Genomic DNA, 55,998 nt, shown 5'->3' with positions numbered 1-55,998 from the left:
GGCGCAGGCTTTCCCGAAACCGGGCATATTCAAGACCATACTGACCAGCCGCAGTTTGGCCCTCGGCTCGCTCATCACGATCGTCCTGGTCGCGATGGCCGTCATTTCCTATGTCTGGACGCCTTATTCGCCGACGGCGATGAACTTCCGCGACAAGTTGCAGGAGCCGAGCCTCAATCATCTGTTCGGCACAGATAATTTTGGGCGCGATGTGTTTTCCATGATCATGGTCGGTGCGCGCAATTCCATCGCCGTATCGATCATCGCGGTGCTGGTTGGGGCCGGTATTGGTATTCCACTCGGGTCGCTTGCAGCGGCACGCGGCGGGCTGATCGATGGTTTCGTCATGCGCATGACCGATCTCGCCTTCGCGTTTCCTGCGCTTCTTACCGCCGTCATCATCACTGCGATTTTCGGGCCCGGCGCGGTCAATGCGATGATCGCCATCGGTATCTTCAACATTCCTGTGTTCGCGCGCGTCACACGCGGCGCATCGCTGGGGCTTTGGAAGCGTGAATATGTGCAGGCGGCGCGTTGTGCGGGGCGTGGCGATATATCGATCACGCTTTTGCATGTGCTGCCCAACATCAACCATGTGCTGATCGTGCAGGCGACGATCCAGTTTGCGCTGGCCATCGTCGCGGAAGCGGGCCTGTCCTATGTCGGGCTTGGCACCCAGCCACCGATGCCCAGCTGGGGCAAGATGCTCAACGATGCGCAGACCTTCATCTATGATGCGCCATGGCTCGCCATCTTCCCCGGTCTCGCCATCACGCTCGCTGTGCTTGGCCTCAACATGCTGGGCGATGGATTGCGTGATGTGCTCGATCCGCGCGTCAGGAGGCAGAGATGACAACACCTTTGCTTGCAATGGACAATATGTCCGTCGAACTGCCCATCGGGCTCAAACTCGCGGATATTGTGTCCGACATTACCCTGACGCTCAATCGCGGTGAACGCCTTGGCGTGGTGGGTGAATCCGGCAGCGGCAAGTCGATCACCGCCCTTGCCGCCATGGGCCTGCTGCCCGACCGGATGCGCGTGCGCGGCACGTTGCGTTTTGACGGCGAGGACCTTGCCGCCATGCCGGAAGCGGAACTCTGCAAGATGCGCGGACGGCGCATGGCGATGATCTTTCAGGAACCGATGACAGCGCTCAATCCGGTCAAGACCATCGGCGCGCAGATTGCCGAAGGACGCCGCCTGCATATGGGTGAGAGCCGCGCCGATGCGGAGCGTGAAGCGCGTCGGTTGCTTGATCGCGTCGGGCTGCCTGCGCCCCGCTTCAATCTCGATCTCTATCCGCATCAGCTTTCCGGCGGGCAGCGCCAGCGCGTGATGATCGCCATGGCGATTGCCTGCGAGCCGGACCTGCTGATTGCCGACGAACCGACAACGGCACTCGACGTCACCGTTCAGGCGCAGATACTCGACCTGATGGACGAACTGATCGACGAGACCGGCACAGCCCTGATGCTTATCACCCATGACCTCGGCGTCGTTTCGGAAATGACCGACCGCATCGCCGTCATGTATGCGGGCCGCATCGTCGAGACGGGACGCACGGAAGCGGTGTTCAATCGCATGGCGCATCCTTATGCCCGCGGGCTGTTCCAGGCTTCGCCACATGGTGCGGCGCTGGTGCGCAGCCACGGCACGGGACGCCAGCGCCTGGCCGCTATCCCCGGCGTCGTGCCGGACCCGCTGGCGCGTCCGCCCTATTGCACCTTTGCTGACCGCTGCGCCTTCGTGCAGGAGGATTGCCGCAAGGCGATACCGCCGCTCGATTTCATCGGTGAGAACGACGGGATCGCGCATCGCGCCGCCTGTATTCATCCGCGAGACGGCGAGGTGCTCGCATGAGCAAGATGATCTTGCAGGTGCGCGATGTGGTGCGCGAATACCAGCTGCCCCGTCCGTCATTTTTTTCAAAACCGGGCGCGTTGCGTGTCCTGCATGGGGTTAATGTCGAGATCGAAGCCGGGCAAAGCCTTGGCATCGTGGGGGAAAGCGGCTCCGGCAAGTCCACGCTGGCCCGCGCCGTCATGGGGCTGGAGCGTCCGCAAGCGGGACAGGTTCTCATCAACGGGCAGGATATCTATGCGCTTGATCGCGCTGGCTTGCGTGAAGCGCGCAAGGGCTTTCAGGCGATCTTTCAGGACCCCTATGGCTCGCTTGACCCGCGCCATACGGTCAAGCACATCATTTCCGAACCGATCGTATCGCTGGAAAGCGGTACCAGTTCCAAAGAACGCGACGACCGCGTGGCGGAAGTGCTGGAAGCGGTTGGGTTGCCGAAGGCATCGGCGGAAAAATATCCGCACGAGTTTTCGGGCGGGCAACGCCAGCGTATCGCCATCGCGCGCGCCCTGATTACCAAACCGGCGCTGATCGTCGCGGACGAGCCGGTGTCGGCGCTCGACGTTTCCATTCAGGCGCAGGTGTTGAACCTGATGATGGATCTGCAGGAAAAGTTCGGCCTTTCCTATCTGTTCATCAGCCACGATCTGGGTGTCGTGCGCGCCATCACCGACCGCGTCGCCGTGATCTATCGCGGCAATATTGTCGAGCAGGGACCGACGAACGAGGTCTTCGACAATCCCCGGCATGACTATACGCGGGCGCTGGTCGACGCCGTGCCGAAGCCGTTTTCCGGTCGCCGCAAGCGAGTGCGACGCCCAAGCTCCACACTGAAATTGCCTGACTGATTTGAGGAAATCCCAATGTCGAATCCAGCCGATTTGTCAGCCGTCGAACTCGTGTCCGCCTATAAGGCGAAGTCGCTTTCGCCGGTCGAGGTCACGGAAGCCGTCATCGCCCGCATCGAAGCCTATGAGCCGAAGCTGAATGCGCTTTGGGCTTACGATCCGGATGCTGCGCTTGCGGCGGCCAGAGCCTCGGAAGCGCGCTGGGTAAAGGGTGAGCCTGCCGGACCCATCGATGGCGTTCCGCTGACGATCAAGGAAAATATCGCGACCGAAGGCACGGCTGTTCCGCTCGGCTGCGCGGCGCTGCCGCTGAAGCCTGCCAGCGCCGACGCGCCGCCAGCAGCACGCACGCGCGAGGCTGGCGGCGTGCTGCTGGCCAAGACGACCATGCCTGATCTTGGCATGTTGTCTTCCGGACTGTCGAGCTTCCACAAGCTTGCGCGCAATCCATGGGACCTCGGCACCAATCCGGGCGGATCTAGTGCCGGTGCGGGCAGCGCCGGTGCGGCCGGTTACGGCCCGTTGCATATCGGCACGGATATTGGCGGCTCGATCCGCCTGCCTGCAGGCTGGTGCGGTCTCGTTGGACTGAAGCCTTCCTTTGGGCGCATTCCCATCGATCCGCCATTTCTCGGTCGCGTGGCCGGGCCGATGACGCGCATTGTCGCCGACAGCGCGCTTTACATGTCGGTGCTTTCAAGACCTGATCGGCGCGATGGCATGAGCCTGCCCTATCAGGATATCGACTGGATGAGCCTCGACATCGATGTGAAGGGCCTGAAGATCGGCCTGTGGCTCGATGCCGGTTTCGGCGAGCCGGTGGGGGATGAAACCCGCGCCGCCGTTGAAGCCGCAGCGAAATTGCTTGCCGATGCGGGCGCGATCATTGAGCCTGTTGCGCCATTTCTGAACCGCACCATGATCGATGGTCTGGATCGTTTCTGGCGCGCACGTTCCTGGTCGGACATCAGGAAGATGACGCCGGAAAACCGTGCGAAGATTCTGCCTTATATCTATCAATGGACAGAAACCGCCGAGGGCTTAACGGGCGAAGAAGTCTATCTCGGCTTTGCCCAGATGGATGCGATGCGCAACGCGGCGCTTGCCGCTTCCAAGGGCTTCGACTTTATCATTTCGCCAACCGCGCCCATGCCGACCTATCCGGCGGAATGGGCGTCTCCGGTCAACGACCCGCAGCGTCCATTCGAACATATCGCCTTCACCGTGGCGATGAATATGTCGGAGCAGCCTGCGATTTCGATCAATTGCGGTTACACGGCCAAGGGGCTACCCATCGGCTTGCAGATTTTCGGCCAGCGTTTTGATGATCTGGGCGTTTTGCAGTTGGCGCAGGCCTATGAAAAGATGCGGCCAGAGCAGAGGCCGTGGCCAGTTATTGCGTGACTGCCAAATCCTGCCCCTCAGCCTGAGGAGGCGCGAAGCGCCATCTCGAAGGGCGAGGGCCATCTCCTATCGTTCGAGACGGTGACCTTCGACAAGCTGAGGTCACCTCCTGAGGATCAAGGAGATGGGCAGGCGCTCGGGATGTTGGGCGGTTACTTCTTCGGGCGAAGCGGCGCGCGTTCCTTGTAACGGTCCATGGCGGTGAGCTTCTGGACCAGCGGGTCGGCGTCGCGCCAGCCGTAAATCTCGGTGCGCAGATATTCGAGTTCGGCGTCGAGTTCTTCTTCACCGATTTCCGTCCACCATGATTTCGGACGCCCGTCAGTGCCGTCCGACCAGCGATAGCCACGCGCTTTCAGATGATCCTTCATCTCGAACGGGCTGTTCTCGGCGTAGATGCGCATCCGCGCGCGCTGGCTGGCCTTCAAGAGTTCGGCAAAGGGCGTGGTATCGCCGGCCTGTTCCTTCAGCACTGCAAGCAGGGCCTGGCAATCATCTTCGGCTCGGTGTCCGTTATGGAAATAGCCGCTCTGCCCGATCAGGTAGCCAAGCTTGGTGCCTTCAAAGCCGCGTGCAGTCCAGTCGATTTCCTTGACCGAGCAGGCCCACGGCTTGTTGGCGAAGGCGATGGAAAAACGTTCAAGAAACGGGCGATCAAAACCGGCATTATGCGCGATGATGATATCGGCCTCGGCGATGAGCGCGTCCAGCTTTTCGCGGGGGATCGTCTGCCCCCTCACCATCTCGTCGGTGATGCCGGTGATGCGGGTAATGTCGGCCGGGATCGGCCGGGAGGGTTGCTGCAATGCGCCGAACGTGGCGCAGATATCGCCTATCGACCCGTCATCGGCATAACGGAAGGCAACGGCGCCGATCTCGATGATTTCTTCCTGCGCCGGATTGAGGCCGGTCGTTTCCGTGTCCACGACAACGCCCAGACGGGGGAAGGCGATCCTGTCGGCGTCGGGAACGGTCGGCGGCGGGTCTAGCCTTTGGAGGATGCGGTAACGTCCGCTCTCCTTCAGCCGCTTCACCATTTCCGCTTCGTCTATACCGGTGGTCTTGCTCGGCCTGACGCGGGCGGGACGCAGTTCTGCCCGTTCCTGTCCTTCCGCCGGGGAAGGAGCAAAAAGGTCGAACTGATGGCGCATGGAACTTCTCCGCATGGGGGAACGGGTTTGGCAAAGAATGCCATTTTGCGGTGCTGCAACCAAGGCCGCAATCGTATAAGTAACAGGTAATCATCCTGTCGAACCGTGGCAAGGCGGGGCACAGGGGCGTGGGAGAGGGCTTGAGGAGGGGATTTCGTGGCGGATTATGATTATTGCGTCATCGGCGGCGGCATTGTCGGGCTTGCGACAGCAAAAGCCATGCAGGAGGCGGAGCCGGGCGCAAGGATCATTCTGCTGGAGAAGGAAAGCGATTTCGCGCGCCACCAGACGGGGCATAATAGCGGCGTCATCCATGCCGGCATCTATTACCAGCCCGGTTCATTGAAGGCGCAATTGTGCCGGGCCGGTGCCGAAGCCACGAAGGCCTTTTGCAGGCAATATTCCATTCCATTCGAAACATGCGGCAAGCTTCTGGTGGCAACCTCTCAAAAGGAGGTCGAGCGCATGGAGGCTCTGGCAAGGCGTGCGGTCCAGAACGAGATCGCGTTCCAGCACGTGGATCAGCAGGCGCTACGCAATTCAGAGCCTGCGGTCGCGGGGCTGGGGGCGCTTCTGGTTCCTGCGACCGGCATCGTCGACTATGCGAAAGTATCGCGGGCGATGGCGGCGGAAATCGTCGAGCGCGGCGGTATTGTGCGGCTCAATTCGCCGGTGACTGCCATCCGGGAGGATGAGGCGGGCGTTGCGGTAACGGTGAATGGCGAGACCGTGCGCGCTTCCAGACTGGTCGCTTGTGCCGGATTGCAGTCGGACCGCATCGCGCGTCTTGCCGGGCTGGATATCAGCCACCGCATCGTGCCGTTTCGTGGCGAATACTACACTCTGCCGCAATCGAAGGCGAATATCGTCAAGCATCTGATCTATCCGATCCCCGATCCCGACCTGCCTTTCCTCGGCATCCACCTGACGCGAACGATCGATGGCGGCGTCACGGTCGGCCCGAACGCGGTCCTCGGGTTCGCCCGCGAAGGATATGACAAGGGCAGTTTCCGTGCGGGCGACGTCGCGGACATGGCTGCATTTCCCGGCTTCTGGAAGATGGCGATGAAGAACTGGCGTTCTGCACTGTCCGAGTTCAGCAATTCCGCGTCCCGCGCGCGCTATCTCAAGGAATGCCGGAAATATTGCCCCACACTGGAGCTTTCCGATCTCGGTGCGCCGGGGGCGGGAATACGCGCGCAAGCCGTGCTCGATGACGGTACGCTGGTGCATGATTTTCTCTTCAGGGAAACGGAGAGAATGCTTCACGTCTGCAACGCGCCGTCACCTGCGGCAACATCTTCCATACCTATCGGGCGGATGATCGCCGAAAAGCTTCTGGGGATAAATCTCAAGGTAAAAACTATGTGAAAGCAGAACTTTCCTGAATGGTGTTGTTTTCAGATGATTTTTAGCATTCACTTATACTCGATATTGCTCCTTTAGGCTTTGGTGTTTGTCAATATTGACAGCTATTAACTTGACTTTGCCCCCGGTTTGTAATTGCACATTACGTTCAACCTGAAATAGCGTTTTCTGCAATTTTGTTTTGACCGATCAGGGCCAGTTCGTGAAGTTTGTGCCGCCGCTTATAGTCTTGCTGTTTGCTGCGACGATGTCGGGCGTCTGGACGCTCGACACTAAGCGCAGGCATCTCTTGTTTTTCGGCCTCAGCTTTGGCTGTTTCGCCATGGGGCTTCTGGTTCCGATATCGGGGATCTCGGACAGTCTTGCCCTGACTTCGCCGATAGCAACGGCTCTCCATTTTATGGGCGGGTGGCTGCTTTGCGAAGGTGTGATGATGCGGATGGGCATGCGTTATTCGCGGGTGGCGCCCCGCCTGATCGGGCTCGGTCTCCTGGCGGCCATGGTCTTTTTCATCGCAAATGATACGGGTTACGCGCGCATTGCGCCTGCGGTGCACCTGTCGCTGGGCAGCCTGATGGCGGTGCTTTGCATTCAGGCGCGCGATCTCGCCTGTCGAAGCTCGATCGATCGCGTGCTGTTCGGTGCGTTGCTGCTGTTGACGGTGCATTTCTATGTGCAGGCTGGAATGGCGCTGGGCCTCCCCGATGAGATTGTGCAACCGTCTGAACTGATCCATACGCGCTACTGGCAGGGCGTCATGATATTCGGTTCCTTTGCGGGTGTGTTCGCCGGCCTTGTCCTCCTGGCGGTAACGACTTCCGATGTGGTGGAGGAATTGCAGGCGGAACGCGACACCGATCCGCTGACCGGCGTTCTCAACCGTCGCGGACTGGAACGCCGGGCGCGCATGCGTCTGGCCGAGGTCCAGCGCGGCGACCATGGGGTCATCATTGCCGATATCGACCACTTCAAATCGATCAATGATGCACTGGGCCATGCAACCGGCGATCAGGTTCTGGTCGAGTTCGCCCGCATCCTGCAAACCATAGCAGCCGAAACGACGATCGTCGGACGCATTGGCGGCGAAGAATTTGTTCTTCTGGTCCGCGGCGATGCCGAAACATGCGAGAGACTGGGCAATCTGCTTTGCGGGCGCGTGGCCCGGCATCAGTTCCTTATGCTGTCAGGCCGCCAGCTGACATGCAGCTTTGGTATCGCCATGGTGCGGGGCGGCGAAACCTTGTGGGAAACGGCGGCACGGGCCGATCTTGCGCTGATGCGGGGCAAGCATCGTGGACGCAATCGCGTTGCCGTGGAGGGGCTGGAGTTCCCCAGCGCCAAGCAAGGAGCATTGCTTCTGACAGGCTGAACCGGCGCATGGCGATCCGGTTTTCTTCATCCCGTAAAGGATTTGGTTACCATAATTGGCGATGCTGGAGATGACCTTCCAGTCACCGCCTTGCCATGTTGCGTTCGTCTTTTTGCCGGACTGACATGCAAGGCGGTGCAGTGAAAGTTGTTCTCCACTCGGATTTGTATCATGGCGTGTGTAACAGAAGTGTATGGCTCCGCGGTTCCGCGCGGCAAGGGCATCCGGCTTCCATTCGGTCTCAAGGGGTTTACGCGTGTTGCGGTGTTCGCCGCCACGGGCCTCGTAGCCGGAAGCTGGATGATGACCGCGCTCGGTACGCTGGAAAGGGTGGTGCCAGCCTTTGCACCTGTTGCCCCGGTCATGCGCCGTGTCTCCCTGAACGCACCGCAGGCGCTTGCCGTCGTCGACCACACGCTCGCACCGTCGGGGCGCATCAGGCAAGGCTTCATCGATGCCTACACCGCTGACACCGCTTATTCCAATCTTGACTGGCGCCGGAGCAAAAACGCGGACGGTGCGCCGATCATCGCCGACATCGGCCCGGATTCCGTCATCGAGGACAAGCCCGTCGATACGGCGTCCCTCATTGAACTGCGCGCTGATCGCGTTCGGCGCGAAGAGCCCGTTGTGGCGCGCGTTCAGCCACAGCAACCTGCTGCGGTGGCCGGTGCGACTGTGCTTGCCTATGCGCCGGTGCCTGCCGCATCGGACGCGGCAGCGGCTTTCAGCAAGATAGAACCGCTCTCGAAAGCCGAAGAAGTGGATGCGGCGGAGAAGCAGGCACATCTGCCCACCGGCCATGCCGTTCCTGTTCCGCAGCTCGCACCGGACCAGAACTCGGCTGTCGCCGCAGAAGACGGTGGCACTCAGGAAGCATTCCTGCCCGATGACGTGCCTCTGCCTGGTGCCAAGCCTTCGCTGCGCCGTTCCCGCATGCATGAAAAGACCGAACTCGCCTATGCGCCGGAAAGCGGCGCAACCGAGGAGCCGCGCCCCGGCCTGTTCAGCCCGCTTCTCAATCAGGCTTCGCGCAGCAAAGTTGCCATCTATGATATTTCCGCAGCCACCGTTTACCTGCCGAGCGGCGAGCGTCTGGAAGCCCATTCCGGCCTCGGTCCGATGCGTGACAATCCGCGCTACGTGAACCAGAAGAACCGCGGGCCCACACCGCCGCATACCTATGATCTGCGCATGCGCGAGGCGTTGTTCCACGGCGTCGAGGCGATCCGCCTCACGCCTGTCGATGGCAATAACCGCTACAATCGCGATGGGCTTCTGGCGCATACTTTCATGCTCGGACGCCGTGGGGATTCCAATGGCTGTGTGGTGTTCAAGGACTATCCGCGCTTCCTGCACGCCTTCAAGCGCGGCGAGTTCAACAAGCTGGTCGTCGTGACCCGGATGCAATCCTCCAAACCCGCCCGGATAGCATCGCTTTTCTGATAGATGGCCTGTTTCAGGACGATCTTTCGAATATCGGGGGGACACAAAGAAATGTGATCCCCGGTTTGTTGCGAGCGGGGCGAATTTGATAGATATCTTTCATCGAAACCGATGGGAGATTTTCATGAAACTTTATTACAAGGCTGGTGCCTGTTCGCTCGCACCCCACATTATCCTGAGCGAAGCAGGCCTGCCTTATGAGCTGGAAGCCGTGGACATCAAGGCCAAGAAGACGGCTGACGGCGAAGACTATTTCGCGATCAATCCGCGCGGCGCGGTTCCGGCGCTGGAAGTAAAGCCCGGCACTGTCATCACGCAGAACGCGGCAATTCTCCAATATATCGGCGACCATTCCGATGTTGCGGCATTCAAACCTGCCTATGGCACGATCGAACGCGCACGCCTGCAGGAAGCGCTGGGCTTCTGCTCGGATCTGCATGCGGCTTTCAGCGGCCTGTTCGCTCCCACCCTCACGGAAGAAGCGAAGGCGGGCGTCATTGCCAATATCAATCGTCGTCTGGGGCAGTTCGAAGCCATGCTGTCGGACAAGAATGCCTACTGGCTTGGCGATGATTTCACGCAGCCGGATGCCTATGCGTCTGTCATCATTGGCTGGGGCGTCGGACTGAAACTCGATTTAAGTGCCTATCCCAAGGCGCTGAAGCTGCGCGAACGCGTGTTGGCGCGCCCGAACGTGCAAAAGGCGTTCAAGGAAGAAGGCCTGAACTAAAATCAAAGCCGGAGGCCAAACCTCCGGCTTTTTAATTGCGGGTTTCGGATGCAGCAGTGTTTCGCTGCCTCGATCAGGACAGAAGGATTGATTTTGCAGCGCGTGCTCCCTCCGCGCGCGAGAAAAATGCACCATCCAGGCCTGAGATAAATCTCGAATATAATGTAGTTCTATAATATAAAACAAAGAACACCTGATTGACAATTGTAATAACTGCTCATAGCTTGGCATTGGTTGGAGCAGATTTACTTTATTGATGGCTGGCTCCTTCTTTGTTTAAGGTTCTATTAAAGGTTGTTCGAGGGGTCGTGATGAAGATAAAGTCTGCTGTCGGCGTATTGTCCGTTGCCTTTACTTTAAGTTTTCCTTTATTAGCGATCGCTTAAACATCTGCTGATGGCTCTGCCAAATCTGCGACTGCCTCAACGGATGATGGATTGGTCACCGTGTTCACGGCGCGGAAAATTGTGACGATGGATCCGGGCTGGCCCGAGGCAACGGCCGTCGCGGTGAAGGACGGAAAGATTCTCTCGGTAGGGACCCTGGACGACTTGAAGCCCTGGCTCGACAAGTATCCGCACAAGATCGACAAGCAGTTCCAGAATCGCGTCATCTATCCGGGGTTTGTCGAGGCCCATTCCCATCCTATCGTTGGCGCAACCTCATTGACCCGCCCGCCGTTGAGCTACTATCCGATGCTCAACCCTTATGGGCCAGCGTTTCCCGGTGTGAAGACGCGGCAGGAAGCGCTTGCCAAACTGGCGGAATATGTAGAGGCGTCGAAGGAGCCGAACGCCGATGTGCTGGCTTTTGGCTTCGACGTCGTGGCGATGGGTGGCCATCTCGACAAAAGCGAGCTCGACAAGATTTCAACCGTGAAGCCGATTTTTGTCTGGGATGCTTCCGAGCATTTCGTCTTCACCAACAGTGCCGCGATCAAGAAGCGGGGCCTCACGACCGAGGACGCCAAGAAGGTGTTGGGCATTGGGGTTGGCTCCGACGGCGAACTCAATGGAAAGTTCCTGGGTGAGCGCGCTGCTCAATATGTGCTCGCTCCAACCATCAACGCATTGCTAGCGCCGGATATCGCGCTGAAGAACGTCAAATATCTGTCTGACCTCTCCCAGCAGGCGGGTGTGACCACGATGTCCGACCTGGCGTTCGGGCTGATCAATATTCCACTTGAGCACCAGGTGCTGAAGTCTTCCTTCGATAGTTCGAAGGCCAATCAGCGCCTTGTCGTTGTGGTCGACGGGCATACTTTCGCGAGCACCTATGGCGACAATGCGATCGCCGAAGCAAACAAGCTGCGCGACTCGAGCAATGACAGGCTGATGTTCGAAGGGGTGAAATTCTTCTCCGATGATGGCCTTCTGAGCTTCAGCATGCAGATACAGAATCCGGGCTACATCCACTCCGACCGCTACAGCGGCCTCTTCATGTTTGACAAATTGTCCGACTTCGTCGCCGACATGAAGCCGTGGTGGGAGCAGAACTTCCACATCCACGTGCATACCAATGGCAACGCCGGAAACGAGGCGACCATCAATGCGCTGGATGCGCTGCAAAAGGATAAGCCGCGCTTCGATCACCGCTTCACCTTTGAACATTATGGTATTTCCACCCCCGAGCAGGCGCGGCGGGTGAGTGCCCTTGGCGGTGTGGTGAGCATCAACCCTTACTATGTCTACGAACGCGCGGACCTGAACGGACCTGAGTTCGGCACCGATCGGGCCAATACCGCTGCCCGGCTGAAGACGCTGACGGACGCAGGGGTCGTCGTGTCGCTTCACACCGACACGCCCGTTGCGCCGCCGCGTCCGCTGGAAGAAGTGTGGATCGCTGTGAATCGTATTGGTGCGATCTCAAAGAAGGTTCTGGCTCCGGCTGAGCGCATATCGGTGGACAAGGCGTTGCGCATGGTAACGATCGATGCCGCCTATACTCTTGGGATCGATGAGAAAGTCGGCAGCATCGAAGCTGGCAAGTTCGCAGACTTCGTGGTGCTGGGCGATGACCCTGCGACGGTTGCCCCGAAAGCCATCCGTGATGTGCCGGTTTTGGCAACGATACTTGGAGGTCGGGTGATCAGCACCAGCGATACCCGTAAGCCCGCCGAATAAGTTACATAAAACGAGGCCCAATCGGCGCGACGAGCGCGATTGGGCCCCCGATTTTGTGCAAGAGGGCTTTTTTGAAGTGGCGCCGTTCCGGTCAGAGGTGAGTTACTTCAAATAGCTCATGATTCTGCATCATCCTCTCCCCACGAAAATCAGGTAGAGATTCCGAACGAGCTCTCGCGGTATGTGAACTGCTGCGACATGCACGAACCACGGTCCGCCATAAGCGCAATTGCTTGTCACCTCTGGTCCCGGCCCCAGCGTGGGCTGTATTATCGATTTCCGCTTGGCTTGCGTGTTGTCGAACGAATGATGCTCGACCCAGCACGTCATTCCATATGAAACAATTTGTCGTTCAGTAAAGAAATTCGGCCCGGACTGCATGCACCGCCTTCGCATTGCGCACTTGTCGTAGAACAGGCCTCACCTCTTTGGGGCTCCAGAGCATACCTCAAAACCATTGGTTTCGAACGGCGTTTTACCATCATGCCACGCACAACCGCGCTGGCAGCCGGGAGAGGCTTGCACGGTCCCGTAACTCGGTTAGATAGTCCGGAGAACCAAGAACAAATTGCTCTTGCAGGCAATTTGTCCTTCTGATAAACGGGCCTCCGGTCCGCAGTTCACCTAGGCATCGCCGCCCTCTGGGCAAGCTAAACCTGCTTCTTTAGTTCCTTGACGCATCGACCACCTTGTTCGTGCCGCGTCGGAATGGCGATCACCGATCTCAATTTGACAGGCACGCCTCAAGGATCAGGGACCATGCCCAGGGAATTAATACCATTGCATGTCAATGACATTTCGGCTTTAGCGCGCAATATTCGTAGTGCCTATGCCGATCGCGAAAAACAGCCTTCTCACCTCGAAGTTTTGAATATTCTTGCAAAAAGTGCAGGATACAAAAACTTCCAGCACCTGCGAAGCGGTGCGAAAGAGCCTGTAAAGGAAGAAAAACACCCTGTTATCGACCGAGCGAGCGTGGAGCGTGTGGCCCGCTGCTTTGATAAGGATGGTGTTCTTACGCGCTTTCCAAGCAAACGTCCGGATCAGATATCGGTTCTATGGGTGCTTTGGTCTCGCTTGCCGGCCCGGACGAAACTGACGGAAGCCGAGGTGAACGCGCTTATGAAAGCGTGGCACAGTTTCGGAGATCACGCTTTGCTGCGTCGCGAGATCTGCGACGCCGGTTTGGTATCGAGGACACGGGATGGCCGTGTTTACATCCGCATGGAGCTGCCGATGCCGCCTCTGGCGCAAGCTATTGCCCGCCAGATCGCTGATAAATAACCCAACAGCCAATGTACTGACGAAAGCAGCTCTTGCTGCTGAGGATTGTCATGACCAAATTTGAGACCGGCTTTTTGCTCGGAAGAATTCCCTATATTCGCATGGGTGATCAAACTGATCCCCTGATCGTGATCAATGGCGGGCAAGGTTTTGTCCGCAAACACAGCTTTGACAGGATGATGCATGACGCAAAACGTGTCGCACGTATGCTGCCGCCAACACAGGGCTTTATCCTGATCGGCTACGATCAGCAGCTCGACACGAAAGCAACAACTGAGACAATCGTGTCAGACTATGAGCGCGCGATCAGAGAAATGAAGGTCCCGGCGTTTTCGCTCATGGGGATATCCTATGGCGGACTGCTGGCGACAAGGCTTGCGGCAGCGCGCGAAGGGTCGGTTAAGAAGCTGATTTTGGTGGCGAGCGCTCACAAGTTCAGCGAGAATGGCGAAATCAGGATAAACCGACAAATCCAGTTCGCCCAACAGGAGCAGTACTACGCGCTGATCAATGACTTTGCGGCAATATTCCGCAATCCCCTGCTGAATTTGTTACTGAAGATAAAGCTATGGGTGGACCGTAACAAACTTCCAGAAAAAATGAACTCCGGTGACGCTATTGTGCGGTATCTTCAATTGATAATGCAAGCTGAGCCAGTCGATCTGACTTCGATCAAAGCAAGGACATTGATTATCGGAGGGGAACTGGATCAGTTTTTTGGCGACGGCATGATGGAAGCCGCCCGAAATGGTATCATCGACGCTAAGCTGGAAGTTCTCGAGGGCCAAACTCACATGGCCCCGGTCGAATGCAGCCGATCGTTTCGACGTTTCCTGACGGAATTTCTCGATCAGTCTTGATCAGGGAACGCTATGAAGCCTGCATCTGCGGGCTTCATATCCAAGTCAGATTTTTTTACCTTTAGGGAAAACGTCACCGCAGAGACGATATCATCATCAAAATCGTCCGCTGTATCAAGATTGGCGCGGCACGTAGCCTGGTTGATGAGAATGGCGGAGAGAGAGGGATTCGAACCCTCGATACGGTTTCCCGTATACACGCGTTCCAGGCGTGCGCCTTCAACCACTCGGCCACCTCTCCGTCTGCCTTGCTGTCGGGAAACCGTGTCTCACGGCGAAAACTGACTGCAAACGTGACACCGCTTTTCGAAACAGGCGCTGGTTAATCGCCAACTAGCGGGTGCGGCGCGAATATAGCCAGAAAATGCATATGTTCAACAGCTATTTGCAAGTTTTTGCGTCTAAATCGCCGAACCTGTGCAAAGAGCGATACTGGCGCGATAAATGTCTGAAATCATTGAATCTTGTTGTGGTCGAGGAATTGTGTTCGAGCTTGGCTTTGAGTGTGGCAGGTTCTGTGTGCTATGCTTTAGCAACGTCAAAAAGACAAATCTTCGGCAGGCCGGGCTCAAAACCGGTGCCGTGAGCAGGGTAGGAATCCGGGGCTAAGAATCGTGATCCGATTTGTATTGCGTAGTTTTGCGGTTGTCTTTCTCGCTTTCGCGGTGATCTTCGCGGTCCTTGATGGTGCGCGCTCCGTTGGCGCGTCGCAGTTTATCGCCAAGCCGCTTTTATCCATGTGGTCACGCAACGCGCCCGAAACATTGGCCGATGCAGAAACCTTCGTGGCGCACTATATAGGGGCAGGAGCCTGGAATGCCGTCTGCGTTCCTTTGCTTGAGCAGCCGGGCTGGCTTCTTTTCGGCATTCTCGCCCTTTTATTCTATGCAATCGGTCATCGTCGAGAGCGCCCTTTGGGACGTTTCACCGCCCGATAATCAGGAGATGGAGACCATGAGTTTCTTGGACAGCTATCGCAAGAAGATGCAGATGCCCTCGACGGATGAGGCTTTGCCCGGGCGCGCGGCGGCGATCCCGACTGCCGCCACCCATTTCGTGAACGGGCGCCCGCTGAAAGGACCGTGGCCGGAAGACTACAAGCAGGTTCTTTTCGGGATGGGCTGCTTCTGGGGTGCCGAACGCCTGTTTTGGCAGGTGCCGGGCGTATATGTGACGGCGGTCGGTTATGCGGGCGGCATTACGCCCAACCCGACCTATGAGGAAACCTGCACAGGCCTCACCGGCCATGCGGAGGTCGTGCTGGTCGTCTACGATCCGAAGGTTGTGAGCCTTGACGAGTTGCTGACCCTCTTCTGGGAAGAGCACGATCCCACGCAGGGCATGCGACAAGGCAACGATATCGGCACGACCTACCGTTCGGTCATCTACACTTTCGACAAGGCGGATCGTGACGTGGCGGAAAAGAGCCGGGAAAACTATACGCAGGCGCTCGCCGCTCGCGGACTCGGCCCGATCACTACCGAAATCGAGGACGCGCCGGAGTTTTATTATGCCGAGGACTATCACCAGCAATATCTGGCGAAGAACCCGAACGGTTATTGCGGCTTGCGCGGCACTGGCGTGAGTTGCCCGATCCCGCTGGCACAATAAGCGGGCCGGTAATAAAAGATCGCGCGGTTCTTACCGCGCGATTTTCTTTTGCATGATCAGCATTCCTGCATAGTCGCCATCAAGCAGCTCGTAATCGCTCCAGCCGATCTGCCGGTAGAGATCCGGCTTGTTGGTGTAGAGATAGGCCTCTCCATAGCCATGTTGCCGGGCGGCGTCCTCAATTGCGCCGACAAGACCCTTGGCGATGCCTTTGCCGCGATGGCCGGGCGCAACGAACACGCTTGCCACCCAAGGCTTCAGATGCGGATGCGTTTCCAGATCGCTATGGATCAGGAGGGCAAGCCCGGCAGGTTCCCCGTTCCACAGCGCGACCCGCGCCGCCTGCCCATCGTCTTCACGGGAGATGTCTTAAAAGGCTTGTGCGGTCTCATCGAGGGTGGACCCGGTAAATTCACCCCATTCCGCATGGTTCCATGCGGCGCAGACGGTTACGAGATCGGGACGGTCGGCAAGCGGGACAATCTGAAGCATAATGTTCTACCAGTGCGGTGGTTTGGTGACCGGCACGTCCGGCGCGGTCTGCTCTTCCAGTTCCAGAAAGCGATCGGTCAGTGCGCCGAGCTTCTTGGAAAGCTGGTCGATGGTTTTCCATTGTTCGGCCAGAACGGATGACAATTCATCGATTGTCTTTTCCTGTTCGGCTACGCGAATTTCGAGCTCGGTCAGGCGTTGGTCCGGTGTCATGGCTGGCTTCCATCGGTCTTGAGGCTTTCTGGTCAGTGGATGTAACCGCTTTTGACCTGTATCGGAAGTACGCTATCACATCATTGCGTCAGCAGGAGTGCGCCATTCGATACTTCATAGTGACGCAGACGCTTCAGAAAACTCATGCCAAGCAGCGTATCCGAGAGCGCGTCGTCCCGCAGGACCATCGCGTCCACATTCTCCACGCGGATACGTCCGATTTCGATACTCGGCAGGATGGCATGTGCTGCAAGGGTTTCGCCATTGGCGGTCGAGACGCGATATCTGAAATCATCGGGTTTGAGCGACAGGCCGATGCGCCGCGCGGCATTTGCGTTGATTGCAACGACGCTTGCGCCGGTATCCACCATGGCGCGAAGGGTTTGACCGGCGATCCTGACGTCCGCGATGAAATGGCCGCGGCTGTCCGGCGTGATCTGTGCGCGGCGGCCGCTATAGGCAGTGGAGAGCGACGAAGAAGCGGATGAGGCTGTTGCGGCTGTGCTTGAACCGGCTTTCAGCTGCGGGCTGAATTTTTCAAACAGGAGCGGGAAGGCGATTGCCAGTCCCGCGAATACCAGAAGGATCGTAAAAGCCCGCGCCATGCTGCCCCCGTTTGGAGGCACGATAGCAGGCGCGGGTTAATGCTTACTTGGTGCCGTACATGCGGTCGCCGGCGTCGCCGAGCCCGGGAACGATATAGCCCTTTTCATCGAGGCGCTCATCGATGGACGCGGTAAACACGTCGACATCCGGATGGGCTTCGGTGAAACGCTTGATGCCTTCCGGCGCCGCCAGCAGGCAGAGGAAGCGGATATTGGTCGCGCCGCGTTCCTTCAGCTTGTCGATGGCTGCGATTGCCGAATGTCCGGTGGCCAGCATCGGGTCCACCACGATGATGAGGCGGTTTACGATGTCTTCGGGCGCCTTGAAGTAATATTCGACCGGCTGCAGCGTGTCGTGATCGCGATAAAGTCCGATATGGGCGACGCGGGCGGCAGGGACCAGATCGAGCATGCCTTCCAGAAGGCCGTTGCCGGCGCGCAGGATCGACGCGAAGACGAGCTTCTTGCCTTCGAGCACCGGTGCGTCCATCGGCATCAACGGCGTTTCGATGGGCATGGTGGTCAGTTCGAGATCGCGCGTCACTTCATAGCAGAGCAACAACGAGATTTCCTTCAGCAGCCGCCGGAAGCTGGCCGTGGACGTTTCCTTCTTGCGCATGATGGTAAGCTTGTGCTGGACAAGCGGATGGCTGACGACTGTAACGCCCATGATCTTTCCACTTTTCTTGTTATCTTTTTGACTTTAGCGGCAGTTTGCGCCGGAGAAAACGCGTGGCGAGCGCGCACGCACAGTTTTATGTCTCTTTGGCCATTTTTAAACGCTAACGCAAGACGGTTCGCAAGGTCCCTTCACAAAAGGGGTAGTGGAGGGCGGTCTCTGCTTGTATCGTCCAGCACAAGCTTTATATGCATTACGGAAATCGTTTTCGTCTTAATAATCAGAAGCAGGATGAGCTATGAGCCAGCAGAACGGCAATGCGGACCGCGTGGGCGCACAAGGCGGCATGGAGCATTCATTCGGTTTCAAGGCGGTTGACGAAAGCGAGAAGCAGGGTCTGGTCAACGACGTTTTCCATAAGGTCGCCAGCAAGTACGACGTGATGAACGATCTCATGTCGGCGGGCATGCACCGTGTCTGGAAAGATGCGATGATCGCATGGCTGGCGCCGTCGAAGCGCCCGGGCTGGACCTCGCTCGACGTTGCTGGCGGCACCGGCGATATCGCTTTCCGCATCGTCGAGGCTTCCGGCCGTCAGGCCCATGTCACCATTCTCGATATCAACGGCTCGATGCTGGGCGTCGGGCGTGAACGGGCGATCAAGAAGGGCCTTGCCGACAATCTCGAATTCGTCGAGGCCAATGCCGAAGAACTGCCTTTCCAGGACAACAGCTTCGATGCCTATACGATTGCTTTCGGCATTCGCAATGTGCCGCATATCGACAAGGCGCTGTCCGAAGCCTATCGTGTGTTGAAGCCGGGCGGTCGGTTCCTGTGCCTCGAATTCTCCGAGGTCGAACTGCCGGTTCTCGACAAGATTTATGACCAATGGTCGTTCCACGCTATTCCACGCATCGGCAAGATGATTACGGGCGACGCGGATTCCTACAGCTATCTGGTCGAGTCGATCCGCAAATTCCCCAAGCAGCAGGATTTTGCGACGATGATCGAGAAGGCTGGTTTCGAGCGGGTCAGCTATCGCAATTTCACCGGCGGCATTGCCGCGCTCCATTCCGGCTGGAAGCTTTGATCGTGCCTGTGATGAAACGGGGTCAGGAACGGGGCATCGGGGCATGAGCAGTTTTTCCGCCGCTTTCCGGCTGATGCGGGCCGGATGGATATTGACGCGTGAAGGCGTCATCAGTGCATTGCCTGTTGAGGGTCTTTCCGGTCTTCCGGCGTTCGGGCACAAGATTGCGGGCATTCTGGCGCGTCCGCGCGCGCGCCACATGCAGCGTTCCGAGCGCATGTCGCGCGCCATGAACAAGCTCGGCCCGTCCTACGTAAAGCTCGGCCAGTTTCTGGCAACGCGGCCAGATATTGTGGGGCGCGATGTTGCTGCCGACCTCGAACTTTTGCAGGACAGGCTCGACTTCTTCCCGCAGGTCGATGCGGTTGCGGCAATCGAAGGTTCGCTGGGCCGCAAGATCGATGATCTTTACTTGCAATTCGATGCGCCGATAGCCGCCGCTTCCATGGCGCAGGTGCATCCGGCCGAAATCATGAAGGACGGAGCGTGCCAGAAGGTTGCCGTCAAGGTCATTCGTCCGGGTGTGCGCCAGCGTTTTGCCCGCGATCTCGAAGGTTTCTACATGGTCGCGCGCATGCAGGAGCGCCATGTTCCTTTCACGCGCCGCCTGCGTCCGGTTCAGGTTGTGGAGACGCTGCAGCAGACCACCCGCATCGAGATGGATTTGCGTCTCGAAGCGGCAGCGCTTTCCGAGATTGCCGAGAACATCAAGGACGATGCGGGTTTCCGCGTTCCCAAGGTCGATTGGGAGCGCACGGGCCGCGATGTGCTCACGCTCGAATGGATCGACGGCATCAAGATGTCGGACATTTCAGCGCTTGAAGCCGCCGGTTTCGATCTCCGGAAGCTTGCCGAAACGCTGATCCAGTCTTTCCTGCGCCATACGCTGCGTGATGGTTTTTTCCATGCCGACATGCATCCGGGCAACCTGTTCGTGGACCATCAAGGCCTGATCGTTGCGGTCGATTTCGGCATCACCGGGCGGCTCAACAAGCAGCAGCGGCGGTTCCTTGCCGAGATCCTCTACGGCTTCATCACACGCGATTACATGCGCGTGGCGGAAGTGCATTTCGAAGCCGGTTATGTCCCGCATACGCATGATGTGGCAAGCTTTGCACAGGCCATCCGCGCCATTGGCGAGCCGATCCACGGCCAGCCCGCCGAAACCATTTCCATGGCCAAGCTTCTGACCTTGCTGTTTGAAGTGACCGAGCTTTTCGATATGGAAACCCGCCCCGAGCTTCTGATGCTTCAGAAGACCATGGTGGTTGTAGAAGGCGTTTCACGCACGCTCGATCCGCATTTCAACATGTGGAAGGCGGCGGAGCCGGTGGTCGGCGACTGGATCGCCAGGAATCTCGGGCCGCAGGGTATGCTTCTCGACGCGAAGGACAGCGCTTATTCGCTGCTCCATTTCACGCGCAAGACGCCGGAACTTGTGGCGCGCGTGGAACGTGTTTCCGTTGCGCTGGACGACATGGCTGTAAATGGATTGCGCTTTGACGAGGCGACGGCGGAAGCTATCGGTCGGGCAGAGGCGCGCCATTCGCGCTGGGGCCGCATTGCGCAGGTCGTGATTGCGATTTCGCTCGCTGCAATCGCTATCAAGCTCTATATTTGGCTATGAAATCACTTTTGAGGTGACAGCCAGCTTCTAAACTGATTTCAATGATTGCACTTGTAACAGGCAGGTGCAATCACATGGCCAGCATTACCATCCGTAATCTTGATGACGCCGCCAAGGAACGTCTCCGTATTCGTGCGGCACAAAATGGGCGCTCCATGGAAGAAGAGGCGCGCATCCTGCTGGCCGGACTGAATGAAGCCGCGCCGGTCGTGGCGGGGTCGCCCGGGGCAGGGGCTTCACTGGCCGGAAGGCGCATTCTTCTTATTATCGGCGGTGGCATTGCAGCCTACAAGACGCCTGACCTCATCCGCCGTCTGCGTGAGCGTGGCGCGCATGTGCGCCCGTTGATGACGGCTGCGGCGCAGCAATTCGTGACGCCGCTGACCATCGGCGCGGTGTCCGCCGATCATGTCTTTACCGATCTGTTCTCGCGGGAGGACGAGCAGGATGTCGGGCATATCCGGCTTGCCCGCGATGCGGACCTGATCGTCGTCGCGCCGGCGACCGCCGACCTGATGGCGAAGATGGCCAACGGGCTTGCCGACGATCTGGCAAGTGCCGTGCTGCTGGCCCGCAAGGTGCCGGTTCTGATCGCGCCTGCCATGAACCCGGCCATGTGGGACAATCCCGCGACAAGACGCAACCGCCTGACGCTTGAAAAGGATGGCGTTCGCTTCATCGGACCGGAGAGGGGCGAAATGGCGGAAAGCGGCGAGGCTGGAACGGGTCGCATGAGCGAACCGCTGGCAATCGTCGCGACCATTGAAAACCTGCTCTCACCGCAGGCGAAACCGCTTGCGGGCAAAACCATCGTCATGACGTCAGGGCCGACGCACGAGCCTATCGATCCGGTCCGCTATATCGCCAATCGCTCGTCGGGCAAGCAGGGCCATGCGATCGCGGCAGCACTCGCGCGGCTTGGCGCGACGGTGCATCTGGTGTCCGGCCCTGTAACCATTCCCGATCCCGAAGGCGTTGATGTCATTCATGTCGAGACGGCGCGCGAAATGCAGACGGCTGTAGAGCGGCATCTTCCTGCCGATGCGGCGGTGATGGTGGCGGCGGTTGCCGACTGGCGCACGGCCAATGAAGCGGGGCAGAAGATCAAGAAGAAGCCCGGGGAAAGCGCGCCGACGCTCGCCATGGTCGAAAACCCCGACATTCTGGCCGGTGTCGGCCATAGCGACAGGCGTCCCGGCCTTGTCGTCGGCTTTGCCGCCGAAACGCAGGATGTGGCCGGAAATGCGAGAGCCAAGCTTGAGAAAAAGGGCGCGGACTGGATCGTTGCCAATGATGTTTCGCACGCACCGGATGGCAGCAGCGTGATGGGTAGCGACCGCAATCATGTCCGTATCCTCAGCCGGTCCGGCATCGAGGAATGGCCGGAAATGAGCAAGGAACAGGTTGCTGAAAGACTGGCCGGGAAGATTGCCGAAAGGCTGCTGGAAGCAGACAGGTAAATTTCTCTGCAAGCCATGTCACATCTGCGGTGCCTGTTTCGTCTTGATGGTGAACGACTTCAAATCGTAAGCCCCAAGGAGACATATCATGGAAGCAAGACTCGTTCCCTACAAGCTGGCACCGAAGATCATGCAGGCTATGATCGAGGCGGAAAAGGCCGTGTCGGAGGCCGGGCTGGAATATAGTCTTTATGAACTCGTGCGTATTCGCGCATCGCAGATCAATGGCTGTGCTTACTGTATTCACATGCACACGCGCGATGCCCGCAAGGCGGGAGAGACTGAAGAACGCCTCTACCTCGTGGCCGCGTGGCGCGAATCGCCGTTGTTCACGCCGCGTGAACGCGCTGCATTGGCCTGGACCGAAGCATTGACGCTGATCGCGCAGACCCGCGCGCCGGACGAGGATTACGAAGCGTTGAAAGCGCATTTCACGGATGAGGAGATCGTCAAGCTCAGCATGGCCATCAATATGATCAATCTGTGGAACCGTGTTGCGGTCGGGTTCCGCACCGTGCATCCGGTCACGACCGATGCGCCAGCAGGCTGAAATGGGCAACAGCTTCGATGCGGACGCGTTCGAGGCCCTGCGGCCCCGGCTCGTTCGCATCGCTTACCGCATGATAGGTTCTCATGCGGAAGCCGAGGACATTGCGCAGGAAGCATGGTTGCGCTGGAATACGACAGCCCAGGAAACCGTCCGGGAACCGGAAGGCTGGCTGGTGCGGGTTGTAAGCCGGCTCGCGCTCGATTATCTGAAATCCGCGCGCGTGCGCCGTGAGACCTATCCCGGTTTATGGCTTCCCGAACCTCTGGTCGAGGAAGAGGAAGACCGGAGCGACGATATCACGCTGACGCTCATGCTGGCGCTTGACCGGCTGTCGCCGCTGGAGCGGGCGGCCTTTCTGCTGCACGATGTTTTCGGCATGGACTTTGGGGAAGTCGCGCGAGTGCTCGACCGTGACGCGGCGGCCTGCCGACAGCTTGCAAGCCGGGCACGGATGCATGTGCGCCAGGAAAAGCCGCGGTTCACCCTGCCGGAAGATCGCGGACGCACCATCGCGGAAGCCTTCTTTCAAGCCTCGCGCAGTGGCGATCTCAGCGCATTGCAGGGCCTTCTGGCGGAAGATGCCATCATGTATTCCGATGGCGGCGGTGTCCGCAACGCGGCGCTCAATCCCATCTACGGTCGGGCGAAGATCATGCGCTTCTACGAGGGAATCTCCCGCAAGGCTGATGGTGTGCCTCCCGCCATCCGGCAGTTCGCCGTGTTCGACGGTCTGCCGGGGCATATCAGCATGGAAGCGGATGGATTGCCGCAGGTCGCCGCACTGGAGATTGCCGAAGGGCAGGTCCACGCGATCTATCTCGTTCGCAATCCCGAAAAACTGCGCCATCTGCAAATCGGTGACGATATGCGGAGTTTCAATCGAGCTGAACCGGATTTCAAAAGAACTCGTCCAGCAGGCGATAATAGCTGATCTTTGCTTCTTCGATTGCCGGCCCGCCATAGGTGGCCAGAAACGGCGCTACCCATTCTTCACCCAGATTGTAACGGATGCTCCAGCAGGCGAGCGCCAAATCCTGATGGCGATCGGCGAGGCCGAGCCTGCCGCAATCGATGAAACCGGTGAAGGCATCCTTGTCGGCAATGAAATTCGGCAAGCAGGCGTCGCCATGGGTGACGACAATATCTTCGCTTTGGGGCTTCAGGCGAAGCAGTTCTTCGAAAACTCCCTGCGGTGTCCGCCCTTCACGTTCCTCGTCGAAATCCTCTTCATCGACCGCACCCGCTTCGACACGCTTGCGGGCGTCTTCGATGCGGAACTCCAGCCGGTGATCGAACGGACAGGAAGCCGGGTCGATGGCATGCATCGATTTCAGGGCGCTCGCCAGAATATCGACAATACGCTCCGGCGTGAGTGTGCCGACTGCCGAAGCCAGATCCTGACCCGTCAGGCGCGTCATCAGCAAAAAGCTGTGTTCCGGCGCGATTTCGAAAGCGAGGACTTCGGGGCAGGCAAGGTTTTGCTGCCTGAGCCAGCGAAGCCGTGCAGCTTCGTCTGCAAGTTCGCCGACCGGGCTTTGCGGCTCCACTTTCAGAACCAGCGGTTCTTGTTCGGGATGGTCGAGCAGATGCACATTGGCCGTTGAGCGGCCAAGCTCGTCCTGCCGACTGCGATAATCCCGCAATTGCTGCCGCAGCGCCTGAGGCAGATCAAGCGCAGCCAGAACCGGATCGTTCATTTTCTCTCCAAAGGATCAGGCTTTGCCGCGGACCTGATAATCCTTGACGGTGGCAAAGCGGATGTCTTTCCAGCGCTCGGCCTCGTAGTTGAGCGAGAAGCCGTTCTGGGCCAGAAATACCGGGTCACGGTCAAGATCATGTGCGATATCGGCGCGATGGGCGGCAATGAAGCGGTCGACTTCAGCCGGATCGTCGGCGGAAATCCACCGGCAGACCGAAAAGCGCGACATTTCAAAGCCGACCGGCAGCGAATATTCGACCTTGAGGCGTTCGGTCAGGACGTCGATCTGCAACGCACCGACAACGCCGACGATAGCCGGCGAACCGTCATCGGGCAGGAAGAGCTGCACGACGCCTTCTTCCGCCATCTGCTGCAGCGCTTCGCGCAGCTTCTTGGCCTTCATCGCATCGTCGAGGCGAACGCGGCGCAGGATTTCCGGCGCGAAGTTCGGCACTCCGCGGAACAGGATATCCTCGCCCTCGGTCAGCGTATCGCCGATGCGCAGCGTGCCGTGGTTGGGGATGCCGACCACGTCGCCCGCAAAGGCTTCGTCGGCAATCTGGCGAGAACGGGCAAAGAAGAACTGCGGTGCGGAAAGGCTCATCGGTTTGCCAGTGCGCACCAGCTTTGCCTTCATGCCGCGCGACAGCTTGCCCGAGCATACGCGCAGGAAGGCGATGCGGTCGCGATGGTTCGGGTCCATATTGGCCTGAATCTTGAACACGAAGCCGGTCATCCTGTCTTCGGTCGCCGCCACCATGCGGGCATCGGCCTGCTGGTCGCGCGGGGAAGGGCCGAAATCGCAGAAGGCTTCGATCAGGTCGCGCACGCCGTAGTTCTTCAGCGCCGAGCCGAAATAGACCGGGGTCATGTGGCCTTCGCGGAAGGCGGCGAGGTCGAACGGGCGACAGACGCCCCGCGCCAGTTCCACACCTTCCAGCCACGCTTCGCGCTCGTTTTCCGGCAGAAGCCTTGCGGCTTCTTCCGGTCCGCTGACCTTGGTCGGCTGTTCTTCGTTGTCCTGACGGCGCAGCGTGTCGCTGTGCAGGTCGAAGGTGCCTGCAAAGCTTTTTCCCGAACCGATGGGCCAGGTGATCGGGGCCGTGTCGAGCGCCAGCTTTTCCTCGATTTCATCGAGGATTTCCAGCGGGTCGCGCGCCTCGCGGTCCATCTTGTTGACGAAGGTGACGATCGGAATGTCGCGCATGCGGCAGACTTCAAAAAGCTTGAGCGTGCGCGGTTCGATACCCTTGGCGGCGTCGATGACCATGACGGCGGAATCGACTGCGGTCAGCGTGCGATAGGTGTCATCGGCAAAATCTTCGTGGCCGGGCGTGTCGAGCAGGTTGAAGATGCAATCCTTGTATTCGAAGGTCATCACGGAGGTGACAACGGAAATGCCGCGGTCACGCTCGATGTTCATCCAGTCGGAGCGGGTCTGGATGCGGTCCTTCTTGGCCTTCACCTCACCGGCAAGCTGGATGGCGCCGCCGAACAGCAGCAGCTTTTCGGTCAGCGTGGTCTTACCGGCGTCCGGGTGCGCGATGATCGCGAATGTGCGGCGCTTGGAAACGGGATGGTCAGCGGGCATGAAGAAACTCGTGATGGCGAAATGTTGGGCTGCGCGTGAAGGCGCGCCGCGAAGACGTTGGGCAGCATCTAGCAGGAGTTGGCCAGAATCTCAACAAGCGCCATGTTACAAGTCTCGTGGCGGATGAAAGCGGCGCAGTCTACGCCGCTTTGCCGATGGTGCGCGGCGCTTTTAGCGGCTCTTGATGCCGAGGCTGAAGGCGATGAAGGACCAGCCCTGGAAGATCAGGTCTATCGCCAGGAAAAGGCCAAGGACGAACAGGCTGTTGACCGGCCATTTGATGGCGATGATGAGGCCAAGCAGCAAGGTGACGACACCGCCCGCAACGATCCACCCCCAGCCAGCCGATGGTTTCGATTTGAAGCCGAGCCAGATGCGGAATGCGCCGGAACCGAGAAGTGCCGCCGCCAGAAGGAAGGTCAGCACACCGGCCGCCAGCACCGGATTGATGAAGGCCACGATGCCCGCCGCCGTATAAAGCAGGCCGCTCAGGAGCCAGAAGAAAAAGCTGCCCCAGGTTTTGACGCCGAATGCATGAACGATTTCCATGGCGCCGCCGATGAGCATCATCAGGCCGACATAGTAGACCGAGACCACGGTGGCGAGAACCAGATTGCCGAAGGCGATGCCTCCGAGGATCAGCAGCGCCACCCCAAGGGCGAGAAACCAGCCCCACTTGCTGGAAAGTTCTGCCGGAAAGGTCGGGCGGTCGATATCATTATGAGCTGTTGCCATGAGACGTCCCTCAAATTGTCAAGCCTCATGACCAGTATAGAGCATGTATTGAATTTGACCAGCTTATCACAACCGCCGCGTTCTTCGTGAGGCGGGGCTGCAAGGCGCAGTTTTCTGTGGTCCGGTGCTAAGGCGCCTCCAAGTCATGCGCAGGTTTGGCGGATCGTTGTCGCAGCCCCTGTTCGTTTGGTGGGCGCAGCATTATATCCCTTTGCTATTGCAGTCGTTTTCCGCTTAAAGTCTGCCGATGTTCGATCTCGTTTCCCACTACTGGCCGCATATTCTGTTTGTCCTGTCGGTTGTTCTCGGAGCGATCGCCGCCATTCACGCGACCATGACGAAGGAAGAAGTGCGCACCGCCATCGGCTGGGTAGGCGTGATCGTGCTTTCGCCGATCGTGGGAGCAGTGGTCTATGCCATTGCGGGTGTGAACCGCATCCGCCGTTCGACCCTCAGCCACCAGCGCGCCAACCGGGGCAAGATTGCGCTTTATCACCTGTCGCACTTCGATACGACGAATGACCTCGTGCGCGCAGCCTTCGGACGTCAGTTCGGGGCGATGAAGATACTGGGCGATGCGGTGAGCCTCTACGACTTCACGAGCGGCAACAATATCGACATGCTGGAGACGGGTGACGAAGCCTATGCCGCCATGCTGGACGCCATAGGTCGTGCCGAGCGCAGCATCATGCTGGAAACCTATATTTTCGACCGGGACGGGATTGGGGAAGTATTTGCCGATGCCCTGGGCGATGCGGTCCGGCGCGGCGTGGAAGTGCGCGTGCTGGTCGATGCGGTCGGTGCGCGCTATTCCTTTCCCAGCATCGTCAAGCTCCTGAAGGACAAGGGCGTCGCCGTCGATGTGTTTAACGGCAATATCATCATCGGGCTGCGCCTGCCTTACGCCAACCTGCGCACCCACCGTAAAATCCTCATCGTCGACGGCAAGATCGCCTTCACCGGCGGCATGAATATTCGTGCGGGCTTCGTGCGGAGGATAGCGGGCGACGCGGTTGCCTTCGATACGCATTTCAAGCTGGAAGGTCCGGCGATTGCCGATCTCTTTCATATCGCATCGGAAGACTGGCGCTTTGCAACCGGCGAGCTTCTCACCGGGGAAGCATGGAAGATCGCGCCGCCGGAAAACCCGCCGGGCACCGGAACGCTGGTGCGCGTCGTCGGGTCGGGACCGGACAAGAACGTGGAAACCAACCAGCGCATGATGATGGGCGCCTTCTCGATTGCCGAGCAGCATATTCTTATCATGACGCCCTATCTCCTGCCGGACCGCGAATTGATCAGCGCGCTGGTGACGGCTGCGCGGCGCGGCGTGTCGGTGGATATCGTCGTGCCGGGCGTCAACAATCTGAAGCTCGTGGACCGCGCCATGCGCGCGCAGTTCGACCAGTTGCTGAAGGACGGCTGCCGCATCTGGCGGGCGGGCGGCGCCTTCAACCACTCCAAGCTGATGACCATCGACGGCGCGTGGTCCTATGTCGGATCGTCCAATATCGATCCGCGTTCGCTGCGGCTGAATTTCGAGGTCGATCTGGAAATCCTCGACCGCGATGTGGCGCGTCAGGTGGAGGAGCGCATCGGCAAGGTGATAGAGGACAGCCGCGAGGTCAACCTTGCGCGTCTCAAGAGCCGGCCTTTCCTGGAGCGCCTTCTGGACCGGATTATCTGGCTGGGTTCGCCTTACCTGTGAATATCATCCCGTTCGGCTGTTAAATATTTCCGGGCTGAGTTCCTCGAGCAGGCTCGTTGCCGATTTGAGGTCGAGATGCGCCTTGACCGGCAGGTGATCGGATGCCAGCCGCGCCAGCGGCGTGTTGTGCACTTCAACCGATGTGACCAGATTGTGGGGTGCGCCAAGCACGCGATCCAGCGCAAAAACCGGGAACCGCGACGGGAAGCTCGGTACTGCCGTTGCGACATGGTTGAATGTCGGCATGAGGGCCGCGAGCGAGGAACGCTTGCCGACGCGCCATTCGTTGAGGTCGCCGATCAGCAGGGTCGGCAGCGTGTCGGCCTCCTGCAAGACGGTAAGGATGCTTTCGGCCTGCTGCTCGCGGGAGCGCTTCAGGAGGCCAAGATGGGCTGCGATGACACGCAATGGCCCCGCCGGGAATTGCAGGTCCGCGACCAGCGCGCCGCGCGGCTCGACACCGGGCAGCTTGAGCTGCTGCACATTGCGCACCACGCCTTCGCGAAACAGAAGCACGTTGCCGTGCCAGCCGTGACCCTTGGGCATCGTGGCGGTTATCGGCACCGGCACGAGCCCGTGGCGGCGTTCGAGCAGGCCCAGATCAAGCAGGCCGGAACGCTCGCCGAAACGCCTGTCGGCTTCCTGCAAGGCGATCACGTCCGCGTCGATTTCGCTGATGACTTCAGCCGTGCGCTGCGGATTGAACTGCTTGTCGATGCCGATGCATTTGTGGACGTTGTAGGATGCAATGACGACATCCCCGCCGGTAATGTTGGCGTTGAGCGGCCTGTAGCCCGGCCTGTTCCGGATCGCAGTCAGGATGGTCTTCGATATCCGGTTTGGTTCTTTCTTTTTCAGCACCCGTTTTTCACCAGTCAGCTATTCGGTTCCGAAAGACAATGACTTCTGCCAGTGAGATAAACTCGCATCCGTCTCTATATAGTCGGATTGTACATCTGTTTGAATAGCAATTGCCTACACAATTCGATGAGAGCCAGACGCGAGTGCACTGTTGAAGCGTTTCGTGCCTGATCAAACTCACCTAGGTTCCAGGCCTCATCTTGCAATGAAGCGGATCAGGCGATCTGTGAGGCCGGTATAAGGCGGCTTGATGAGATCGCTCGGCGCCGGGGCATATTTGGTCAGGACCGGCATGGCCTTGGAAAAGGTCAGGAAACCGTCACGGCCGTGATACTGGCCCATGCCGCTTGCACCCACGCCGCCGAATGGCAGGTTGCTACAGGCGAAATGGTAGAGCGTATCGTTGACACAGACGCCGCCCGCAACGATGCGGCTCAACACCATTTCAATTTCTGCGGTGTTGTCGCTGAAACAGTAAAGCGCCAGCGGACGATCAAGCTTCAGAACGAAACCGATCGCATCGTCGAGCAGGCGATAACTGATCATCGGCAGAAGCGGGCCGAAAATCTCCTCCTGCATGATGGCGCTATCGGGGTCGGGTTCCAGCACGAGGGCGGGCGGCATCAATCGCGGTTGACCGGAACCGGGGAGAAGCTCGATGACGGATTCGCTCTTGCTGGCGGCATCGGTCAGCAGGTTCGCGAGCCGTGCCTCCTGCGCTTCATTGATGATCGTGGTGCGGTCTTTTTCGGCTGGTGAACCGCCATAGCGCGCCTGCATTTCGGCGCGCAGGAGGTTCACGAATTCATCGCGCTGGCTGTGATGGATCAGAACGTAATCGGGCGCGATGCAGGTTTGCCCGGCATTGAAGAACTTGCCCGTCGCGATTGCGCGGGCGGCGCGTTTGATATTGGCGTTTTCGCTGACGATGGCGGGCGACTTGCCGCCGAGTTCCAGCGTCACGGGCGTCAGGTTTGGTGCCGCCGCCGCCATGATCTTGCGCCCGACAGTGGTCGAGCCGGTGAAAAAGAGATGGTCGAATGGCAGCGATGCGAATTGCGCGGAAAGCGCTGCGTCGCCAAGCGCAACGGCAACGCGGTCCTCCGGGAAGACTTCCCCAAGCAGGCTTTGCAGAAATTGCGCAGTGCGCGGCGTATGTTCGGATGGTTTCAGGAAGGCATGGTTTCCAGCCGCGATTGCCGCGACGAGCGGTGCCAGTGCCAGATTGACCGGATAGTTCCACGGCGCGATGATCCCCACCACGCCGAGCGGAACATAGCGGATTTCGGCTTTTGCCGGCCACATTTTCCAACCGGCCCTGCGGCGTTTCGGTTTCATCCAGCGCTTGAGGTTGTGCAGGGCATCGTCAAGTTCGGCAAAGACGACGCTGGCCTCGCCAAGCAGGGTTTCGTGCAGCGAGCGATTGCCGAAATCCGCGCTGATGGCCTTCGCCATCTCATCCAGCCTTGCTTCAAGCCGCTCCCGCAAGCGTTTCAGGTCGTCCAGACGCTGCTCGCAGGCGGGACGGCTCTCAAGCCATGCGTGACGCAGGCGCTCGAACGGCAGTTGCAACATCTGTTCTTCAGCCGCCATAGGCAAAATCCTCGGTCGAGCGGGCAAAGAGGAATTGCGCGGCATAATAGGTTGCCAGCACCCAAAGGCCATTCAGCGGAATGTCGAGGCTGAACCGTCCATAGGCAAGCAGCGTGTCGCTTGCCATGAAGAACAGGCCGCCCGCTGCGGCAAGCCATGCGGCGTAGCGTTGCGGCGTTTCAGGTTCGGTGCCGAGCGCACGGCTCATCGCCTGTGCCGCCATGATGCCAAGGGCTGCGGCATAGATGATGACCGGAACTATCAGCGGGGTCGGCAGCGACGGCCAGAGGCCAGCTATGATGGCAAGGGCTGCGATGGCGAAAATGGCGAAAACGCCTTTGTGCGCGGCAAAGCGCGCATGGCGGCAAAGGGCATAGATATAGGCGCAATGGGTGATGAGAAAGCAGATCAGGCCCGCCATGAAATAGTCGCCGGGCAGCATCAGGAAAAAGTCGCCCAGTGCCGCGAAAGCCAGGCCGAAGGCCACGGCAAAGCCATAGGATTTCGATTTGGGCCGCCCAGCGCAAAGGACGGCTGCGAGCAGCAGCAGTGTAGCGGTTGGCTTGGTCAGATAATGCAGCCAGCGCCAGCCTGAAACCTCGCCATTATAGCTCATCACGCTCCCTGCGATGGCGCAGATCGCGCAGAGCAGGAACAGGCCATAGAGCGTTCTGTTTCCTGCGAATTCCAGCAAGCCTCTTCGGCGCATATTCGCTCCCCGTTATTATATCTGAGCAAAGGGATTGTGCCGCCAATTGCGAGATCAGCGCAATAGGCACAATTCCGGGAGGCGCTTGCCCTGTTGACAACGTTCTGTTGAAGAACGCTCAGGCGCGCCGCCAGACCGTCGGCTTGTTTTCCTGCCAGCCGTTTTTGTGCAGGAGGGGTGTGTCGTCATCAGCCAGCGGCCACCCGATGCATAGGTAAAGGCTGAAGCGCCAGCCCGGCTGGGCCTGAAACAGCCTTTCCATGGCCTGCGGATCGAGAATCGAGACCATGCCGACGCCAAGCCCGAACGATCTTGCCGCCAGATTGAGGTTCTGGACCGCCATCGCCGTGCTGTGCTCGAGGGTGACGGCCATGGACTGCCTGCCGAGCCCATGTCCTTCGGTTGGCGCGGTTTCGGTGAAAATGGCAAGCTGCACCGGGGCGACGCTGATGCCTTCCAGTTTCAGGTCCCGGTAGTGCCGTGCGCGCTCGCCGTCATAAATCTGCGCGGCTGACCGGTTGGCCTTCAGAAAAATGTCGTAAACCGCCGCACGTTTTCCAGCAGTTTCAACCGAAATCACCCGCCAGGGGCGGGCATTGCCGACGGAAGGGGCATAATCCATCGCTTCCTGCAAAGCCTCGATGATTCCATCGTCCACAGGTCGGTCGCTGAAGTGACGGACATCCCGCCGCCATTTCAGCAATTCAAAGAAAGCGGTGCGTTCGGAAGGAGAAAACTGCATCGACTGCCAAATATAGGTTGAAACAACGAGAGCATGTCTCCCAAACCGTTTCACACTTTTGCTGGAAATGCTCTGAAGCATGTCGCCTGAATACGATAAAGTACGACATGCTTGAGTGCAAAGCGTGAGATGGCCGGACCATGCTCCAGAAACAAAAAAGCCCGCTTGCGCGGGCTTTTTGGGGTGCTTCTGGACCTTGGTAGTGGTCCGAAGACTTGGAAATGGTGCCCAGAAGAGGACTCGAACCTCCACGCCCTTGCGAGCGCCAGCACCTGAAGCTGGTGCGTCTACCAATTCCGCCATCTGGGCGACGAGGACCCATCTAAGGGGTCGACCTGCCTCTGTCAATCGCGTTTTCGACATTCAGCCAGCTTTTTTTCAGCCGATGCTTTTTTCGCGTTGAAAAGGTCGTCGGGCGCGCGGGCGCGCCCGATAAATTCACAGCCAAACGGCTATCAGGCTTCGAGAATTTCCTTCGAAGCAACGGTCGAATCAGCATTGAGCCGGTAAATGACCGGAACGCCGGTGTTGAGTTCCTGCTTGAGAATCTGTTCCGGGGTCAGGCCGTCCAGCGCCATGATGAGCGCCCGCAGCGAATTGCCGTGTGCGGCGACCAGAACCGTCTCGCCGCGCAGCACATGCGGCTGCACCGTGTGCAGATAATAGGGCCATACGCGCGCGCCGGTATCCTTCAGGCTTTCGCCGCCCGGAGGCGGGACGTCATAGGAACGGCGCCAGATATGGACCTGTTCCTCGCCCCATTTGGCGCGGGCATCGTCCTTGTTGAGGCCGGACAGGTCGCCATAGTCGCGCTCGTTCAGGGCCTGGTCGCGAATCGTTTCGAGGTTCGACTGGCCAAGCTCATCGAGAATGTGCTGGCAGGTCACCTGCGCGCGCGACAGCGCGGACGTGTAAGCGATATCGAACTTGAGACCGGCGGCCTTCAGGCGCTGGCCAGCGGCCTTGGCTTCGGCATGGCCCTGTTCGGTCAGGCCCGGATCGCGCCAGCCGGTGAACAGGTTCTTGAGGTTCCATTCGCTTTGACCGTGGCGGACCAGGACGAGAGTACGAGACATATGCAACGCTCCGTTAGAGAGCGCATCCCGAAAAGTGTGAGGCGGTTTTCGGATAGGATGCGCGATAAAACAAAACTCTGGAGCGCCGATCTGAACAGGATCGGTGCTCCGGTGGAAAAATCAGTCGTTCAGCCCGAGAACATCGAGCATCGAATAGAGGCCGGGCTTTTTGCCATAGGCCCAAAGTGCGGCCTTGATCGCACCGCGCGCAAAGATCGAGCGGTCTTCGGCATGGTGGGAGAGAACAATGCGCTCACCGGGCCCGGCAAGAATGACCGAGTGCTCGCCGATGACCGAACCGCCACGCAAGGTGGCGAAGCCGATGGAGCCGGTTTCACGCGGCCCGGTGTAGCCGTCGCGCACGCGGACGCTGTTTTCCGCCAGTGCAATGTCGCGTCCCTTCGCTGCCGCTTCGCCAAGCAGCAGGGCGGTGCCGGATGGCGCATCGACCTTGTGCTTGTGGTGCATTTCAAGGATTTCGATGTCGAAATCCGCCGGATCGAGCGCTTGCGCCGCCTTCAGCACCAGAACGGACAGAAGATTGACGCCGAGGCTCATATTACCCGACTTGACGATGGTTGCGTGGCGGGCAGCGGCGCGAATCTTGTCCTCGTCCTCAGCCGAGCAGCCCGTCGTGCCGATGACGTGCACGATGCGCGCCTGTGCGGCGAGGCCCGCAAATTCGACGCTTGCTGCCGGGCTTGTGAAATCAAGAACGCCGTGCGCCCCGGCGAAGACCGGCAGCGGATCGTCGGTTATGCGCACGCCGAGCGGGCCGATGCCGGTGACTTCGCCCGCATCCCTGCCCAGAAGCGGAGAGCTGGACCGTTCGATGGCGCCGACCAGTTTCGCGCCTTCGATGGTCTGGATGGTGCGGATCAGGGTCTGGCCCATGCGTCCGCCAGCGCCGACGACGACCAGGCCCATTTCGCTGTTCTGCGTTTCTCCGCTCATCGTGGTTCTCCTGTCCGCAGTTCTTCTGTCGTCTTTTCGGTGATGAAATCGCCGTTGCCGCTCTGCAACTGATAGAAACGGGCATAGACGCCGTTCGGGATGGCGATGAGGTCGTCGTGACGGCCTTCCTCCACCACCCGGCCGGCTTCCATCACCACGATGCGATCCGCATTCACCACGGTGGAAAGGCGGTGCGCAATCACGACCGTGGTGCGGTTCTGCATGATGCCTTCCAGCGCCTGCTGGACCCGCTTCTCGGACTCATTGTCGAGGGCGGAAGTCGCCTCGTCGAGCAGGAGAACCGGTGCATTGCGAACGATGGCGCGGGCGATGGAAACGCGCTGGCGCTGGCCGCCGGAAAGCGTCACGCCGTTTTCGCCGACCGGCGTATCGTAGCCCTGCGGCTGCTGCAGGATGAATTCATGCGCATGGGCAAGCTTGGCTGCCTCGATGATTTCCTCATCCGTCGCGTCCGGGCGGCCATAGCGGATGTTGTCGGCAATGGTGCCTTCGAACAGATAAGGCTGCTGCGAGACATAGGCGATGGCATGGCGCAGCGACTGCTTCCTGACGTGCGCAATGTCCTGCCCATCGAACAGGATCTGGCCGCGGTCGAGATCGTAGAAGCGCTGGACAAGGTTGATGAGTGTCGACTTGCCGGCACCCGAAGCGCCGACCACGGCGGTGGTTTCGCCCGCCCTGGCGACGAAGCTGACGCCGTGCAGCACCGGCGCGGTCTCGTTATAGGAGAAATAGATATCCTCGAAACGGATTTCGCCGGGACCGGCCTTCAGCTCCACCGCGTCCGCAACATCGCGCTGGCGCGGTTCTATATCCAGCACTTCATAGATCATGCGTGCGTTGACGAGCGCCTTTTCCAACCCGACCTGAAGGCGGGCAAGACGGCGGGCCGGGTCATAGGCGAGCAGCATCGCGGTGATGAAGGCGAAGGTTGCGCCGGGGGGCTGCTGTTCGAGAATGGCGCGATAGCCGCTATAGGCCAGCACGCCCGCCACGGCAAAACCGGCCAGCATTTCGGAAATGGGCGTCGTGCGCTCGGACACCTTGGCGATCTTGTTGCTGCGGCCTTCGGACTGGTCGATCAGCTTGCCGATCTTGGCGCGCAGCTGGTCTTCCATCGTAAAGGCCTTGACGATGGCAATGCCTTGAATCGATTCCTGCATCGCGCCCAGCAGATGGGAATTGAGATGCACGAGATCGCGGGTGACGGAGCGAATGCGGCGCGAAATATAGGCAACGGCCAGAATGAGCGGCGGTCCGATCAGGAAGATCGCCACGGACAGGATCGGGTCCATGTAGAACATGGTGGCGACGAGACCGATCAGCGAGATAAGGTCACGCGCGATCGACGAAATCGTCATGTTGAGGAGATCGCGGATGCCGGAAACATTCTGGTTGATCTGCGCCGCCAGATGGCCGGAACGGGTATCGTTGTAGAAATCGAGACCGAGCTTCATCAGATGGTCGAAAATGCGCTTCTGATAGCGCGCGACCAGATTGTTGCCGATCTTGGCAAGCTCCACGGCCTGTATGTAGCCGGAAATGCCGCGCAAGATGAAAATGCCCAGCAATGCGCCGCAGATGACCCAGACCAGACCGAGATTCTGCTCGTAGAAAATCTTGTCGATCATCGGCTTCATCAGATAGGCGAGCGCGCCGTTCGATCCGCCGACGATGAGCGATGCCAGTATGGCTATGATGTAGTTCTGCTTATATTCGCGGATGTTTTCCGACATCATGCGCCGGATTACGCGGGTGGCTTCGCCCGTATCGATCTTCTTGTTTTTCTTCTTGAATAGACTCACGTGCAAAAGCGCTTTTTGTCTCTTGGCCCTCCGGCTGGACCGGTGGCTATCGTTGAAAATACGACTTCCATACGGAAACGCTGCACTGAAAAAGCCCTCGGCAATTTCGGTGCAGCGTTTCTATAACGTTATCCGCGCGGCTTGACCATCCTCAAGCTTTAGCGCTGGAACGGTTCAGGTTAAAATGGAGCCCCCTGCACCACTCTGATATTTGCCCCGTCGCTCAGTCGATCCGCCAGCGGCGCCCTTCGGTCGAGACTTCGAAACGGGCTGGGGCCTGTGCGAAGGCGGAAAGCCCGGTAAGGGCTGCAAGCTGATGGGTGATCACGCGGACAGGAATGTCGCGCATGATGGCCTTGTGCGGAGCCTTGTCCTCGAACGCCTCGCGGAAAGCACCCGCCCTGAGCGCGGAAAGGATGCGCTGCGGAATGCCGCCGGAAAGATAGACGCCGCCTTGCGCCTTGAAAATCAGCGCCAGATCGCCTGCCAGCCGCCCGAGATAGGTTACGAACAGATGCAGGGTCTCTTCCGCCTGTGCATTGCTGCCGTCGAGCCCGGCGGAGGTGATGTGGGCGGGGGTTTCCAGCGTCGGCGTCACCTCGTCGGCGGCGCATATGGCCAGATAGAGATTGCGCAGTCCGCGCCCGCAAAGAATCTGTTCGCCAGCGACGCGGCCTTCGATGCGCTCGATATGCGGGAAGACCTGATAGTCGCGTTCGCTGCGCGGGCCGATGTCGATATGACCACCTTCGCCCGGCACCGGCACCCATGCGTGGCGCGTGCGGACAAGACCGGCAACGCCGAGCCCGGTGCCCGGCCCGAGCACGACGCGGGTAGCAATCACTTCTTCGGGCCTGCCGCCGATCTGTTCCAGATGTTCGCTGCCCAGAGACACGACGGCGAGCGCCTGCGCCTCGAAATCGTTCAGCACGGTCACATCCTCGAAACCGAGATCGGCGATCATCTTCTTCGGGCGCACGACCCAGTCGCAATTGGTGAGGTCGATCTCGTCGCCGTCGACGGGACCGGCCACAGCCAGAATGGCGGAACGCGGACGGATCGAGGTATGATCGAGAACGGCGTCCTGTATGGCCTCATCGATGGTTGCATAATCCGCGGTCTGGAGAACGGGAAACTCCTTCGGCTCGGCATTGGAATCCACCAGGATGGCAAAACGGGCATTGGTGCCGCCGATATCGCCGACAAGTACCGGAAACCGGAAACCCTGTTCGGTCCGCTCTATCTCTTTGTTTTCATGCATGTCTTTGTCCCAGAACCGGTTCCCGTTTTTGGGACATGCGATCGTCGCGGGCATGTCCTCTCCCTGGTCATGTCATCCGTCCGCAGAAAAACGCCCGCGGCGGATCAGTGCGTTTTGTTAGTCGAGCGCCTTGATCAGCCTTTCGGCGGTTGCGCGATTGAGCGCCATCGGAATGTCGTAGACGCTGCCGAGGCGCGTCAGCGCCTTCACATCGACATCGTGCGGAAGCGGAGACAGCGGGTCGATGAAGAAGATGAGCACTTCCACCGTTCCTTCCGCAATCATGGCGCCGATTTGCTGGTCGCCGCCGAGCGGCCCGCTTTTCACGCGCTGAATGCGGAGGGAAGGGCAGGCATCAAGTATGAGGCCGCCAGTCGTTCCCGTCGCCACGATGTCATAGCGGGACAGTGCCTGCTCATGCGCTTTTGCGAAGGCGACCATGTCGTCCTTCTTCTGGTCGTGGGCGATCAATGCGATGCGCAGGCGTTCCGTCATGAATGAGCAACCTTACGAGTTGATAACCTTGTCATTGGCATTCTAAATCGTTTTAAACCTATAGCGAAGTGCCCAGAACCTGAAAAGCGCTAAAAGCCTCACTGCACGCCGTAGGTGACATCGGCGATCGAATTCGGGGAAGGACCGTTGAGCACGGCGGCGCAAGCCTTCGGCAGATCGGAGACCATCACCGGGCGCGGCTTTTTCGGCGGTTCCGTCGACGGCTTTGCCGGCTTCCACGGTTCATCCGTAAACCACCAGGCGAGCGACTTGTCACAACCGTCACCGGCAGCCACTTTCGGCTGTCCCTTGCACTGGGGCGAACCGGGCTGGCAGGTCAGACGCACATGGAAATGGTAGAAGTGACCCCAATAGGGGCGAACCTTGCCGAGCCAGCTCCTGTCGCCCTTCACCGTGTCGCAAAGCTCCTTCTTGATGCCGGGATGCACGAAGATGCGCTCGACTTCCGGGTAGCTTGCGGCATGTTTGATAAGCGCCGTGCGGGCAGGGGTCCATTTCTTCGGATCGACATAGAGCGAATCCGGTTTCAGCATCGAAACGGCGGAAACGCTTTCACGTTCGGCATCGGTAAACCGCTTTTTGGGCATTGGCGTCAGCCAGATATCGGCATCGAGGCCGACCTGATGCGAGGCGTGGCCGGTCAGCATCGGGCCACCGCGCGGTTGCGAAATGTCGCCGACGAGCAGGCCGGGCCACCCGTCCTTTGCCGCATCGCGGGAGAGTTTTTCCAGAAGGCCGATCATGCGCGGATGGCCCCAGCGACGATTGCGCGAAAGCCGCATCACCTGCCAGTTCGGTCCGTCCGTCGGCAGAGCCACCGCTCCGGCGAGGCATCCCTTGGCATAAAAGCCGATGGATTGCGGGTCTTGCGCCAGAACAGGAAGCGCCTGCGCGCCAAAAGCCTGTTTGGCGGGCATGTCTTCCGCGACGGCCATGGGCACGAAGTCGGGAGCGATCATTGCGGCAAGCGAAGCTGCGAGAACGATCTTCTTCAATCTGTTTGCGATCATGGGGCAATTCCATGTTTTGCCGGGGCTGCGGCTGCGAATCAAGGCGGCCGGATTGCGGGCATTATGCTGTGTCAACGGCGGGGCTTCAATGGCGGTCGGCAGTTTGTGCTGCCGACCGCATTTCGTCAGTGCTGCCGCAGCCTTGCCAGCAAGGCCAGAACCAGGAATGGCATCACCGTGCAGAAGGCGATCAAGGGCCATGCGGTATCGCCGGGCAGGAAGATGACCAGTGCTGTTCCTGCAAGGCTGACGATCAGGCTCTGGATGCAGAAATAGACCGCGACCGCCATGCCCGCGCTGTCGTCAAAGGCGGCAAGCGCACCGTTTGCCGTCATCGACGCGGTGAGAACGATGCCGACAGCGGCAAGCCACATGGGGACGATGAGGCTCAGGAACGAAGGCGCCAGCAATGTTTCGCCGAGAACCAGAAGCAGGGCGCTGGCAAGAAGCGTGGCCATGCCCAGCGCCACGCTGGTGCGCGGGCCCCATTTCTGCGTCTTGCGGGGCAGGACGCGGGTGGCGGCAATCATGACGAGGGCAACGCTTGCAAAGGCAAAGCTGAAGCCGGTTTCACCAGAGCCGCCGCGTTCGATCAGAATGCGCGGTGCGGTGGAAAAGAACACGAAGAACGTGCCCATCGCCGTCGCGAAGCCGAGCGTATAGGTCCAGAAGCTGAAGTCGCGCACGATCCGGCGGAGACTTCCGTTACCTGGGGCAGTGCCGGCTGGCCGCGTCTCCTGCCAGTGGCGCAAGGCGCGCAACGTCACGGCGAGGCCGAGGAGGCCGAGCATGGCGAAGATCGCCCGCCATCCAAAACCCTTTGCGACAAGCGCCCCGGCAATCGGCCCGAGCGCCGGGACGAAGGAAAGCATGGCGCTGAAAAGGCCGTAGATCGTCGCACCTTCCGGACGGGCGGCATAAACATCGCGGACCGTTGCGAAAGTTGCGACCAGCGCCGCCGAAGCGCCTGTTGCCTGTACGAAACGAAGCGCCACGAAAACCGCTGCATTGTCTGTGATCGCCAGGGCGAAGGACGAAAGGGCGAAAACCAGCCCGCCGCCGATCAGGACGGGCCTGCGCCCGAAACGGTCCGACAACGGGCCGAACAGCAACTGCCCGACGCCCAGCATCACCATGTAGAGGCTGAGGGTCAGTTGCACCATGGCGGGGGTCGTTCGCAGGATGGCAGGCATGGACGGCACGACCGGCAGGTAGATGTCCATGGCCAGCGAGGCGAGAATGTCGAAAGGAGCCATCAGCACGAGCGCGAATGGCAGGGAATAGCTCCACTGTGGAGTTTGTTTGTTATCAAAAGGCATGACTAAGCATCCGCTCGAGAAAAATCGGGCGGCTATCTGCCTTCTATAAACGCGCATCTTCGGGATGCGGGGATTTGGTCCGGGGCAGACGCCGCAACAGGTCGGAAAGGCTGTTGCGGCTTATCTGGTTGCGAGTTCGGTGCTGCTCATTCTGTGTTGTCCCGGTTCTGTTACGAGCTTGCTTTTAGCAGCAGCACGGCTTCAGCGCCAGCGATCATCGCGCCACATGGCCGAAAAGGCCGTCCGGTAATCGGGATAAGCAAATTCGTAACCCAGATCCCTGATGCGCCGATTGGAGACACGTTTGTTCTCGCCATAGAAGGAGCGTGCCATCGGCGTCAGATCGGCATCCTCGAAGGCGACTTCCGGCGGTGGCGCCACGCCCATCAGTTCGGCGGCGTACGTGACGACATCCTGCGGGGGGCTCGGCTCATTGTCGGTGATATTGAAGATGCCGCCCGTATCGGTGCCTGCCATAAAGCGCAAGGAACCGGCAATGTCATCGACATGGATGCGGTTGAAAATCTGGTTTTCCTTGATGACGCGCCGCGCGGTGCCGCGCTTCAGATTGACGAAGGCATTGCGGCCCGGTCCATAAATGCCGGAAAGCCTTAAGATCGCGAGCGGTGTTCCGTGCCGTTCGCTCAATTGTCCCCACGCCTTTTCGGCTTCGACGCGTTCCAGATTGCGGCGCGAGGAAGGTTTGCAGGCCGTGGTTTCGTCTACCCACGCGCCCTGATGGTCGCCATAGACGCCGACCGTCGACAGATAGCCGATCCAGCGGATGGTGTTGTCGGAACGGCGAAGCGCTTCCTCGACGATGGCGACGGCGGGATCGCCGCTTTCGCCGGGAGAGATCGAAACGACCACATGGGTCGATTGGGCAAGCCTGTCCAGAAGTTCGGGCGAGGGCGTTTGCCCGTCGAAAAGCAGCGGCTTTATGCCCGCCTGTTCGAGGAGGGGGAATTTCTGCTCGTGCCGCGTGGTCCCGTCGATGCGTTCTGCTTCGCCGGTCATCCTGCGTGCAAAGGCCTGGGCGGAGAAACCTGCTCCGAACAGAAATATGCGCATCAAACTTTCTCCATGTCCCACTCTGCCTGTACCGTAGCATCCTCTTCCGATGAGGCCAGGCGTTTCTGAACACTGGCTGCGTGGTCGGGGCTTGCCAGTTGCTTCAAGGCCCATATCGCTGCGCCGCGCACGACCGGCGCTTCGTCTTCCAGCAATCGTTCGACATCCGGCAGAAGCGTCGCATCGCCGGAATTGCCGGTAGCGATCAGCACATTACGGATGAAGCGATCGCGCCCGATCCGTTTCACCGGGGAGCCGGAAAACAGCGTGCGGAAAGCCGGGTCATCCAGCGCCAGCAGATCGTTGAGACGCGGTTCCTTCAGGTCTTCGCGGGCTTTCAGCTTCATTTCGCTGGTCGCCTGCGCGAACTTGTTCCACGGGCAGACGGAAAGGCAGTCGTCGCAGCCATAGATGCGGTTGCCCATGGCTTTCCGGAACTCTTGCGGGATCGGTCCCTTGTTCTCGATGGTGAGATAGGAAATGCAGCGCCGCGCATCGATGCGATAGGGCGCGGGGAAAGCCTTGGTCGGGCAGGCGTCGAGACAGGCGCGGCAGGAGCCGCAATGGTCGCGATCGGGCGCGTCGGGCGGAATTTCCGCCGTGGTGAAGATCGAGCCGAGGAACAGCCATGAGCCAAGCTCGCGGCTGACCAGATTGGTATGCTTGCCCTGCCAGCCGAGACCGGCAGCTTGCGCCAGCGGTTTTTCCATGACGGGCGCGGTATCGACGAAGACCTTGACATCCTGTCCGGCGCGCGCGGCAAAACGGCTCGCAATGTGCTTCAGCTTGCCCTTGATGATGTCATGATAGTCGCGGTTCTGCGCATAGACGGATATGGCCGCGCGATCCTGCTTTTCCAGAATGGCGAGCGGATTGGCGTCCGGCCCGTAATTCATGGCCAGCATCATGATGGAACGGACTTCCGGCCACAGCACGCTCGGATCGGCACGGCGGGCTTCCGTTTCCTCCATCCAGTCCATATCGGCGTGGTGGCCGTCGGCAATATACTGGCGCAGCCGTTCGGGCGCGTGCGGAATTGCATCGGGCGTGGTGAAGGCAACCGCGTCGAAACCAGCCGCCTTCGCTTCTTCGATCAGGAAGCGCTTGAGTTTCTGTGGGCGGCTATCAGAAATCGAGGTCGCCATAATGGGCCACCGGGGCAAGCCCGCGCACGCGGTCGGAAAGCAACGGGCGGAAAGCCGGGCGCGATTTCATGCGTGCATACCAGTCACGCGCCGCTTTGGTTTCGCCCCATTCGATCTCGCCCAGATAATCGAGCACGGAAATGGAAGCTGCCGCCGCCATGTCGGCATAGCTTGGATGCGCGCCGCCGAGCCAGTCGCGGGTCGCGGCCAGCCAGTCGATATATTTCATATGCTGGCGGATATTGGTGCGGGCGGCGCGGATGGCGGTCGAATCCGGCGCGCTGCCGCCCATCTCTGCCGCCATCTGCAACTTGAATACACGTTCGCGGGCAATGTGCCGCGTCACTTCATTTTCGAATTTCAGCAGGAACCAGTCGACCAGACGGCGCACTTCGGCGCGCTCCATCGGGCTTTCCGGCAGGAGGCGGCGGCTGCGCTTCAATGCGCCGCGCGTCTCGTCCAGATATTCGGCGATCACCGTTGCGCCGACGACCGGAAGGTCGTTTTCGGCCAGGAGCACGGGCAGGGTTGCCGCCGGGTTCAGCGCCAGGAATTCCTTGCGGCGCGACCACGGCCGTTCCTCGATAAGTTCCGCTTCAACGCCATATTCGCCGAGGATGAGCCGCACATAGCGCGAACCCGAAGACATGGGATGATGAAAAAGCGTAAGCATGATCGACGCGAGACTCTCGACTGAAGCTTGAATTGAACGTCCGGAGTTTGCACGGCGGCTGGCGTTTGCGCATGCAGCAGGCTATTTCCTGCTATCAAGCGATTCGACGCCGCCTCAACGGAATATAAAGTCTATAAGGGCTATGTTTGCGTGAGACAAGCAATCGCTGGAAATGCGTGTTTTCAGCCGATGGCCCGCTATCCCGATCCGTCTTTTTAACCCGTCACCGTGCCCACTATCCCAAGGTACTGACTTCATGGATATTTTCAATCTACTGGAAGCTGCATTTCTCGGTCTCATCGAAGGTCTGACCGAATTTATCCCTGTTTCCTCCACCGGGCATTTGCTGCTGGTCGGGCACTTTCTTGGCTTTGAATCCACAGGAAAGACCTTCGAGGTGCTGATCCAGCTCGGCGCCATTCTGGCCATTCTGACGGTCTATTCGGCGAAACTTCTTAAAATCCTCACCGATTTCCCCCGCGATGCCCGCACGCGGCGCTTCGTTTTCGGCATTCTGGTCGCCTTCCTGCCTGCGGCGGTCATCGGCGCTCTCGCGCATGGCTTCATCAAGAGCGTGCTGTTCGAAACGCCGATGCTGGTCTGCGCCATGCTTATCATCGGCGGGTTCGTCCTGCTGTGGGTGGACCAGCTCAATCTGCGTCCGCGCTATCACGATGTGATGGATTATCCGCTGCCCATGTGCCTCGCCATCGGCTTCATCCAGTGTCTGGCGATGATACCGGGCGTGTCGCGCTCCGGTTCCACCATTGTCGGCTCTCTGCTGCTCGGCGCCGACAAGCGTTCGGCAGCCGAGTTCTCGTTCTTCCTCGCCATGCCCACCATGGCGGGCGCTTTTGCCTATGACCTCTACAAGAGCCGCGATATCCTGTCGTTCAACGACGGGGCGCTGATCGGGGTAGGCTTTGTGATGGCCTTCATCTCCGGCGTTTTCGTCGTGCGCTATCTGCTCGATTACGTCTCCCGCCACGGCTTCAAGCTGTTTGCCTGGTGGCGTCTGATCGTCGGTGCGCTCGGAATGGCGGCACTGATGATCTGGGGATGAGGTGCGGTCCGCGCAGCGGACAAAAAGCCCGTGAGCCGGGCAGCAAAAAGGGGCCTTTCGGCCCCTTGTTCATTTCCGCTGCGGCTGTGGATCAAGCAAAGCCGGTCTTGGTGTACTGGCCGGCGACGCGGTAGCGCCACAGATAGGATGGCAGCACGGCGTCGACGCTTTCCGGCGTGATGCCCATGCCCTGCAAAGTGCGGCCTTCCTTGATGGCTTTTTCCGAAACCACATTGTCGAATTTCAGCAGTGTCACCTGATCGTTGGTGAGCATCGGGTTCGGCAGCAGGCCGAGGATCGATGCCTGCAAGCGGGCAACCCACCAGGGCATGGAGACGATGAGGCGCTTGCGGGCGATCACGCCGAGCATGTCCTTCATCCAGTTCCTGAATGGCTGCACATCGGGGCCGCCGAGTTCATAGACGCCGCCCGGCATCAGCTTGCCGTCGACGGCACGCGCCACGGCTTCCGCCACGTCGCCGACATAGACCGGCTGAAGCTTCGTTTCGCCGCCGCCGATTGCAGGCAGGAATGGTGAGAAGCGCGCCATGTTGGCGAAGCGGTTGAAGAAGCGGTCCTCGGGACCGAAAATGATCGACGGGCGCAGGATGACGCTGTCCGGCAGGACGGAAAGAATGGCCTTTTCGCCTTCCGCCTTGGTGCGCGCATAATCCGACGGCGAATTGGCGTCGGCTGCAAGCGAGGACACATGCGTCATGCGGATGCCTGCGGCCTTGGCGGCTTCTGCGACATTCTTCGCGCCGAGCACCTGAACCGTGTTGAAACGCTGGCGACCGCTTTCGGACAGAATGCCGACGAGGTTGACCACATGGTCGGAACCCTTGATGACATGTTCCACGGAGCCGCGATGGCGTACATTGGCCTGCACCATCTGGATCTGGCCGACATTGCCGAGCGGCGCCATGTAATAGGCAATTTCCGGCTTGCGCACGGCAACGCGCACGCGGTAGCCGCGCTTGGTGAGAGCCGCAACCACTGCGCGCCCGACAAAGCCTGAGCCGCCGAAAACGGTGACCAGTTTCGGCCTGTTATGGACTTCGTTCGGTTCGGTCTTCATCCTAAACTCCTGCATGAAAGCACGCTATTCGAGCGGTGATTTATCGCCTTTTTGCCACAAGGCAAAGGGGACTTGTTGTCACGATTGCGAAAGCTGCCGGTTTTCCCGCCTTTTGGCGCGAATACTCCTTTGAAATTTGGCGTCTTGCTGTTAAATCGCGCGCATGAGCACACCACTTGACCATATTCGCAATTTTTCGATCGTCGCCCATATCGACCACGGCAAATCGACGCTGGCCGACCGCCTCATCCAGTTGACCGGCGGGCTGGATACGCGCGAGATGAAGGATCAGGTTCTCGACTCGATGGATATCGAGCGTGAGCGCGGCATCACCATCAAGGCGCAGACCGTCCGTCTCTCCTACAAGGCGAAGAACGGCGAGGATTACGTGCTGAACCTGATCGACACGCCCGGACACGTCGACTTCGCCTATGAAGTCTCGCGCTCGCTGGCCGCGTGCGAAGGTTCGCTTCTGGTGGTGGACGCTTCCCAGGGCGTGGAAGCGCAGACGCTGGCGAACGTTTATCAGGCCATCGACAACAACCATGAAATCGTGGTCGTGCTGAACAAGATCGACCTGCCCGCCGCCGAGCCCGAGCGCGTCAAGCAGCAGATCGAGGAAGTCATCGGCATCGATGCGGCGCAGGCCGTGCACATTTCCGCCAAGACCGGCCTCGGCATCGAGGATGTGCTGGAAGCCATCGTCACCCAGCTGCCCGCGCCGAAGGAAGGCGACCGCAATGCGCCGCTCAAGGCCATGCTGGTCGACAGCTGGTATGACAGCTATCTCGGCGTCATCGTTCTGGTGCGCATCATCGATGGCGTGTTGAAAAAGGGCCAGACCATCCGCATGATGGGTACTGGCGCGAAATATCCGGTGGAGCGCACCGGTGTTTTCACGCCCAAAATGGTTCAGGTGGACGAACTCGGCCCCGGCGAGCTTGGCTTCATCACCGCTTCGATCAAGGAAGTGGCCGACACCCGCGTCGGCGATACGATCACCGAAGATCGCCGCCCAACGGAAAAGATGCTGTCCGGCTTCAAGCCCGCGCAGCCGGTGGTGTTCTGCGGCCTGTTCCCGGTCGATGCGGCTGATTTCGAGGACCTGCGCGCCGCCATGGGCAAGCTGCGCCTCAACGACGCGTCGTTCTCGTTCGAAATGGAAACATCCGCCGCGCTTGGCTTTGGCTTCCGCTGCGGTTTCCTCGGCCTTCTGCATCTGGAAATCATTCAGGAGCGTCTTGAGCGCGAGTTCAATCTCGACCTCATCACGACCGCGCCTTCGGTCGTCTACCGCCTCAACATGCAGGACGGTTCGCAGAAGGAGCTGCACAATCCGGCCGATATGCCGGATATCGTGAAGATCAACGCGATTGAAGAGCCATGGATCAAGGCAACCATCATGACGCCGGATGATTATCTCGGCGCTATCATGAAGCTTTGCCAGGAGCGCCGCGGCATCCAGATCGACCTGACCTATGTCGGCCCGCGCGCCATGATCACCTATGATCTGCCGCTCAACGAAGTGGTGTTCGATTTCTACGACCGGTTGAAGTCGATCTCGAAGGGTTATGCCTCGTTCGATTACAATCTTTCAGATTACCGCGAGGGCGATCTGGTCAAGATGTCGATCCTCGTCAACGAAGAGCCGGTCGATGCGCTGTCGATGCTGGTGCACCGAACGGCAGCGGAAAAGCGTGGCCGCGCGCTGTGCGAAAAGCTGAAAGAGTTGATCCCGCAGCATATGTTCAAGATCCCGATCCAGGCGGCGATCGGCGGCCGCATCGTGGCGCGGGAGACGATCTCGGCGCTGCGCAAGGACGTGACGGCCAAGTGCTACGGCGGCGACGTGACGCGCAAGCGCAAACTTCTGGAAAAGCAGAAGGAAGGCAAGAAGCGTATGCGCCAGTTCGGCAAGGTTGAAATCCCGCAGGAGGCCTTTATTCAGGCGCTCAAGATGGGCGATGATTGATCCATTGTTGATTTGTTGAACATTGACTGAGAGATCGGGCGCTTCGGCGCCCTATCTTTTTTGACGACACGCCGCTCGCCCTCAGCCCTTCGAGACGGCTCCCTTGAGCTGCGCTCAGGGCGCCTCCTCAGGATGAGGGGGGACGAGTTCAACAACCGATCTTATCCCCGCTTCGAAAATTCGGGCAGACGCTCATAATCCATAGCCATTAATGCTTCTTTCTTTGCCCGCGACCATCCTTTGATCTGTCGTTCTCGCACAATGGCATCGACGATCCGGTCATAGGTCTCGGTGAAGACAAGCTCGACCGGTCGGCGCTTCTTCGTATAGCTATCGTAGATACCTTCGTTGTGTTCCCACAACCGGGCTTCGATGTTCTGCTTGGTAAGCCCGGTATAATAAGACCCATCCGCGCAACGCAGAATGTAGACTGTTACTTCCATGACTTGCCCCCGCTGGTCGTTGGAAGATAGATGTTGATGCAAGTTTGCCTGCCTAACAAGGTGTGGCAATCGACCTTAAGATTGCTCATGTCCTGCGAGGTGAGAACCGTGCCTACACATCCCCGCATTTCCATCACCTACTGCACGCAATGCAACTGGCTATTGCGTGCAGCGTGGATGGCGCAGGAACTGTTGCAGACTTTCGGGCAGGATTTGGCGGAAGTGGCGTTGCGTCCGGGAACCGGCGGGGTTTTTGAAATCCGCGTGCTAATGCCAGATGGGAGCGAAGAACTCATCTGGGAGCGCAAGCGCGATGGCGGCTTTCCGGAAGCCAAGGTGTTGAAGCAGCGCGTGCGTGATCTGGTCTGGCCGGAGCGCGATCTCGGTCATTCCGACCGGCCAGTCAGTTCCTGAGCGGCTTCCTGTCACCGATCCTTCAAGGCTACGTTTCGCTCCGCACCTCAGGATGAGGGGCGGCAAGCCCGATGTTCTGAGGCCAACGATGTTAAACATCGATGCAGAGGATTAACAAAGGCACTGATATTAACAAAGGCACCGACTTTTTGAACGAGAGCGGTTTCGCGCTTCCCTCATCCTGAGGAGGTGCGCAGCACCGTCTCGAAGGATCGAAGGATCGAAGGATCGAAAGACGAGGGAAAAAGCAGCATCGCTATTCCAAACCGAAAAAACTAGTCCTCATCCACCACGCGCAGGCGTAGCTGGCTGGTCGAACCGTCCGCCGGTCTTGCCTGCGAGCGAGGTGTTTCCTCGGCAGGCTTTTCGCCGAATTCCAGCGCCTCGATCTTCGCGCCGCGTTTCGTGACCTTGGCTGACGACACAAGAATATCGTCAATATCCTTGTTGGCCTGCACGAAATGGGTTTGCAGCTTGCGCACGCGCTCATCCAGACGGCCGACATCTTCCATCAAGCGGATCACCTCGCCCTGAATGACATGCGCCTGCTCGCGCATGCGGGCATCCTTCAGGATGGCCTGAATGACCTGAATCGACAGCATCAGCAGCGAGGGCGAGACGATGACGACCCGTGCCCGGTGCGCGCGCTGGATCAGCGCCTCGAAATGTTCGTGAATATCCGCAAAGATCGATTCCGAGGGCACGAACAGGAAAGCCGTGTCCTGCGTTTCGCCGGGGATCAGATATTTGTCGGACACGTCCTTGATATGAATTTCCATGTCGCGGCGGAACTGGGCGACCGCCGCCTTGCGCGCCTCCGGCTGTTCCGTCTCACGCATCGAATTCCAGGCTTCGAGCGGAAACTTCGCGTCGATCACCAGCGAGGGCGCATTGTTCGGCATGCGCACAAGGCAATCGGGACGGGTGCTGTTGGAAAGCGTTGCCTGGAACTCGTAGGCGCCTTGCGGCAGGCCATCGGCGATGATCGCTTCCATGCGCGACTGGCCGAAAGCGCCGCGCGTCTGCTTGTTGGCGAGGATCGCCTGCAACTGCACCACCTGTCCGGCGAGCGACTGGATATTGTTCTGCGCCGTGTCGATGACGGCGAGGCGCTCCTGCAATTTGGCGAGGTTTTCATGCGTCGAGCGGGTCTGCTCGGTCATCGTCTGGCCGATGCGATGCGTCATGCCGTCGAGCCGCTCGCGGATCGACTGGTTAAGCTCGGCCTGCCTTGAGCCGAACACTTCCGCCATGGTCTGCATCCGGCCCTGCATCTCGGCCTGCGCCTTGAGGATTTCCGCCATGCGATATTCCGCATCGCGGGCCCGGTCCTCCGCCTGCGCTTCCGCAACTGCGCGAAGCCGGGCGGAGCGTGCTGCCGCGATCAGAAAAAGGGCAAGACACAGCACCAGCACCACGATACCCGCCAGCAGGATATTGCCGAGCGTGAAGGATGTGGCGCCGAGCTGCAGAAGCGGCTCATTCAAGAGATTCTGGTTTTCCATGAAGTGAGCTTAACTGATTCGTGTCGCCTTGATGAGATCAAAACGAGAACATTTTGCAAAGTGTAATTGACGATTCTCACGCGAGCCATTACGTGAAAGCCCATGTCTGTAAAACCGCTTGTCATCCTTCCCGATCCCGTCCTGCGCCAGGTTTCCAAGCCTGTGGAGCGCTTTGACGACCAGCTGCGCAAATTTGCCGGCGACATGTTCGACACCATGTATGATGCGCCGGGCATTGGCCTTGCCGCCATTCAGGTGGGCGAGCCGATCCGCATGCTCGTCATCGACCTCGCCAAGGAAGGGGAACCGAAAGCGCCGCATGTCTTCATCAACCCCGAAATCGTCGGCGTGACGGATGAAGCCAGCACCTATGAGGAAGGCTGCCTATCGATCCCGGATTATTATGCGGAAGTTGAACGGCCAGCAGCCATCAAGGTCAATTATTTCGATGCTGACGGCAAGCCGCATGCAATAGAAGCCGACGGGCTGATGGCCACCTGCCTGCAGCATGAGATCGACCATCTGAACGGCGTGCTCTTCATCGATCATATTTCCAAGCTGAAGCGCGATATGGTCATCAAGAAATTCAAGAAGCTCGCCAGCCAGAGCGCGCCTAAGAAGGTTCTTTAATGCGTGTCGTTTTCATGGGGACGCCGGAATTTTCCGTGCCGATCCTCACCGCCATCATCGGTCACGGTTATGAGGTTGTTGCGGTCTATACGCAGCCGCCGCGCCCGGCGGGCCGTCGCGGGCTGGAGCTGACCAAGTCGCCGGTGCATGAAAAAGCCGAGCAGTTCGGCATTCCGGTGTTCACGCCGAAGAGCCTCAGAAGCGCGGAAGAGCAGGACATTTTCGCAAGCCTTGAGGCCGATGTCGCGGTGGTCGTGGCCTATGGCCTGCTGCTGCCGCAAGCCATTCTGGATGCGCCGCGCCTCGGTTGCTATAACGGCCATGCCTCGCTTTTGCCGCGCTGGCGCGGAGCGGCTCCCATCCAGCGCGCCATCATGGCGGGCGATGCGGAAACCGGCATGATGATCATGAAGATGGATGCGGGGCTCGATACCGGGCCTGTTGCAATGGCTGAAAAGGTTACCATCACGCCCGACATGACGGCAGGTGAGTTGCATGATCGCCTGAGCATGATCGGGGCCGACCTGATGATCCGTGCGCTGGGTGCCCTTGAGCGGGAAAGCCTTGCCTTGCAGCCGCAGGCGGAGGAAGGCGTGACCTATGCCGCCAAGATCGACAAGGCCGAGGCGCGCATCGACTGGTCGAAGCCTGCAAAGGACGTGCACAACACCATTCGCGGCCTGTCGCCCTTTCCGGGCGCGTGGTGCGAAATGGAAATCAACGGCGCTGTCGAGCGCGTGAAATTGCAGCGCTCCACCTTGGGTGAGGGCAAGGGCGAACCGGGCACGGTGCTGGACGATCGCCTGACGGTTGCCTGCGGCGAGGGTGCCATTCGGCTCGTCACGCTGCAGCGTTCCGGCGGCAAGCCATTGCCTGCGCAGGAGTTTCTGCGTGGCGCACAGGTCACGAAGGTTCTGTAGGCGGTGCCGCGCTACAAGCTCACTGTCGAATATGACGGCACGCCCTATGTCGGCTGGCAGCGGCAGGAAAACGGCCATGCGGTGCAGAATGCAATCGAACTGGCGTTCAAGAAGTTCTGTGGCGAAGACCTGACGCTAAGCGCTGCGGGCCGCACCGATGCGGGTGTTCATGCGACGGCGCAGGTTGCCCATGTCGATCTCGCCAAGGATTGGGACGCGGGCAAGGTGCGCGACGCGGTCAATGCGCATCTGGTCATGGCCGATGAGCGCGTCAGCATATTGAATGTCGAGAAGACGACGGACACGTTCGACGCGCGTTTTTCGGCCCGTAGCAGGCATTATCTCTACCGCATCCATAATCGTCGTGCGCCTCTGGCGATCGACTACCAGCGTGCATGGTGGGTTCAGAAGCGGCTCGATGCGGAGGCAATGCATGAAGCGGCGAAGCGGCTTCTGGGCGAGCACGATTTCACCACGTTTCGCGCCACGCAATGCCAGGCCAAGAGCCCGGTCAAGACGCTCGACCGCCTCGATGTGACGCGCAATGGCGACATGATAGAGATGCGCGTTTCAGCGCGGTCCTTCCTGCACAATCAGGTGCGCTCCTTTGCCGGCAGCCTGATGGAAGTGGGCGTCGGCCGCTGGACGGCGGATGATCTGCAAGCTGCTTTGGAAGCCAGAGATCGCAAGGCCTGCGGGCAGGTTGCGCCGCCCTATGGGCTTTATCTCGTCGGTGTGGACTACGCCTTTCCGTTTTAGCGCGCTCTAGGGGATCAAAAGCAAACTTCCGGATGATTTTCCCGTCTCCAGTGCACGATGGGCTTCCGCTGCTTCGGTCAGTGCATAGGTGGTGCCGACAGTTCCGGCGAGGCCTTCTTCCATCATGCCGAAAAGCTTGGAAGCGGCGTTTCGGTAGTTGTCCAGATCGTTGATGTAAGCGATCACGCTTGGCCGGACGAAAGAAAAATCTGCTTGATTGCCAAGTGCATCAATGACGGTCTGGGAGATTTTTCCACCGGCCTGACCGATGCTCGCCAGAGTTCCGAGATGGCGCACGCATTGCGCGGTTTTGGACAGAATTTCTCCACCGATACCGTCATAGGCGACGTGAACCCCCTGTCCGTTCGTAAGGCGTCTGGTAGCGGTGATAAAATCACAATCGCGCCCAACGAGCACATGATCCGCGCCGTTCTCGCGCGCGGTTTCGGCCTTTTCTTCCGAACTGACTGTGCCGATTACCGTTGCTCCGAGAGCCTTGCCCCAGCGGGTCAACAGAGTACCCAGTCCGCCTGCGGCTGCATGCACCAGCATGACCGTATCCGGGCCAACGGGGAATGTATCGGTCAGGAGCATATGGGTGGTAAGACCGCGCAGCATTGTGGCTGCCGCCGTCGGCGCGGAAATTGTATTGGGCAGCATCAGGGCCCTTTGGGCGGGTAGAAGCCGGGTCGAGGCATAGGCACCCACGGGGAGGCCTGCATAGGCCACCCGGTCACCCGGTTTGAGATCAGTTACACTCGATCCGACGGCTTCCACCACGCCTGCGCCTTCGACGCCGAGCACAGCCGGAAAGGACGGCAGCGGATAAAGGCCGGTACGGTGGTAGATGTCGACGAAATTCACGCCGATTGCCTCGTGGCGGATGCGTATCTCGCCCGCACCGGGGCTTCGGGGCGTCTGCGGGACTGTCTGAAGCAGCCCTGCTTCACCGGTTTCGTTCAGGATGATCTCGTGGTCCATCAGTTTAGCCTCCGTTGCAATCCGGGGCAGTATCGGGGATAGAGAAACGGGAAAAAATTGCTGTTTTGATCGCAACGTATGGGAAAAATTTCACAATGGTGAACTGGGAGAGCGTACGTTACTTTGTAGCTTTGGCCGATAGCGGCACTCTGTCGGGCGCGGCGCGGATGCTGAATGTAGAGCATGCGACGATAGCGCGACGTGTGGCTGCCCTGGAAAGCGAAACCAGTTTGAAATTGGTTGACCGTCGCGGGCGGCGTTTTCTGCTGACGGAAGACGGTGAACGGATCGCTGCAATTGCCCGCAAGATGCAAGACGAGGCGCAGGCTATCAGTCGGCTGGGCGCAGTCCGCGATACTGGTATAAGCGCTACCGTTACACTCACGGCGCCGCCCTCTTACGCGGTTGCGAGACTAGCCCGGCCGCTTGCTGCAATATCGGCGCAGTATCCGGGTATCCATATGCGTGTGATCGGGGAGGCGCGCTTCAGTTCCCTGAACCGTCGGGAAGCGGATATAGCTATACGCCTGACACGTCCGACGACCGGCGACCTCACCATCCGCAGGCTTGGCGAGGAAGCCTTTCGCCCTTACGCAAGTCGACACTATCTGGCGCGAACCCGCCCAGAAGAATGGCAGTTCATTGCCTACGATGAAAGTTTGGAGGACGCACCGCAGCAGGCTTACCTGCTTGCCCTGGCTGGCACCCGGCCAATTGCCTTGCGCGCCAACACGCTGGAGATGCAGCTTGCGCTCGTGAGCGAGAACGCAGGCATCGCCATGCTGCCGGATTTCATGGCTGAAACACAGGAGCATCTCGTGCCAGCGCTGCCGGATCATGCTCCGCTTCTGCGTGAGGTTTGGATGGTTGTTCACTCCGACATGAAGGCCGTCCCGGCTCTGCGCGCCGTCATGGCCGAGATTGCTGGTGCCCTCAATCATCCCATGCCGATATAACGGCTATCTTGCTAGTAAGCGTGGGGTTCGAAGCCGATTCCGAGTAAATTCTGCAACAGGACGGTCAGGAACAGGGAACCGAAGAAGATGCAGGCGAAGAACGGCGCGGCATAGGCATGGGGGCGCTGCAGCGCGATGAAAGTCAGCCGGTAGCTCAGCACGACGGATATGCCGAACATGATGAAGGCGAACAATGTCGCCACGTCGGTGCGTCCGGGGAAGAAAAGTTGCAGCAGCGTGATCGGCGCGAAGATCCATGAAATCAGCGCGCTGCCCCAATTGGTGGCAATCACGAACGCAGCATAACGCTTGGCGATGCCGATGCGCTTGGCGAGAAGCCCGATGACGACGAGCGGCACGATCCATGCCGCTATGTCGACGAAGGCGGCGCGGGTGACGATGGCGAAGCGCAGGCCCGCTTCCTCGCGTCCCGCCGTCAGGTTCGCCGCATAAGCGACCCAGCCTGCGAACATCGGCGGCAGCGCAATGGCTATCGCATAGAAGGACGACCAGAAGCCCTCGGCGGAAATGTCGAGGTGATCCAGTCCGTCCTTGCGCCCGAGCATCATTTTCCAGACGCCCCAGAAATATCTGAAAATATCGTCCAGGCTTGGCATGAGATTCCCAATTTTTCGCATAATCCGGGCGGACACGTCCTGCGACTGTCCGGGGCTATGCTCTACCCAAAGAAATCGGCAATGAAGCGTTCATAAATCTGTGTCAGGCCTTCAAGGTCGGCAAGGGCCACGCGCTCGTCGACCATGTGCATGGTCTGCCCGACGAGGCCGAACTCGACCACCGGGCAGTAATCCTTGATGAAGCGGGCATCGGACGTGCCGCCGGAAGTCGATAGTTCCGGGCGCTTGCCGGTGACGGCCTCCACCGATGCGGTCAGCGTGCCGATCAGCTTTTCGTCGCGGGTCAGGAACACATGGCTCGGATGCTCGCGCCAGGTCAGTTCATAATTGATCGGCGTTTCACGGCCCGGGCGAAGGCGATTGTCGCGGGCGGCCTTTTCGAGGCGCGCCACGATTTCAGCTTGCAGGCTCTCCGCGGTCCATGTGTCGTTGAAGCGAATGTTGAACGAGGCGGTTGCCTTGTTCGCAATGACATTGGTGGCCGTGTTGCCCACATCGATGGTGGTGACTTCCAGATTGCTGGCCTGGAAATCGGCAGTGCCTGTGTCGAAAGCCGGGTAAAGCAGGCTGTCGACCAGCGTTGTGATGCCGCGCACCGGATTTTCGGCCAGATGCGGATAGGCCGCATGACCTTGCACGCCGTGGACGGTGATGGTGCCTGACAGCGACCCGCGCCGCCCGATCTTGATCATGTCGCCGAGCGCATTGGGATTGGTCGGCTCGCCGACGATGGATGCATCCCAGCTTTCGCCGCGCTGCTTGGCCCAGTCGAGAAGCTTGACCGTGCCATTGATGGCCGGGCCTTCCTCGTCGCCGGTGATGAGGAAGGAAACGCTGCCCTTGAGGCTTCCGTGCTTTTCGATGTGACGGGCAACGGCTGCGACGAAGCAGGCGACGCCGCCCTTCATGTCCACCGCGCCGCGACCGTACATCACGCCGTCTTCGATGGCGGCGGAAAAGGGCGGGTGTTTCCAGTCGCCTTCATTGCCGGGCGGCACGACGTCGGTATGGCCCGCGAACATCAGGTGCGGGCCGTTGCCCGACTTGCGCGCATAGAGGTTTTCGATATCGGGCGTGCCTTCATCGCGGAAGACGGGCCGCTCCACCGAAAACCCCATCGGCTTCAGCATCGCTTCCAGTGCCGTCAGCGCGCCGCCTTCGGCGGGCGTTACGGATGGGCAGCGGATGAGGGCGGCGAGATTTTCGGCGGGATTGACGGCTAAGCTCATGTGATCGGGACTTTTTGAAAAGGGAATCGTCTGATGGCGAGATTATCGCGCATCCCGAAAAGTGCGAAGCGGTTTTCGGACCAAGATGCGCGAGAAAACAAAGTCGCATCCCGAAAAGTGCGAAGCGGTTTTCGGATCAGGATGCGCGAGAAAACAAAGTCGCATCCCGAAAAGTGCGAAGCGGTTTTCGGATCAGGATGCGCGAGAAAAC

At 59.4% G+C, this 55,998-nt stretch carries 56 protein-coding genes and 2 tRNA genes (1 of these 58 only partly in view); 26 read left to right on the top strand and 32 right to left on the bottom strand.

Annotated features, from left to right (window positions below; genetic code table 11):
• The 4 genes in view from ABWW28_RS23940 to ABWW28_RS23925 are tightly spaced (at most 15 nt apart) and all read left to right on the top strand, a layout consistent with a single transcriptional unit that may run on beyond the window.
• Positions 1-853, top strand: the 3' portion of a protein-coding gene (locus ABWW28_RS23940; RefSeq protein WP_021586795.1) for an ABC transporter permease. It extends 8 nt beyond the left edge of the window; the window shows 853 of its 861 coding nt (coding positions 9-861); its start codon lies beyond the left edge, outside the window; it ends in the stop codon at positions 851-853.
• Positions 850-1,863 (top strand): ABC transporter ATP-binding protein, encoded by a 1,014-nt coding sequence (locus ABWW28_RS23935; RefSeq protein ID WP_176588759.1) that lies wholly within the window; start codon positions 850-852, stop codon positions 1,861-1,863. Before ABWW28_RS23940 ends, ABWW28_RS23935 begins: the two co-directional genes overlap by 4 nt.
• Positions 1,860-2,708, top strand: coding sequence for an ATP-binding cassette domain-containing protein (locus ABWW28_RS23930; RefSeq protein WP_021586794.1), 849 nt, complete (start codon positions 1,860-1,862; stop codon positions 2,706-2,708). The genes ABWW28_RS23935 and ABWW28_RS23930 overlap by 4 nt, the downstream gene beginning before the upstream one ends.
• Positions 2,709-2,723: 15 nt before the next feature.
• Positions 2,724-4,112 carry an amidase gene (locus tag ABWW28_RS23925; RefSeq protein ID WP_021586793.1) on the top strand — a complete coding sequence of 463 codons (1,389 nt, stop codon included), beginning with the start codon at positions 2,724-2,726 and terminating at the stop codon, positions 4,110-4,112.
• 152 nt (positions 4,113-4,264) lie between these two features.
• On the opposite strand, the gene ABWW28_RS23920 is transcribed toward ABWW28_RS23925, so the two are convergent.
• Positions 4,265-5,263, bottom strand: coding sequence for a 3'-5' exonuclease (locus tag ABWW28_RS23920; RefSeq protein ID WP_112670444.1), 999 nt, complete (start codon positions 5,261-5,263; stop codon positions 4,265-4,267).
• A gap of 156 nt (positions 5,264-5,419) precedes the next feature.
• On the opposite strand from ABWW28_RS23920, the gene lhgD reads away from it, so the two are divergent.
• The 7 genes from lhgD (at position 5,420) to ABWW28_RS23885 (ending at position 14,443) form a co-directional block, all read left to right on the top strand.
• Positions 5,420-6,634, top strand: a complete 1,215-nt coding sequence (gene lhgD, locus ABWW28_RS23915) for an L-2-hydroxyglutarate dehydrogenase (RefSeq protein ID WP_112670442.1) — start codon at positions 5,420-5,422, stop codon at positions 6,632-6,634.
• Positions 6,635-6,833: 199 nt separating this feature from the next.
• The gene (locus ABWW28_RS23910; protein WP_176026775.1) at positions 6,834-8,000 is read left to right on the top strand and encodes a GGDEF domain-containing protein; all 1,167 of its coding nucleotides are present in this window, start codon (positions 6,834-6,836) and stop codon (positions 7,998-8,000) included.
• 171 nt (positions 8,001-8,171) lie between these two features.
• The gene (locus ABWW28_RS23905; RefSeq protein ID WP_112670438.1) at positions 8,172-9,446 is read left to right on the top strand and encodes a DUF2778 domain-containing protein; all 1,275 of its coding nucleotides are present in this window, start codon (positions 8,172-8,174) and stop codon (positions 9,444-9,446) included.
• Positions 9,447-9,570: 124 nt separating this feature from the next.
• Entirely contained in the window at positions 9,571-10,176 is a 606-nt protein-coding gene (gst, locus tag ABWW28_RS23900; RefSeq protein ID WP_006472201.1) for a glutathione transferase, read from the top strand.
• Between the two features lie 446 nt (positions 10,177-10,622).
• Positions 10,623-12,299 (top strand): amidohydrolase, encoded by a 1,677-nt coding sequence (locus ABWW28_RS23895; protein ID WP_353392571.1) that lies wholly within the window; start codon positions 10,623-10,625, stop codon positions 12,297-12,299.
• Positions 12,300-13,007: 708 nt separating this feature from the next.
• Positions 13,008-13,583: a DUF2087 domain-containing protein gene (locus ABWW28_RS23890; RefSeq protein ID WP_241084589.1), complete on the top strand. Its 576-nt coding sequence runs from the start codon at positions 13,008-13,010 to the stop codon at positions 13,581-13,583.
• Between the two features lie 50 nt (positions 13,584-13,633).
• Positions 13,634-14,443, top strand: a complete 810-nt coding sequence (locus tag ABWW28_RS23885; RefSeq protein ID WP_021587141.1) for an alpha/beta fold hydrolase — start codon at positions 13,634-13,636, stop codon at positions 14,441-14,443.
• A 151-nt stretch (positions 14,444-14,594) separates the two neighbouring features.
• Here the strand turns inward: ABWW28_RS23885 and ABWW28_RS23880 are convergent.
• A tRNA-Ser gene (locus ABWW28_RS23880) sits at positions 14,595-14,684 on the bottom strand.
• Positions 14,685-15,057: 373 nt separating this feature from the next.
• Here ABWW28_RS23880 and ABWW28_RS23875 point away from each other — a divergent pair.
• Together ABWW28_RS23875 and msrA are read left to right on the top strand one after the other, a co-directional pair.
• Positions 15,058-15,381 carry a hypothetical protein gene (locus ABWW28_RS23875; protein WP_025090776.1) on the top strand — a complete coding sequence of 108 codons (324 nt, stop codon included), beginning with the start codon at positions 15,058-15,060 and terminating at the stop codon, positions 15,379-15,381.
• A gap of 16 nt (positions 15,382-15,397) precedes the next feature.
• Positions 15,398-16,054, top strand: coding sequence for a peptide-methionine (S)-S-oxide reductase MsrA (gene msrA / locus ABWW28_RS23870; protein WP_021587139.1), 657 nt, complete (start codon positions 15,398-15,400; stop codon positions 16,052-16,054).
• 30 nt (positions 16,055-16,084) lie between these two features.
• Here the strand turns inward: msrA and ABWW28_RS23865 are convergent, their stop codons facing one another.
• From ABWW28_RS23865 to upp, 5 genes are all read right to left on the bottom strand, one after another.
• Entirely contained in the window at positions 16,085-16,420 is a 336-nt protein-coding gene (locus ABWW28_RS23865) for a GNAT family N-acetyltransferase (protein WP_313011854.1), read from the bottom strand.
• 3 nt (positions 16,421-16,423) lie between these two features.
• On the bottom strand, positions 16,424-16,546 hold the full coding sequence (locus tag ABWW28_RS23860; protein ID WP_280514286.1) for a hypothetical protein: 123 nt from the start codon (positions 16,544-16,546) through the stop codon (positions 16,424-16,426).
• A 6-nt stretch (positions 16,547-16,552) separates the two neighbouring features.
• A complete protein-coding gene (locus tag ABWW28_RS23855) occupies positions 16,553-16,759 on the bottom strand; it encodes a SlyX family protein (protein ID WP_021587137.1) in 207 nt (68 codons plus the stop codon).
• Between the two features lie 80 nt (positions 16,760-16,839).
• Positions 16,840-17,364 (bottom strand): retropepsin-like aspartic protease family protein, encoded by a 525-nt coding sequence (locus ABWW28_RS23850; protein WP_021587136.1) that lies wholly within the window; start codon positions 17,362-17,364, stop codon positions 16,840-16,842.
• A 43-nt stretch (positions 17,365-17,407) separates the two neighbouring features.
• Positions 17,408-18,034, bottom strand: a complete 627-nt coding sequence (gene upp / locus ABWW28_RS23845; RefSeq protein ID WP_006467614.1) for a uracil phosphoribosyltransferase — start codon at positions 18,032-18,034, stop codon at positions 17,408-17,410.
• A gap of 247 nt (positions 18,035-18,281) precedes the next feature.
• Between upp and ubiE the strand changes: the two genes are divergently transcribed.
• From ubiE to ABWW28_RS23820, 5 genes are all read left to right on the top strand, one after another.
• Positions 18,282-19,073 carry a bifunctional demethylmenaquinone methyltransferase/2-methoxy-6-polyprenyl-1,4-benzoquinol methylase UbiE gene (gene ubiE, locus ABWW28_RS23840; RefSeq protein WP_021587135.1) on the top strand — a complete coding sequence of 264 codons (792 nt, stop codon included), beginning with the start codon at positions 18,282-18,284 and terminating at the stop codon, positions 19,071-19,073.
• A gap of 43 nt (positions 19,074-19,116) precedes the next feature.
• Positions 19,117-20,700 carry a 2-polyprenylphenol 6-hydroxylase gene (ubiB, locus tag ABWW28_RS23835; protein ID WP_021587134.1) on the top strand — a complete coding sequence of 528 codons (1,584 nt, stop codon included), beginning with the start codon at positions 19,117-19,119 and terminating at the stop codon, positions 20,698-20,700.
• 74 nt (positions 20,701-20,774) lie between these two features.
• The gene (coaBC, locus tag ABWW28_RS23830; protein ID WP_021587133.1) at positions 20,775-22,160 is read left to right on the top strand and encodes a bifunctional phosphopantothenoylcysteine decarboxylase/phosphopantothenate--cysteine ligase CoaBC; all 1,386 of its coding nucleotides are present in this window, start codon (positions 20,775-20,777) and stop codon (positions 22,158-22,160) included.
• Positions 22,161-22,248: 88 nt separating this feature from the next.
• Entirely contained in the window at positions 22,249-22,710 is a 462-nt protein-coding gene (locus ABWW28_RS23825) for a carboxymuconolactone decarboxylase family protein (protein ID WP_021587132.1), read from the top strand.
• Positions 22,694-23,641, top strand: a complete 948-nt coding sequence (locus ABWW28_RS23820; protein ID WP_021587131.1) for a sigma-70 family RNA polymerase sigma factor — start codon at positions 22,694-22,696, stop codon at positions 23,639-23,641. The genes ABWW28_RS23825 and ABWW28_RS23820 overlap by 17 nt, the downstream gene beginning before the upstream one ends.
• Here the strand turns inward: ABWW28_RS23820 and aph(3')-IId are convergent.
• The 3 genes from aph(3')-IId to ABWW28_RS23805 form a co-directional block, all read right to left on the bottom strand.
• On the bottom strand, positions 23,607-24,407 hold the full coding sequence (gene aph(3')-IId, locus ABWW28_RS23815) for an aminoglycoside O-phosphotransferase APH(3')-IId (protein WP_021587130.1): 801 nt from the start codon (positions 24,405-24,407) through the stop codon (positions 23,607-23,609). The two genes, ABWW28_RS23820 and aph(3')-IId, sit on opposite strands and share 35 nt — an antisense overlap.
• 15 nt (positions 24,408-24,422) lie before the next feature.
• Positions 24,423-26,000: a peptide chain release factor 3 gene (locus ABWW28_RS23810; RefSeq protein WP_021587129.1), complete on the bottom strand. Its 1,578-nt coding sequence runs from the start codon at positions 25,998-26,000 to the stop codon at positions 24,423-24,425.
• Between the two features lie 171 nt (positions 26,001-26,171).
• Positions 26,172-26,735: an HdeD family acid-resistance protein gene (locus ABWW28_RS23805; RefSeq protein WP_113464014.1), complete on the bottom strand. Its 564-nt coding sequence runs from the start codon at positions 26,733-26,735 to the stop codon at positions 26,172-26,174.
• Positions 26,736-26,982: 247 nt separating this feature from the next.
• Between ABWW28_RS23805 and cls the strand changes: the two genes are divergently transcribed.
• Positions 26,983-28,443 carry a cardiolipin synthase gene (cls, locus tag ABWW28_RS23800; protein WP_006467607.1) on the top strand — a complete coding sequence of 487 codons (1,461 nt, stop codon included), beginning with the start codon at positions 26,983-26,985 and terminating at the stop codon, positions 28,441-28,443.
• 3 nt (positions 28,444-28,446) lie between these two features.
• Here cls and ABWW28_RS23795 read toward each other — a convergent pair whose 3' ends face one another.
• From ABWW28_RS23795 to ABWW28_RS23725, 15 genes are all read right to left on the bottom strand, one after another.
• Positions 28,447-29,304, bottom strand: coding sequence for an endonuclease/exonuclease/phosphatase family protein (locus ABWW28_RS23795; RefSeq protein ID WP_021587126.1), 858 nt, complete (start codon positions 29,302-29,304; stop codon positions 28,447-28,449).
• Positions 29,305-29,499: 195 nt separating this feature from the next.
• Positions 29,500-30,897 carry a coniferyl aldehyde dehydrogenase gene (locus tag ABWW28_RS23790; RefSeq protein ID WP_244637748.1) on the bottom strand — a complete coding sequence of 466 codons (1,398 nt, stop codon included), beginning with the start codon at positions 30,895-30,897 and terminating at the stop codon, positions 29,500-29,502.
• The gene (locus ABWW28_RS23785; RefSeq protein ID WP_025090786.1) at positions 30,887-31,606 is read right to left on the bottom strand and encodes a lysoplasmalogenase; all 720 of its coding nucleotides are present in this window, start codon (positions 31,604-31,606) and stop codon (positions 30,887-30,889) included. The genes ABWW28_RS23790 and ABWW28_RS23785 overlap by 11 nt, the downstream gene beginning before the upstream one ends.
• Positions 31,607-31,724: 118 nt before the next feature.
• Entirely contained in the window at positions 31,725-32,348 is a 624-nt protein-coding gene (gene bluB, locus ABWW28_RS23780) for a 5,6-dimethylbenzimidazole synthase (protein WP_176026773.1), read from the bottom strand.
• Positions 32,349-32,570: 222 nt separating this feature from the next.
• Positions 32,571-32,657 (bottom strand) — tRNA-Leu (locus ABWW28_RS23775).
• A 146-nt stretch (positions 32,658-32,803) separates the two neighbouring features.
• The gene (locus ABWW28_RS23770) at positions 32,804-33,424 is read right to left on the bottom strand and encodes a 2,3-bisphosphoglycerate-dependent phosphoglycerate mutase (RefSeq protein ID WP_006472278.1); all 621 of its coding nucleotides are present in this window, start codon (positions 33,422-33,424) and stop codon (positions 32,804-32,806) included.
• 120 nt (positions 33,425-33,544) lie between these two features.
• Entirely contained in the window at positions 33,545-34,378 is an 834-nt protein-coding gene (gene dapB / locus ABWW28_RS23765) for a 4-hydroxy-tetrahydrodipicolinate reductase (protein WP_176588653.1), read from the bottom strand.
• Positions 34,375-36,204: an ABC transporter ATP-binding protein gene (locus ABWW28_RS23760; RefSeq protein WP_021587121.1), complete on the bottom strand. Its 1,830-nt coding sequence runs from the start codon at positions 36,202-36,204 to the stop codon at positions 34,375-34,377. The genes dapB and ABWW28_RS23760 overlap by 4 nt, the downstream gene beginning before the upstream one ends.
• A gap of 223 nt (positions 36,205-36,427) precedes the next feature.
• Positions 36,428-37,465 (bottom strand): glucokinase, encoded by a 1,038-nt coding sequence (locus tag ABWW28_RS23755; protein ID WP_031346858.1) that lies wholly within the window; start codon positions 37,463-37,465, stop codon positions 36,428-36,430.
• A gap of 117 nt (positions 37,466-37,582) precedes the next feature.
• On the bottom strand, positions 37,583-37,960 hold the full coding sequence (locus ABWW28_RS23750; RefSeq protein ID WP_021587119.1) for a methylglyoxal synthase: 378 nt from the start codon (positions 37,958-37,960) through the stop codon (positions 37,583-37,585).
• 98 nt (positions 37,961-38,058) lie between these two features.
• Positions 38,059-38,991, bottom strand: a complete 933-nt coding sequence (mepA, locus tag ABWW28_RS23745) for a penicillin-insensitive murein endopeptidase (protein WP_031346857.1) — start codon at positions 38,989-38,991, stop codon at positions 38,059-38,061.
• 125 nt (positions 38,992-39,116) lie between these two features.
• Positions 39,117-40,310, bottom strand: a complete 1,194-nt coding sequence (cml, locus tag ABWW28_RS23740; protein WP_021587117.1) for a CmlA/FloR family chloramphenicol efflux MFS transporter — start codon at positions 40,308-40,310, stop codon at positions 39,117-39,119.
• A gap of 201 nt (positions 40,311-40,511) precedes the next feature.
• Positions 40,512-41,381, bottom strand: a complete 870-nt coding sequence (locus ABWW28_RS23735) for an SDR family oxidoreductase (RefSeq protein ID WP_021587116.1) — start codon at positions 41,379-41,381, stop codon at positions 40,512-40,514.
• Positions 41,381-42,526, bottom strand: a complete 1,146-nt coding sequence (gene queG / locus ABWW28_RS23730) for a tRNA epoxyqueuosine(34) reductase QueG (protein ID WP_021587115.1) — start codon at positions 42,524-42,526, stop codon at positions 41,381-41,383. The genes ABWW28_RS23735 and queG overlap by 1 nt, the downstream gene beginning before the upstream one ends.
• Positions 42,507-43,199, bottom strand: a complete 693-nt coding sequence (locus ABWW28_RS23725) for a glutathione S-transferase family protein (RefSeq protein WP_006467595.1) — start codon at positions 43,197-43,199, stop codon at positions 42,507-42,509. Before ABWW28_RS23725 ends, queG begins: the two co-directional genes overlap by 20 nt.
• 256 nt (positions 43,200-43,455) lie before the next feature.
• On the opposite strand from ABWW28_RS23725, the gene ABWW28_RS23720 reads away from it, so the two are divergent.
• On the top strand, positions 43,456-44,262 hold the full coding sequence (locus ABWW28_RS23720) for an undecaprenyl-diphosphate phosphatase (RefSeq protein WP_006472284.1): 807 nt from the start codon (positions 43,456-43,458) through the stop codon (positions 44,260-44,262).
• Positions 44,263-44,353: 91 nt separating this feature from the next.
• Here ABWW28_RS23720 and ABWW28_RS23715 read toward each other — a convergent pair whose 3' ends face one another.
• Positions 44,354-45,340 (bottom strand): complex I NDUFA9 subunit family protein, encoded by a 987-nt coding sequence (locus tag ABWW28_RS23715; protein WP_021587114.1) that lies wholly within the window; start codon positions 45,338-45,340, stop codon positions 44,354-44,356.
• Positions 45,341-45,503: 163 nt separating this feature from the next.
• On the opposite strand from ABWW28_RS23715, the gene lepA reads away from it, so the two are divergent.
• The gene (gene lepA, locus ABWW28_RS23710) at positions 45,504-47,312 is read left to right on the top strand and encodes a translation elongation factor 4 (protein WP_006467592.1); all 1,809 of its coding nucleotides are present in this window, start codon (positions 45,504-45,506) and stop codon (positions 47,310-47,312) included.
• A gap of 161 nt (positions 47,313-47,473) precedes the next feature.
• Here lepA and ABWW28_RS23705 read toward each other — a convergent pair whose 3' ends face one another.
• Positions 47,474-47,755, bottom strand: a complete 282-nt coding sequence (locus tag ABWW28_RS23705; protein WP_021587113.1) for a GIY-YIG nuclease family protein — start codon at positions 47,753-47,755, stop codon at positions 47,474-47,476.
• A gap of 108 nt (positions 47,756-47,863) precedes the next feature.
• Between ABWW28_RS23705 and ABWW28_RS23700 the strand changes: the two genes are divergently transcribed.
• Entirely contained in the window at positions 47,864-48,169 is a 306-nt protein-coding gene (locus tag ABWW28_RS23700; protein ID WP_151599401.1) for an Rdx family protein, read from the top strand.
• Positions 48,170-48,444: 275 nt separating this feature from the next.
• Here the strand turns inward: ABWW28_RS23700 and ABWW28_RS23695 are convergent, their stop codons facing one another.
• Complete coding sequence (locus ABWW28_RS23695) at positions 48,445-49,674, bottom strand: DNA recombination protein RmuC (RefSeq protein ID WP_021587111.1); 1,230 nt, start codon at positions 49,672-49,674, stop codon at positions 48,445-48,447.
• Between the two features lie 102 nt (positions 49,675-49,776).
• On the opposite strand from ABWW28_RS23695, the gene def reads away from it, so the two are divergent.
• The 3 genes from def to truA are packed head-to-tail and all read left to right on the top strand — an operon-like array spanning position 49,777 to position 51,983.
• Positions 49,777-50,304: a peptide deformylase gene (gene def, locus ABWW28_RS23690; protein ID WP_021587110.1), complete on the top strand. Its 528-nt coding sequence runs from the start codon at positions 49,777-49,779 to the stop codon at positions 50,302-50,304.
• Positions 50,304-51,224 (top strand): methionyl-tRNA formyltransferase, encoded by a 921-nt coding sequence (gene fmt / locus ABWW28_RS23685; protein ID WP_021587109.1) that lies wholly within the window; start codon positions 50,304-50,306, stop codon positions 51,222-51,224. The genes def and fmt overlap by 1 nt, the downstream gene beginning before the upstream one ends.
• Positions 51,225-51,227: 3 nt before the next feature.
• Entirely contained in the window at positions 51,228-51,983 is a 756-nt protein-coding gene (gene truA / locus ABWW28_RS23680; RefSeq protein WP_021587108.1) for a tRNA pseudouridine(38-40) synthase TruA, read from the top strand.
• 6 nt (positions 51,984-51,989) lie between these two features.
• On the opposite strand, the gene ABWW28_RS23675 is transcribed toward truA, so the two are convergent.
• The gene (locus ABWW28_RS23675; RefSeq protein WP_021587107.1) at positions 51,990-52,964 is read right to left on the bottom strand and encodes a quinone oxidoreductase family protein; all 975 of its coding nucleotides are present in this window, start codon (positions 52,962-52,964) and stop codon (positions 51,990-51,992) included.
• A 95-nt stretch (positions 52,965-53,059) separates the two neighbouring features.
• On the opposite strand from ABWW28_RS23675, the gene ABWW28_RS23670 reads away from it, so the two are divergent.
• Complete coding sequence (locus tag ABWW28_RS23670; protein ID WP_021587106.1) at positions 53,060-53,920, top strand: LysR family transcriptional regulator; 861 nt, start codon at positions 53,060-53,062, stop codon at positions 53,918-53,920.
• An 11-nt stretch (positions 53,921-53,931) separates the two neighbouring features.
• Here the strand turns inward: ABWW28_RS23670 and ABWW28_RS23665 are convergent, their stop codons facing one another.
• The 3 genes from ABWW28_RS23665 to ABWW28_RS23655 form a co-directional block, all read right to left on the bottom strand.
• Positions 53,932-54,537, bottom strand: coding sequence for a hypothetical protein (locus tag ABWW28_RS23665; RefSeq protein ID WP_151659287.1), 606 nt, complete (start codon positions 54,535-54,537; stop codon positions 53,932-53,934).
• Positions 54,538-54,599: 62 nt separating this feature from the next.
• Positions 54,600-55,787 carry a succinyl-diaminopimelate desuccinylase gene (dapE, locus tag ABWW28_RS23660; protein WP_151659288.1) on the bottom strand — a complete coding sequence of 396 codons (1,188 nt, stop codon included), beginning with the start codon at positions 55,785-55,787 and terminating at the stop codon, positions 54,600-54,602.
• Positions 55,784-55,998, bottom strand: a 215-nt coding sequence (locus ABWW28_RS23655; protein ID WP_353392547.1) for a hypothetical protein, incomplete at its 5' end; no start/stop codon positions are given. The genes ABWW28_RS23655 and dapE, both read right to left, overlap by 4 nt.

The organism is Brucella sp. NBRC 14130, assembly GCF_040371715.1.
Classification (GTDB): domain Bacteria; phylum Pseudomonadota; class Alphaproteobacteria; order Rhizobiales; family Rhizobiaceae; genus Brucella; species Brucella intermedia.
The sequence above is the reverse complement of the archived record's forward strand: the minus strand, read 5'-3'. Positions and strand labels throughout refer to the sequence as shown.

Bases quoted from the DNA above. Each gene is read 5' to 3' on its own strand.
- ABWW28_RS23935 (WP_176588759.1), top strand. From the start codon at position 850: ATGACAACACCTTTGCTTGCAATGGACAATATGTCCGTCGAACTGCCC.
- ABWW28_RS23930 (WP_021586794.1), top strand. From the start codon at position 1,860: ATGAGCAAGATGATCTTGCAGGTGCGCGATGTGGTGCGCGAATACCAG.
- ABWW28_RS23925 (WP_021586793.1), top strand. From the start codon at position 2,724: ATGTCGAATCCAGCCGATTTGTCAGCCGTCGAACTCGTGTCCGCCTAT.
- ABWW28_RS23920 (WP_112670444.1), bottom strand. From the start codon at position 5,263: ATGCGCCATCAGTTCGACCTTTTTGCTCCTTCCCCGGCGGAAGGACAG.
- ABWW28_RS23905 (WP_112670438.1), top strand. From the start codon at position 8,172: ATGGCGTGTGTAACAGAAGTGTATGGCTCCGCGGTTCCGCGCGGCAAG.
- gst (WP_006472201.1), top strand. From the start codon at position 9,571: ATGAAACTTTATTACAAGGCTGGTGCCTGTTCGCTCGCACCCCACATT.
- ABWW28_RS23890 (WP_241084589.1), top strand. From the start codon at position 13,008: ATGGCGATCACCGATCTCAATTTGACAGGCACGCCTCAAGGATCAGGG.
- ABWW28_RS23885 (WP_021587141.1), top strand. From the start codon at position 13,634: ATGACCAAATTTGAGACCGGCTTTTTGCTCGGAAGAATTCCCTATATT.
- msrA (WP_021587139.1), top strand. From the start codon at position 15,398: ATGAGTTTCTTGGACAGCTATCGCAAGAAGATGCAGATGCCCTCGACG.
- ABWW28_RS23860 (WP_280514286.1), bottom strand. From the start codon at position 16,546: ATGCTTCAGATTGTCCCGCTTGCCGACCGTCCCGATCTCGTAACCGTC.
- ABWW28_RS23855 (WP_021587137.1), bottom strand. From the start codon at position 16,759: ATGACACCGGACCAACGCCTGACCGAGCTCGAAATTCGCGTAGCCGAA.
- ABWW28_RS23850 (WP_021587136.1), bottom strand. From the start codon at position 17,364: ATGGCGCGGGCTTTTACGATCCTTCTGGTATTCGCGGGACTGGCAATC.
- upp (WP_006467614.1), bottom strand. From the start codon at position 18,034: ATGGGCGTTACAGTCGTCAGCCATCCGCTTGTCCAGCACAAGCTTACC.
- ubiE (WP_021587135.1), top strand. From the start codon at position 18,282: ATGAGCCAGCAGAACGGCAATGCGGACCGCGTGGGCGCACAAGGCGGC.
- ubiB (WP_021587134.1), top strand. From the start codon at position 19,117: ATGAGCAGTTTTTCCGCCGCTTTCCGGCTGATGCGGGCCGGATGGATA.
- coaBC (WP_021587133.1), top strand. From the start codon at position 20,775: ATGGCCAGCATTACCATCCGTAATCTTGATGACGCCGCCAAGGAACGT.
- ABWW28_RS23825 (WP_021587132.1), top strand. From the start codon at position 22,249: ATGGAAGCAAGACTCGTTCCCTACAAGCTGGCACCGAAGATCATGCAG.
- ABWW28_RS23820 (WP_021587131.1), top strand. From the start codon at position 22,694: ATGCGCCAGCAGGCTGAAATGGGCAACAGCTTCGATGCGGACGCGTTC.
- ABWW28_RS23810 (WP_021587129.1), bottom strand. From the start codon at position 26,000: ATGCCCGCTGACCATCCCGTTTCCAAGCGCCGCACATTCGCGATCATC.
- ABWW28_RS23805 (WP_113464014.1), bottom strand. From the start codon at position 26,735: ATGGCAACAGCTCATAATGATATCGACCGCCCGACCTTTCCGGCAGAA.
- cls (WP_006467607.1), top strand. From the start codon at position 26,983: ATGTTCGATCTCGTTTCCCACTACTGGCCGCATATTCTGTTTGTCCTG.
- ABWW28_RS23790 (WP_244637748.1), bottom strand. From the start codon at position 30,897: ATGGCGGCTGAAGAACAGATGTTGCAACTGCCGTTCGAGCGCCTGCGT.
- ABWW28_RS23785 (WP_025090786.1), bottom strand. From the start codon at position 31,606: ATGCGCCGAAGAGGCTTGCTGGAATTCGCAGGAAACAGAACGCTCTAT.
- bluB (WP_176026773.1), bottom strand. From the start codon at position 32,348: ATGCAGTTTTCTCCTTCCGAACGCACCGCTTTCTTTGAATTGCTGAAA.
- ABWW28_RS23770 (WP_006472278.1), bottom strand. From the start codon at position 33,424: ATGTCTCGTACTCTCGTCCTGGTCCGCCACGGTCAAAGCGAATGGAAC.
- dapB (WP_176588653.1), bottom strand. From the start codon at position 34,378: ATGAGCGGAGAAACGCAGAACAGCGAAATGGGCCTGGTCGTCGTCGGC.
- ABWW28_RS23755 (WP_031346858.1), bottom strand. From the start codon at position 37,465: ATGCATGAAAACAAAGAGATAGAGCGGACCGAACAGGGTTTCCGGTTT.
- ABWW28_RS23750 (WP_021587119.1), bottom strand. From the start codon at position 37,960: ATGACGGAACGCCTGCGCATCGCATTGATCGCCCACGACCAGAAGAAG.
- mepA (WP_031346857.1), bottom strand. From the start codon at position 38,991: ATGATCGCAAACAGATTGAAGAAGATCGTTCTCGCAGCTTCGCTTGCC.
- cml (WP_021587117.1), bottom strand. From the start codon at position 40,310: ATGCCTTTTGATAACAAACAAACTCCACAGTGGAGCTATTCCCTGCCA.
- ABWW28_RS23735 (WP_021587116.1), bottom strand. From the start codon at position 41,381: ATGCGCATATTTCTGTTCGGAGCAGGTTTCTCCGCCCAGGCCTTTGCA.
- queG (WP_021587115.1), bottom strand. From the start codon at position 42,526: ATGGCGACCTCGATTTCTGATAGCCGCCCACAGAAACTCAAGCGCTTC.
- ABWW28_RS23725 (WP_006467595.1), bottom strand. From the start codon at position 43,199: ATGCTTACGCTTTTTCATCATCCCATGTCTTCGGGTTCGCGCTATGTG.
- ABWW28_RS23720 (WP_006472284.1), top strand. From the start codon at position 43,456: ATGGATATTTTCAATCTACTGGAAGCTGCATTTCTCGGTCTCATCGAA.
- ABWW28_RS23715 (WP_021587114.1), bottom strand. From the start codon at position 45,340: ATGAAGACCGAACCGAACGAAGTCCATAACAGGCCGAAACTGGTCACC.
- lepA (WP_006467592.1), top strand. From the start codon at position 45,504: ATGAGCACACCACTTGACCATATTCGCAATTTTTCGATCGTCGCCCAT.
- ABWW28_RS23705 (WP_021587113.1), bottom strand. From the start codon at position 47,755: ATGGAAGTAACAGTCTACATTCTGCGTTGCGCGGATGGGTCTTATTAT.
- ABWW28_RS23695 (WP_021587111.1), bottom strand. From the start codon at position 49,674: ATGGAAAACCAGAATCTCTTGAATGAGCCGCTTCTGCAGCTCGGCGCC.
- def (WP_021587110.1), top strand. From the start codon at position 49,777: ATGTCTGTAAAACCGCTTGTCATCCTTCCCGATCCCGTCCTGCGCCAG.
- fmt (WP_021587109.1), top strand. From the start codon at position 50,304: ATGCGTGTCGTTTTCATGGGGACGCCGGAATTTTCCGTGCCGATCCTC.
- ABWW28_RS23675 (WP_021587107.1), bottom strand. From the start codon at position 52,964: ATGGACCACGAGATCATCCTGAACGAAACCGGTGAAGCAGGGCTGCTT.
- ABWW28_RS23670 (WP_021587106.1), top strand. From the start codon at position 53,060: ATGGTGAACTGGGAGAGCGTACGTTACTTTGTAGCTTTGGCCGATAGC.
- ABWW28_RS23665 (WP_151659287.1), bottom strand. From the start codon at position 54,537: ATGCCAAGCCTGGACGATATTTTCAGATATTTCTGGGGCGTCTGGAAA.
- dapE (WP_151659288.1), bottom strand. From the start codon at position 55,787: ATGAGCTTAGCCGTCAATCCCGCCGAAAATCTCGCCGCCCTCATCCGC.